Raw genomic sequence first — 55,662 nt, forward strand, 5'->3', positions numbered from 1 at the left:
TTGGGGTGGCGCTTCCTTTCGGCCAAAGATGTCCAGGCTGGGCGCGTGGTAGAGCTATTTGATCTCGCCATTCCCCTTGGTTCGACATTTTATCTGGTTTACCCAGAAGCTCATTCACGGCGACCGAACATTGTTGCCCTTCGAAATTGGATTTTGGGAGAGCTCAAAGTGTCAGAGCGATTTGACTCGCTCTGACGTTTCGATATCCGCAACTAAGCAGCTTGAACTGTCGATTCCGTCCAAGCGTTTGCCTTGAACGCGCTGTCCAATTCCGTTTGGGCCACGTGGTTGGTGTAGTTTGATAGAACCTTCAGAGCCGTACCCAGCACAACTTCCAGAACAGATTGGCGTGAATACCCGGCGGAAAGGAACGCGCTGATCTGCAGGTCGGTCGGCCAGCCACGGCTCTCATTGATGGCGATAGAGAACTGACGCAGAGCCTCAAGTTTCTTGTCCTGAATGGGAGTGTTGTTGCGCAACGCCTTGACCACATCTTCAGATACACCGGCCATTTGCGAGAGCGTTGTATGAGCCGCCATGCAATACTGACAGCCATTTAGACGATTGTTGGTCATCAGAATGATCTGGCGCTCGGTCTCTGAGAGATCGGCCTTGCTGAAGATAGTCGAAAGTGTCGTGTACCCTTCAAGGATAGTCGGGGCTTCGGCCATTGTGGCATATAAATTGGGCACAAAGCCGTAGCTCTTGAGAGATGCCTGTAGGATCGGTTTTGCGGCCTCTGGGGCAGAGTCCATTGTGTGTGTGGGGAAATCGGTCATTTTGCTGTCCTTTCTCGCGGAGATTGCCTGCAAGTCCGCTGGTGAAGATAGTCTTTGGGTCGCGGAGGCTTTCTTGAAAGCGAAAGCCTCCACACTTCATCACGGTTGCTCAGAGTTCACTGATGGGGGTCGTTGCAATTTCGGGCCATTTCGCTTCGGCACCGGCAATCACGTTTGCTTTGTCCTCGAGATACTTTTCGAAGATTGCTTCATTGACGAAAAGGTAAAGCTTCCCGTCGACGATGTCGGCATAGCGCACATCGCCATCGAGCTTTTTGCCGACAAAAACGCCGAAGGCGCAGAACCCGCCAAACTGAGGTAAGTATTGAGCTGGTTCAGCGTCAAACACTGCCTTTGCTTGCTCAGATGCGAAGTAATAATCCATGCCATCATTGGTGGCGGTGTGGACTGCCGTTCCAAGAATAGGTGTATCGCTTTGGAACATGGAAACCGGATCAATGCCGTGCATGCCCAAGGGGTTGCCGTTCAGCGTAAGGCCATTGCCGACGTTGTATTCGTCTGCGGCAAATACGGCTGTCGAAATTGCCAAAGAGACAGACAGGGCTTGGATGAAGGTAGAGAGTTTCATTGGATGTATCCTTTTGGGTAGGGGGTCGGGTTCAGACGGGGTTAGGTTGATTGGCCGATGCGTGTGACGGCCTCATCCGTCCACCAAACGGCGTTTGCGATCATCCGGAAGTTGATCAATGCGGCGAGGTATCCATCGCCTTCAGGGACCTTCGCACCTGCGGTCGCGTCCCGAACCACTGCGACTTCAAAGCCGGTCTCAAGCAGTTCGCGCATATGGCTTTCGACGCAAAGATTGGCCGACATCCCGGCAAGGATCACCTTGTCGATGCCGATTTTGCGAAGCTGGAGGACAAGATCATTCTGCTCCGGCCCGTAAACCTTATGAGGAGAGCAAACGATTGTTTTGCCGTCGTTGATGTATTCTTTGTATTGCGGCATCCAATCTGCGCCTGAACCTTCAAATCCTTCAAGATCCAGGGGGTCCGCACGGTCGAACATCTTGATGCCATGCATGACCCGTTCGAGTGTACCTTCGAATTTCCACTTGTGGTCTTGTGGGTAGTAGTAGTGCGGTGACACGACGACAGGCATGTCTGCCGCCTTGGCGGCAATGAACAAACGCTCCAAGTTGTCGACGACGCCCTGTTCGGAAACGCTTTCCCCCACGACACCCCAGGCAACGCCTTCCGGGTCCAGGAAATCGACCTGAGGGTCTACAACAACCAATGCCGTGCGCTTTGGATCGATCTCCATGTCCATATCGGGCAGCGCCGGATTGTCTGGGTCGGCGTAGGTCGCCCGTGCTTCAGGTGTTGCTGCTTGAGCGACACCTGAAGCGACAGACGCGGCTCCAGCGGCACCGGCAGCGGCAACACCGGTCAAAACCCGTCGGCGGTTGAGATCGACACCTTCGCCGTCGTGCGCGCATCCGCACGTGTGTCCAGTTTTCCTTGTCATAGTAGTCTCCTTTGTTTGTATGAGTGGTGCTGACTGCACCACTCGGGTTTCAGGTCGGCGGCAGTTGGCAAAGCTCGGTCATTCGCGGCAGAGACTGTCGCGTTTCGTGTTTGCAGATTGCGCTTTCCTGTCGGGCAGCGTCTGTTTGAGACGCTGTTGGCGCTTCAGATCATTGCGCCTTCAAAGGCCCAGTGCGCTGAGACCTCTGTGGTCATTTGGGCGGATCGATCCAGACCAATTCAACAACCGCTGATCTTTGGATATGGGAAGGTCGTTGATTGATGCAATTCGACGTTGCATCAGGCCGTTGTCGTAAAATTCCCAGTTTTCGTTTCCGTAGGATCGGAACCATTGATGACTGTCATCGTGCCATTCATAGGCAAACCGGACCGCAATCCGGTTTCCTGTAAACGCCCAGAGTTCCTTGATGAGGCGATAGTCCAACTCGCGTGACCACTTTTCGGTCAGGAAGCGGATGATTTCATCGCGGCCTTGAACAAAGCTGGCGCGGTTCCTCCATACGCAATCCGGCGTATAGGCCAGCGCCACCTTCTCCGGCCTCTTGGAATTCCAGCCGTCTTCAGCCAGCCTTACTTTCTGAGTGGCTGTTTCATATGTGAACGGTGGGACGGGTGGTCTGGTCATCTTTAATCCTTCACGAGTGTTTGGCCCTGGAGCGTTTTTTTCAAAGGGCAGTCGGAGAAGCGAAAACCAGCCCGAGTAAGCGGCATTCAGGTTGGCGGGGGGGAAACGCCAAGGGGAGGTGCGAATGCCGTGCGGGACGTGCATGGCTCTTCGGGTGGTCATTGCGGCTTCTCCGTCTGCTGCGAGATGGGGTGCCGGAGGTTACTAGCAAAGGCCCTGCGGTGCATCTCGTTAATTCATGATCAACAAGTACCGGCTCTTCGGTTTGGGGGCGCGGCAGTTTCTGCCAAGCTTTTGGCAATTCCTGCCAGCTTGCCGTTCTGTCCCTGCAGCTAGGACAGCTGCCTGTACCGGGCCGGGGCTTGACCGTTCCAGCGTTTGAAGGCTCTGCTGAACGTGCTTTGTTCGGAGAAACCGGTGAGGAACGCAATTTCCGAAATGGAGCATGAAGTCGCTGAAAGCAGTTCGTGGGCAAGCGCGGACTGCGCATCCTGAACAACATCCCTGTAGGAGAGACCTTCGTCTGCGAGACGGCGGTACAAGGTGCGTTCGCTCATCCCCAATTGGCGCGCAACCTCGCTTGCCAGTGGAATGCCACTGCTTAGCTTGGTTGACACCTGACGTATCAACTTCTCTTTGAGAGATGATTCATTGGACAACCGCGCAATTTCGTCGTCGAGATGCTGTGTTAGAAAGTCAGATATGCCCCTGTCCCCCAACCGATTGGGCAATTCCAGCATATCCCTTTGAACCGCAATCGCATTCTTTTCGGCACCGAACCTAACTTCACACTCAAAGAAGTCTTGGAGCCGAACAGGATTGTCGCGGCACCGATGCCTTAGGCAAACATAGTTCAGGCTCAAACGAGGTCCGCAAAATGCTTTAATGCTCTTGGCAACAGCGGCAAGCGCACATTCATCGCGGATCTGCAATGCGGGGTGTTCAAGCGTAAGCGCCTCGAAAACAAAAATGGCCGGGTCGTCCTGTTCCAACAGTTGATAGGCCGCCGTATCAGTGACGAGCCTGAAATACCGTTCAAGACGAACCAACGTGTCCCTCAGTGTCGGCGCAGATTTGGCGGCAAGGCCCAGGGCTCCCATGTCATCAATCCTGAACGTATCCGCATACTGAAAAACGAGCTCGGTTACGTCGTCGCAATAGTCGCAAATCCAGTCGATCAGATCGAAATAGACACTGTCTGGAACCTTCGCACCTGTCTGTCTGCCAAGGCTGTGAATAACGCGGTCTCCAGCAAGAACGCACCCATCGGGTCTAAGGTCCAATCCCGAAGCGCGCGCAAACGTGGTCGCAAAGGCAGAAGTTACGCTTGCCATTGTCTGACTGTCTTCCCCCCAAAACAATCGCGACGGTTCCACGTCGACCCAAGTCTCCGAATCAGCAAGACTATATCACTAATGAGACATTTGGGTTGAGCGACGCTCGGATGTTCTTGTCGCCACAATTTCAATGACATTCAACAGTCAAACTACCTGATCGAACCACGATCCGTAGAGCGATGGTCGGCGGGCGCGAGCGACGCGAAACGGAAGGGCTACAGATCAGCAGCATCCTGCACTTATATTAACATAAGATTGATTATGCGAAAATTATTAAGCAATTGATTCTATGATATAAAAGTCCTGTTTCTTCCGACTCAGATGCCCTTCTACCAATATGAGCCTCTCAAGTTTGTAACTTTATTCCCAGCCTCGCCGAATATCGGTGCGATGACATTCGGGACAATGAACTGGAGAAGTTGGCCGGTAGATGAGGCGCGCCTCGCGTTTCTCGTCTTCGTCGAGCACTTCGTTCTCGAAACGGTGACCACAGTTTTTGCAGCGGAAGCGAACAGTTTCAGTCATAACTCACCCCCGCTTGTTCGAGAAACTCGGCCCAAAGGGTTTCAGCTGCCGTCTCCGGGGTCAGCCGCTCGGGCTCGCCGCTAAACGACATCATCGAACCGCCGCGCAGAAAAAGCTGGTACTCGTCTGCTTCGATGAAGAAGCCTCCCTGCGCAGTATTCTGGGGCGCGTTCTCGGAGAACGAGTAGTAAATGTCACCAAACCCACCATGCCCATTGGTGAAATGGACAGTGATGTGTGCGGCGCTGCGATCCCGAGCGCGGTTGACGATGGTGCCGCCAAACGATGTGGGTGATCGCGAGACAAAACGCCCTCGTAAATCGTCAATGGTATCGATTTCGGCAATGGCGCGCTGGAAATAGTCCCGGATCGCCGCGAACGCCGCCTCGCGGAATTCACTGCGATCGATTTCATCGAAGTCGCGCTTCACACGGTAGCGGCGCTCGGTCGTAACCGCATCGCTATGGTCCTTTGGCTTTGCAACAGGAGTTGCATTTGGCTCTGCATCTCGTATCTCAGTAATGCGCCGCAGAGCTTTCGCGATATCAAGATATGCGTTGTTGGCGTTCGTCCACTCGCTGACAGGCTTGCCGTCATGCGGCAGCGCCTTGAGACTGCGCAAAGGCGACGATGTCCAGTCGCAGGGCTCGATAATGATCGGCACAACACGGGCTTCTTGCGCGTCATGCCGCTGCAACGCCCGCTGCATTTCACGTTCGAAGCAGTAGTCGGAAGCGAGAAAGTCAGGACTGACGAGCAATAAGAACAACTCGCAGGCTTCCAGCTCTGCAGCGATCTCGCCATCGATTTCGCTACCGGCAAGGATGTCCCGGTCAAACCAAGTCTCCAGAAGCCCATCGCGGCGAAGCATGGCCAGATGTGTATGCAGACGCTCAAGTGCTGCGCCGTCCTTGTGCGAGTAGGAAATAAATGCCTTCATGCCAATCTCTCCACGCCTGTCAGTGCTTTTTGTCTCGCGGCGGGAAAGGATCGCGGCCCGGTGCGACCGTATCAGAGTCGCGCCACTTCCCGTCCCGGCCTTGAATACGGACTTCCCCGCCGCCTTGATTGGCTACCGTGCGCTTTGCGGCGGCTTCCGCTTCGCGCTGCGTTCCATGGACGCTGCTCGCCCGGTCAGCGCCGGGCGCCCTCACAGCCCAGCCTTTCGGATGCTTCGTTACGTACCTGTCTGTCATTGCAACCTCCTGCTCTTGACATCGATTCTTGATAAGTATATAAACTATACCCATATAGTTTTAATGTCAATAGTGTAACTAGTCAGTCTTGCGGGAAGGAGGCAACCATGAAGGTGCACGGCAAAGAGCTCATCCTGAGCGCTTCCGACCTCGTCGGGCATTTGAATTGCGCGCATATGACCGAGCTTGATCTCGGTGTGGCCAGCGGCGCTCTCAAGAAGCCGTCGTCTTGGGACCCCCTCCTTGAAATCCTGCGCGAGCGCGGGCGGCGCCACGAAGAAAGCTTCATCGAACACCTTGAGACCGAGGGCCTAACGACGCGCGTCATTGATGGCGTGGACATCACCGCGGACGCGGTCGCCGCAACGAACGCCGCCATGGCCGATGGTGTAGAGATTATTGTGCAAGCCGCTCTGCAGCATGGCCTTTGGGCTGGGCGCGCAGACATACTCAGGCGTGTCGAAAAGCCGAGTGAACTCGGTGAATGGTCCTACGAAATCATAGACACCAAGCTCGCCCGTGAAACCAAGGCAGGTTCAGTCCTCCAGCTCTGTCTCTATGCGGACCTGCTTGAGAATGCGCAGGGAGTGGCACCAGAGTACGTGTATATCGTTGCGCCTTGGTCGAATTTCGCGACGCAGGAGTTCCGGTATGCGGACTATGCCGCCTATTTCCGGAAGGCCAAGGCCGCGATCGAAGAGGCAACTGCAAGCGATGCGCCGCCAGCCCTCTATCCGGAGCCAAGGGAGCACTGTGATATCTGCCGCTGGCGCGAACGTTGTGATGCGCGCAGGCGTGAAGACGACCATCTGTGCCTTGTCGCTGGGATTAGCAAAAACCAGCAGACAGAGCTTCAAGAGAACGGGATTTCAACCGCGGCGGCGCTTGCAGCTATGCCGGTGCCAATGCCCTGGAAACCGCAGCGCGGCGCTCCGCTTTCCTATCATAAGGCGCGCGAGCAAGCGCGCATACAGATTGAGTCCCGTGCTGCGGGCGAGACGCTCTATGAGCTTCTACCCGTTGTGGACGATATCGGTCTGTGTCTATTGCCGGAACCCTCGGCGGGTGACATTTTCTTCGACATCGAAAGCGATGCCTTTGTCGGCGAGCATGGCCTCGAATATCTCTTTGGCTACAGCTACCGCGACGAAAATGGAGCGTGGACCTACAAAGCCGATTGGGCTTTTGACCGCGAACAAGAGAAAGCGATCTTCGAGCGTTTTGTGGATTTTGTTGCGGAGCGGCAGAAGGCCCATCCTGATCTGCACATCTATCATTACGCCCCCTATGAGTCAGGCGCCCTCAGACGGCTAATGGGTCGCTACGCCACCCGTGAGTCCGAGATCGATGACATCCTGCGCGGCCATGTGCTGGTCGATCTCTACGCTGTCGTGCGCAATGCGCTGCGCGCTGGCGTCGAGAGTTATTCGATCAAGAAACTGGAGCCACTCTATGGATATGTCCGGAATACGGACCTGCCCGACGCCAACCTGGCACTGGCAAGCCTTCAAGCCGGACTTGAACTCGGTGACATTGAAGCCGTCAGCGCCGAAGTCCGTGCGACTGTGCAGTCCTATAACGAGGATGACTGCATCTCCACCATGGCACTGCGGGACTGGCTGGAAGAGCAGCGGCAAGAACTGATCGCTTCAGAGACAGACGTTCCTCGCCCAGAGCCTTCAAATCAACAAGTCAGCGAAGAGCTAACGGAGCGCCAGGAGGCTATCCAAGCGCTGATCGAGCGCTTGACTGGCGACATTTCCGCCGACATCGAAGAGCGGAGCGCTGAACAGCAGGCGCGTTGGGTTCTGGCCTATCTACTGGACTGGCATCGGCGCGAGCAGAAGGCGACCTGGTGGGAGTATTTCCGACTTGCCGATCTTACTGCCGACGAGCTGATCGACGAGCGCGTTGCGCTTTCCGGCCTGAGCTTCATCGGGACAGTTGACCAAACCAAGACGGGTATACCGATCGACCGATACCATTTTATACAGCAAGACACCGACCTGCGCGGCGAGGAAGGTTTGCGACAAGTGGGCGGCGACCCCATCGGCACAGCGGTCATGATCGACAGCGAGGCGCGTACAATCGACATCAAGAAATCCAAACAAACGGCGGGTATTCATCCTGCAGGTGTGTTTTCTTTCAAGAATTTCGATCACAAGGAACAGGCGGACGCGCTTTTCCGCATCGGAGAGCATGTTGCCGAACACGGGGTCATTGGCGATGGACCTTACCAAGCTGCGCGGTCACTGCTTCTTCGTGAGCCCCCACGCCTTGGAGCTTGGCCCATTCGGCAGACCGAAGAACTGCCCCTCGATGCAGGCGTGCGGATCGCCGATTTCCTCGAAGATGGAATCCTGCCCATTCAGGGTCCGCCCGGTACGGGCAAGACGCATACGGGTGCCCACATGATTTGCCGTCTTGTCGAGCGCGGGAAGAAAGTCGGGATCACAGCAAACTCACACAAGGTCATCCGCAATCTGCTCAGCAAGGTGGTCGAGGTTGCGGACAAGCAGGGTATCGCGCTCACTTGTATCCAGAAACCCGGAGAGCGGGAACCGGACCAGGACCGGCTAGTCTTTGCCCGCAAGAACGAGGATGTGTTCTCTGCTCTCGCCACAAACCGCGCCCATGTCGCGGGCGGGACAAGTTTCCTTTGGTCTCGCGCCGATGCCGCAGACACAATCGATGTGCTGGTGGTTGACGAAGCCGCACAGATGTCGCTGGCCAATGTGATCGCCGTGTCGCAAAGCGCCCGCACTTTGATCTTGCTCGGCGATCCGCAGCAACTCGATCAACCGACGCAGGGCTCTCACCCCGACGGAACCGGTGCCTCATCGCTGCAGCATATTCTCGGCGAAGAGCACACGATCGCGGAAGATGGGGGCTTGTTCCTCGAACAAACTTGGCGCCTGCATCCCGATATCTGCGCGTTCAACTCTGAACTGTTCTACGACGGCAAACTTGGCGCCAACCCAGACTGTGTGAAGCAAAAGATCAATGCCAAAGGACCAATCGGCGGCAGTGGCCTGCGCTACCTGCCGGTACAGCATTCCGGCAATCAGAGCTCTTCTATTGAGGAAGCAGACGCTACCGGGAAGCTGGTAAACGACATCCTTGCCAGTCAGCCTACTTGGATCGATCGCGACGGCGATGAGCATCTTGTTACAATCGAAGACATCCTGATCATTACACCCTACAACGCGCAAGTATTTGAGATTCAGCAGCGTCTGCCTGGCGCCAGGGTCGGAACCGTAGACAAGTTCCAGGGGCAGGAAGCGCCGATCGCCATCTACTCTATGGCAACGTCAAGCTACGCTGACGCGCCGCGCGGTATGGAATTCCTATACAGCGCCAACCGCTTCAACGTTGCGATCTCACGCGCCCAATGCGTCGCCATACTGATCGCCTCCCCTGAAGTGTTCGAGGCCGACTGCAATACCCCTCGCCAGATGCAACTGGCAAACGGGTTCTGCCGCTACCTGGAACTAGCAGAGACGCTTTCTGTTTAGTTTCGAAAGCCTTACACTGTCACAAGTGCCGCACTCGTCCGTTTTCATCAATTTCCAGCACAGGACCCACGCGCTCGAAGACAGAAGCAGACGATTCAAAATGCGTCATTGTATCAAGGGTGAAGCGGCCTTCGAGAAGATGAACATCGGTCCTTTCACCGCCTCCCTCCGATGAGAAACCGGCGTCGATGCCAATCCCGCCTCGGTCGGTCAGTAGATAGCGGGCATGAAAGTTCAGTCCGCCGGTTTTCTGCCTCCAGCGCAAAACCTTGATCTTCATCCCAACTGGAATCACGCCGCCGAATTTTCGTACCGCTTCACGTTCTATAGCGGCGGCGTCGGGGCAGTGTCCGTGTTCGCAATAGTGGATTTGGAAGTCTATCTCAGCCCCTCGAATGTGGTTCAGGAGTTCCCGCAGCGTGCGCTGATACTTTGCATTAAATGGGTCATAGTATTTGTCGACCAACAAGACATGGCGCGCGCAACTCAGCAAGGGAGCGACAGCACTTGTTATCGAGGCGGCTTCGCGGGGCACGCTGATGCTTCGTACGACTTCGAACAGAGGATGTGTTTCACTTACATCGTCCACTGCGACCACTTCTGGTACACCGGAAACGGTATCTCTCGCCACAATCGCGCGAAAGGGCGCGGCGGCATGTTCTCGCACGGCATTATCGAGCCACGTGCCACCGTCTGGATCATAGGGCCGACCGGCCCGCACAGATGCATGCGCCTTCAAAAGCCGCAACTTTTCGATGACACGCTTTTTTTCCACGGGCGGCAAGTCCGCCGCGGCTTCAATTGCCATAGGAAGCCACTTTTTCGGAAACTGCGACAAGAGACGTCCTCGATCGAACCCAAAAAGCTCGGCCAGGTATCGGCACGTCTTCCAATCTTCTGCAATGGCCGCGGGCTCTACCGCATATTCATAATGCATTAGAAGAGTTCCTCAGCCCGCTCATCGAAGAAGCCATGAGGCCATCGGTCGCGGAACTCTCCTTCTTCATCCACTCTCAGCGGTCGGAACTTGACACCATCGAGGCCGCTTTCAACGTATATTACTGAAAGATCATCTGGAGTGAGCCCTTCTACACCGGGCGGCAGCTCATTGTCCGTTTTCTCACGGATACGACGCAGCAGTCGAAGCATGATGTGTTCGCTATGCGTCTCTATCAAAAGGCTGCGCTCAGGCCCAACTGCCGGCTGCGGACCCTGCGTCGCTTCAATAAAGAGATCGCCTAGCCCAACTTGGATAGCCGGATGAATATGGAGTTCGGGCTGCTCAATCGCTATCAGCCCCTCAGGATCCATCAGGCACGCAACAACGACAGGCACCATCTGAGAGATACCTACCCCGACGTCGCTCGGAGCAACCAACACCCCTTTGTTCAGATCGAGAAGTCGAAACTCCTTGACGGACTTTAGCGACGCGTAGAGCTCCTGCAAATCGCCAAGGTCGTCCTCACCAATCCCTCGCTGAAAAAGCTGATGAAACCGGCTGGTGTTGGGGACTTGTTTGAAAGCCGTCTGCTGCAGCTGGTAGCCGGTACGCAATTTCAAATCCGACGAGAGCCAGTTATTCACACTTTCAAGCAAGTGTTCGGTCGTCTGAGAATTCAGCACATCCCAAGCGGCGAGGCCCTGTGCCCAACGGGACTCGTCAGGTGAAAGGCGCGGACGGTATGCTCGACTAGGAATTTCTCGGAGTGGCCCAATATAAGTCAGCGACTTTAGGTAGTCGCGTAAGATTCGGACAGGGCCAAGAACCATCTCGTCCAGAAGCGCGCTTAAACCTGCACGGCGATATGTCTCTAGGTCGAGTTCGTCGGCGGCGCGCAGTTCGTCGCTGTCTGACAGGCGCGGAACAGACGCTCCACGCGCATAACGCATCCGGATCAAGTTCTTGTCGAGCTCAACCAAATCGAGCGCAAGCGGACGGTCCAGATCGGGCAAGGCTCCGAATTCTGTATCCACCTTGACCCGAAACCGCACGCGGTCGTTGACTTGTGCATCCGCCACGATCTGACGGGAAAGCTCATAGAGTTCTATGCCGAGCGGCGACTTAAACGGGTCGCCCTTCTCAGCCTCCGGATCATATCCAAGCGCGGTTGGTAACCCTTCTTCCCAGTCTTCCGGCTCGTCGTCCGGATGAACCAGTTTTTCCAGCATCGGGTGCTGCCAATTGATATCGATCAGCTCGGCCTGACCTTCCTGAGGCGGGGACCGGAGAGTGGCCAGTTCGTCGCCGTTGTGTTCGACCGACATCTTCGCGACATAGGGGCCTTGGAGGAGATCGCTCCAGGCAACCTCGATGCCGATGCCCACCTCCTGCACGACGGCGTAGGTTTTCAGTTCCGTGTTTTCACCCGCGATGTATTGCACCGGCAGGCTTGTGAACTGCGGGTCTGACAAGTTGCCGCCAGAATTGAGCGGCAGTCGGTCGCTGCCCTGATCGTCACCGATATCGAGATGCACCTTGATGTGGATGGACCGACCGGTCTCATGCCCATGGACGAGGTTGGCAAAGCCACCGAGGTCAGTGAGGCCACCGGCGATCGTCTGGTCAGGGTCGGGGTTGTTGCGCTCGATTACTTCGCGCAGGTAGTGCAGCGCCTGCAGGATCGTACTTTTGCCCGCGCTGTTCGGGCCGAAGAGCAGCGTGATCGGCTTCAGGTCAATACTTTGGAGCGTGCCAATGCCCTTGAAGTTCTTAATTTCGATCCGGGTCAAACGCATGTCGGCACCTCAGAGTTCGCCGCGGAAGGCACGTTGTGACAAGGACTCGAAAAGATCTTCCCCGGAGCCATCCGGCGTTTGAGATTTGGCTTCAATTGCCCTCGCTTTCTGAAGCATGGCGACGAATCTGAGTTGCTCGGCCATTGGGGGCAAATTGATTTCCAGTTTTCGGATGATCCCGAGATTCAGGCCGTCCATGATCGCGCCCTTGTTGAAGGACTTGATCTGACGAATGATAAGCGGATCGGAATGGATCGCAAAGGAGAGGACTTCCGGGTGGATCAAATCCTTGTTGCAGGTAATCGTGGCAAGGTGCTTGGTCGTGATCGCTTCCGGTATGTCGTCTGGCACGACTGCGGAGCGACCGGTGGTGCCCATTATGGTGATTATTACGTCGCCTGGGAAAACCGTGTAGCGACGCAGTTCCTCGTACTTGGACGGCGTTATGAAGCGTCGTTCGGACCAGGCGAACTTGTTCTGCACCGCGTTGTCGATACCGAGGACCGCAATGCCCTCATCAACGAATTCGCCATGGCGAAGCGCACTGCCAAACGGTCCTGACCGGATCGCGCCCTTCCGATCTTCGGCAAGCACATCGATTTTGAATGGCTTCCATTTGTTATGGTTGGGATTGAGATGCCCAACGGTATGGACATAAGCCGACCTTAAAAAGTCACGTACCGCTTCAAGGAGGCGCACTCGCTTTCGCCGGATGCCGTCCGCTTTGTCAAGAATCTCTACAATCCGCCGTTGTTCACCAATTTCTGGAAGAGGTATTTTCAGATCTTCCAGAAAGTTGCGCGGCACGCGCTTTTGACCGGCGCTTCCGGTCATGCGTTCCTCGCCCTCTAACCTTATTCGACGAAGGCGAAGAAAATGAAGGAGATAGCGAGGGTCGGAAATGTTTTCTCTGCTGCGGATCACATGGAATTCGGTTGATCCGAAAGCAAAGTCGGTTCGCGTTTCCGCTAGCGCAATTTTACCGTTCTCAAAGCATGGTGTGATCTTTGCGACCAGAACATCTCCGGATCGAAAAGACGTGTAGCCCTTGGCTACCTCTTGGTGAGGTCGCGCCTCCGTAACTTCTATACGCCCATCCTCATGGACGGCTTGCATGGGGACAAAATCGTAGAGTTGCTCTGGATCAATCTCGCCAACCTTTGGAGCCTTTGGATTCACGAAAGCAGCTTCTTTGAGGCTTACCGCTTCGGTCATCAAAGCAGCTCCTCAAGTTCGGCAAGGTCACCGGCGATTTCATTGTTCAGCCGGTTCATTCGACTGAGGATTTCATGGGGGGGCTCGTAGTCCTCTTCTTCGTAGACGCGCTCCTTGTACCGACTTAGCGAGAGGTCATAGCCAGCTTCCTTGATCTCGGTAGCCGATACAAAGAATGCCTTCGAGGTTCTGTCCGTATCCTTCGCCGGGTTGCGGGAGCGCCAGCTGGCAAGACAATCCGGCAGGTCGTTCTCTTTCACCGGATCGCGCTTGTCGTCGAGCGAGAGACCATCGGCCTCGACGTCGTAGAAGAAAACGTTGTCGGTGCGTCCGCCTTTGGTGAAGACTAGGATGCCGGTGGACACACCCGCATAGGGCCTGAACACGCCGCTGGGGAGAGAGATCACGGCTTCCAGCTGGTTTTGGTCGACCAGCAGCTGGCGCAGTTGACGGTGCGCGCCGGAGGAGCCGAACAGCACCCCATCAGGCACGATCGTCGCCGACCGGCCGCCGGTGTTCAGCATGCGCAGGATCAGCGCGAGGAAGAGCAGCTCGGTCTTCTTCGTCTTGACCTGGCGCAGCAGCCCCGAATGCACGTCCTCGAAGTCGAGGCTGCCCTTAAAGGGGGGATTTGCAAGGATCACGTCGAAACCCTCGGTCGCCTGGCTCGGATACTTGTCCGTGAAGCCGGTGCTGAGCGTGTCTTGGTAGTGGATATCTGGATCATCCACCCCGTGCAGCATCAGGTTCATCGCCGCGATCCGCAGCATGGTCGCGTCGAAGTCGAAGCCATGGAACATGTTGCTGCGGATATGAGCGCGGTCCTCGTCGCTGAGCTTGTCGCCGATATAGATCTTCTCGACATTCCCGTTGTCCGGATCGGTCTCCTCAATCACCGCCTCAGGCGAGGTATAGGTTTCGAGCAGGTATTCCATGACGCTGACAAGGAAGCCGCCTGTGCCGCAGGACGGGTCGCCGACAACATCTGTCGGCTTCGGCTCGAGCAGATCGACCATCAGCCGGATGATGTGGCGCGGCGTGCGGAACTGGCCGTTGATGCCAGCCGTCGTCAGCTTGCTGAGCAGGTACTCGTAGAGGTCGCCCTTGGTGTCACCCTCGGTCAGCGGCAGCTCGTGGATCATGTTGACTGCCTTCACCAGAAGCCCCGGCTTCTGGATCATCAACTGCGCGTCCTTCATGAACTCGGCAAAGGCCGTGCCGCTGGCAACGGTGCTACGGAAATGCGGGAAGACTTCGTCGCGCACGAGTGGTAGCATCTGGTCGGACCCCAGGTGCCGGAACTGCGACCAGCGCAGGTGCTGTTCGTCTTCCTTGAAGCGGCGCGTGAAAGGCTTTCCGCTCCGCTTCTGGCGGTTCTCGTCCCGCGCCTCATTGATGTCGAGGAGGCGCGCGTACATCAGGAACGTGATCTGCTCGATTACCGAAAGCGGGTTGGTGATCCCGCCCTGCCAGAATTCCGTCCAGAGCGCGTCGACGCGCCGCTTGAGATCACCCGTGATCATTGTTGTTTCCTCTCATTCGGGTTTTCGTCTTTGCGCTCGTCGACCTCGGGGCCAAAGGAGCGCACAATGTTGATAAGATCGGCAATGTCTGCCTCGTCATGGAACACGCCGTCCGGACCGTCGGCATCGACCACTGTGAAAGGGTCGTCGTAGAGCCGCTCGATCTCAATTGTGCCGTACCGTGCGATGTGGTTCTGCAACAGCGCAAGGAAGCGTGTCTGCTTCGCGCTGAGCTTCGGATGCTTCTGGACGAAGGCGGTGAATTTTTCCCGCACCGCTTCGGGATCCATCCCCACGATCATCCGGATCGCGAGATAGAGCGGTCCTGCAGTCTCGCTGAAGAACTCCTCAAGATGCTCACGCCGCACGTCTGGGTGTTGAGTTAGAACGAGCGATACGAGCGAGTCGATTTCGCGGTCGGACACTGCTTCGCCGGCACGGATCTTCTTAAGGACGGGGTCCGTCTCGAAGTGCTTCTTGAGCTCACCCTCGATGATTTGCTGATAAGCCTTCATATCGACCGTCCTCAAGGTGGTCGATCGACGGGCAAGCTGCATCTGGCTCGCATCCTCAGTGACATCGATCACCTTTGGCGGGACACCGCCCGCGCCACCCCGGGCGCGGTGATGCATGATCTCGCGCAGCGGTTCGCGCACTTCTTCGAGATCGGCAACATTGACGTCCGTCCAGAAGCTATCGGACTTCACCCGCTTGATGACATCAGCCTTTTCGCGCACAGGATTGAGGTGCATCTGCAGGACGCCCAGGCGGTCAAGAAGTTCGATCTTCAGATCGGCGAGCGCACCGGCACCGCGCAGCACGGCAATTTGCATGCGGGCAATCAACAGATCAAGAGCCAGCGCATCCCCTTTGCCCCGTATATCCCGCCACTGCATGAGAGGTGCGATCTCCTGGCGAAGACGCGCAACGGTCGTCGGAGCAAAGACCTTCAGCGTACCGGCCTCCGACAATGTGCGCTTTTCTTTCCACTTCTCAAGCACCGCGATCGACTCTTCGGGGAGGTCTTCTATGTCCTTCGCAATGAGGCCGATGATCTGCTCCGCAATGTTGGGCTCACTCTTGTTCAGCGCCGTCTCGGCAAGCTTGATACGTTCTTCAAAGACAAGCTGCGCAAGCGGCTTTGCCTGCGTCGGCTCGGCGGGTTTGTAGCCCATCTCGAAGCGCGCAAAGTTGCCCCAATGATCGAAGATGCGAAAGACCGACTTATCTTCGCCGGGTCCAAAGAGGTCCTCGCACAGACGTGTGCCCCGCCCGATCATCTGCCAGAACTTTACAGGCGACTTTACCGGCTTCGCGAAAACAAGATTCAGGATTTCAGGGATGTCGATCCCGGTATCGAGCATATCGACCGAGATCGCGATCGTAAGATCGTTGTTCGTTCCCTCGCCTTTGAAGTCATCGATCAGCTGCTCCGCCCTTGGATCATAATTGTCGATGACCTGGCAGAACTTGCCAGCATATTGCGGATACATCTCATCGAAGAGCTGTCGCATGAGCATGGCGTGTTGATGGTTGCGAGCGAAAATGATGCTCTTTCCCGGGACTTGGCCGGTCGCATCCCGCAACCCATTTTCCATGAGATTGCGCAGGATGGCGCGGTTCGTGTCCCTATTGTAAATGATCTTATCAATCTGCTCGGACGAAAAGTCGTATTGCGACGGATCTTCGCCCTGCTCTTCGAGCTCTTCGATTTGTTCCGGAGACAGACCGTCGAGGCGGATACCTTCACGTAAAAACTGAGTTGTGTGTTCGAAGACTTCGAAGGGTGTTAGGTACCCTTCTTCGACCGCGAGGTTCAAATCATAATTCGAGGTGGGCAGTTGGCCCTCACAGTCAAACAAACTGAACGTGCTGCGGGTCACGAAGTGAACCGGCGTCGCCGTCAGACCGACCTGGTGACAGTCGAAGTAGTGAAAGATGTCGCCGTAGACGTTGTAGATACTGCGATGGGATTCATCGGCGATAATTAGGTCAAAGAACCCCGTATCGAAGGACTGGAACACCTTTTGCATCGCCGGGTAGGTGGCAAGGAAAACCCGCTCGCTCGCATTGGATTTTACCCGCGAAGTGACGATACGCGTCGGCTCAGAGAGGAAATCGTTGAAGGCGTTCTTGGCCTGTTTGCGCAATTCTTTGCGGTCGCACAGGAACAGCACTCGCTTCACCCATCCTGCGCGGATCAGCAAGTCTGTCAAAGCGATCGCAACACGCGTCTTGCCGGTGCCGGTGGCCTGAACAACCAGCGCTTTGCGATGCTTCTTCGTGAACCGCTCTGATACCCGCTTGATGGCCTCAAACTGGTAAATTCGATCAACGATAGTTTCGTTAATCTCTATGGTATCGAGCGGCTCTTTCTGCTGCCGCTGATAATTCGCGAGGTGTTGCAAGCTGTCCTTGGAATAGAACCCATAGAGCTTACGAGGCGGGTAGTCCTGGGCGTCATCCCAAATCCAGATGTCAAACCCGTTGGTGTAGAAGATAACAGGACGGTGCTTGTGCTTCTTCTCCAGGCTATCCGCATAGAGCTTGGCCTGATGGCGCCCGCTTTCCGCATCGGCCGCGGTCTTCTTGGCCTCAATAACGGCTAGAGGATTGCCGTTGTCATCCCAGAGCACATAATCGGCATAGCCGATGCCGGTCTTGGTCGGCTGACCGTCCACTTCAACTTCTTTGCCAACTTGTTCTGTGTTGCTCAGCCCTTCACCAACATCCCAGCCAACGCTCGCCAGAAGGCTATCGATCAGGCGCGTACGCGTTTCGGCCTCGCTGAAGTGCAGTTCATCCGCGGCGCTCTGCGCCGATGCCGCCAATTTCTTCAGCTCTGCGGCTTCCTGCTCCGTTTCTAAAGCCGTTGCTCGTGCTTCTTCGAGCTCGGCAAGAAGCACATCCATTTGGGCTTCCTGGGCCGCGAGCTTTTCAAGGATGCGGCGCTTTTCCTTCGCCTCTGCCTGGCCCGGTGCCGCAGGTTGCACAAAGGCAGGTAACTGATCAGCCTTTTGCTTTCCGTACTGAATGCAAAGCCAGCGCGCGAGATCGTGGGCTTCTTTGAGAAGCCACAGGGCATGCTGCGCACGAACGGGCTCCCCATGGGCAGCCTTGTTGCCATGCATGCGTAGGGCGTGGAGCTTATCCAACACCACTTTTGGCGTGATCGCCTCGAACGCATGGTTCTTGAGCAGATCAACGAAGGTCGGCTGCTCCGGCTTGGGAAGTTTCAGATCGCGATAGATGTCCTTGGTCAAATTCTCTGCATACAGACGCAGCTTGACGAGCGCGCTTGCCGCGTCGGCATGCGCATAAGACTCGGCCAGCGCCCCGAGCTGCGCAAGCTCAGGCCAGTTCTGTCGAAGGATTTCGAAGTTCACAGATTTCATGCCATCGCCTCCATGAGCGCGGCATCAAATTCAGCACGGTTGGCCACTACCACCGGAATCTCATGCGGGTTATCGAGCTTGTCGGCCACATCAAGGCGCAGCCGTTTCTGAAAATAGTAAAGGAGGGCCTTGCGAACCGGCACCTTCACCTGCCCGCCACGCATCGCGTAGTCTTGGGCAATCACAGCCTGTTGGCTTTCGCTCAGCGCCGGGTTGGGCGCGAGCAAAACTTGGAACCGGTCATGCCACAGACGGTCATCTGCAGAACCTGCTCCGGCTGCCGCCGGGTTTCTGGTCTTGAGACACCGAGACAGGATGAAGTCCTTGAACTTAAGATCGATGTAGCAATAGGCACGCACGTGCCAACGTAGACCGTCATGACCGAATGAATGCGGCGTGATGCGTCGCCACTCGGGCGCAGGCCGCTTCACGCTCATCGATTGGTAACGGATTTCGAGAGACTGCCCTTCGCGAATTGCCGCCAAGACGGCGCGGAGGACCGGGACATCGATGCTTCGATGCGGAATTGGCATCGCATCAAATTCAGGCGCGGCAGCGAGCCAGGTTTCTTCCGGACCGTCATGGGAGCGCGTTAGAGCCCGAAGATGCGCGAGGTAGGTCGAGGCATCCGGCTCAAGGAAAACCGGCTTGAAGGCTTGCGACGCGCGATAGCGCTTCGCGCTTTTGTCGTATTGGAGGTTGCCCGGCGCCTTCTCTTCATAAAGTGTGAGGTCCTTGGAGGCCTGAGGCACCGACACACCGAACTGCTCGATGATGTCAGCACGGTTGATCCCGCCCTCCCAAAAGAGGCGAAACTCAATAAATTCCAACCGTTTTTCGACACCCCAGCGCATCGCTGCGTTACTCCATTCCTTGCGGCATCACCGATTCACTTGGGTTCGTTGATTGCCATATTTACTATATGGGTATAGTTTTTATACATATCAAGCCTTTTGTCAAGATCATTCGTTGCCTCCCGCCGCGGAGCAAGGCTGCATCGAACGGTTGGTTCAGAACGTGAGGCTTGAAAAGACTGGCAAATTCCTGAGGCGCTCAACCACCGTGGACGTGGGCGCAGCCAGGTCGATGGTTGCGAACCGCACAAGATGCCCCTGCAAAGCGGCGGCTTCGTCCACATCTAAGCCGATCGCCGGATATAGCAGCATGCCCTCCGAGCCCAGCGAGCGCGGATCATCTTCTCTCTCCTGGCTGCGGAGATAGGAGTAAAGCTGGTAAATGTGGCCAGTCTTGAACCGCTGCCCGTCACCATATTGCGCGCTTGTCAGGATATTCGTGAACTTGGTGTCGATAATGATGCGCCGGTCCTCGATCGCGTTTTCCAGTATTATGTCCGTCACCATCTTGGGCATGAACATACGCATGCCGGCTGAAGCCGCACCGATCGGCCAGTTGAACTGTTTGCCCGGGTAAACACGCCACCCCTCATCACGAGCCAGCTCGGACGCGAAGAAGTTGCCAACCGCCTTTTCGAACAGCTTCCGGAATTCCGTATCGTCACGCTGTGCTTTGAGAAGGGATCTTATGCCTTCCTGTTCCGTTGGCAGCACGAGGTCAAAAACGGCCCTTGCCAAAGAGACCATTAGCCTGTCTTCGGCCTCATGGCGCCCAATCTGATCTGTCGCCATGTCAGCGCGGGACGGTACTGTCCCGGAAACACCGGCCCTGCCTAGCACGCCCGCAAGTGTCTTGGTCCTGTGAGCAAGCGCAAAATCATCAAGCCGTACGCCGAGCACCGATAGGGCTGCTCGCACCAGACGATTGCGCGGCGTATCTATCGTCAGCTCCTCAAACCGGCACGCGATCTCACCACGACGAAATAGATCGTGGGACTTCGATTGCAGGATATCAATACGCCCCCGCACACGCTTGAGCGTATCTTCGCGGCGCCGATACCCGAAGCTTAGGTTCCGGCGCAGTCGAGTTTCAACGGCATGACAGAGAAGACGCGCAATCAGCGATTTGAAGTCCGGCGAGTCCTCGATCTCTGCCTCGAAGTGCCCCTGAAAGCGTGCGAGGTCATAAGCATAGAGAAACAAGAACCAGACATTGCGGACGGGAATCTTGTCGTAGGCAAGCTGCACTTCCGTGGTCTCGTCCCGCTCTTTGTCCAAGACAGTGCTCATAGGCCTTGGAGAAGCCGTGCTTTGGAGCTCGCGGCTTTATCGAGGTTGTCAAACCAGTACTCTTCCAGAAGCGGCGCGATCTCGGTTTCGACGATGCCGCGGAACCATTTCCTGGCATCGGGGATCGGCTCTCCCGGCACGGGAGTCACGTAGCTGTGCCCGATCTTGAATTGCGCGCCGAGCGACCGGTCGGCGGCGATCTCTTCGTTCAGCTCGGTCATGAGCTGCTGGACCAGTGACAGGGATGCATCATCCATCCCGGCCTGGTCTTTGCACCACTGGCGCCAGCTCTCATTCAGCGCTGTCTCAAGGGTGACGAATGCGAAGCGACGTCTCAGCGCCAGATCGACCAAGGCGAGTGAGCGGTCTGCGATATTCATGGTGCCGATCACAAACAGGTTGCGCGGGATGAAGATGCGCTCGCCGCGCTCATGGCGATAGGCGAGTTCGATTGCTTCCTCTTCGCTGCGTTTATCCTTTTCGAGCAGGGTCAACATCTCGCCGAAGATTTGCGCGGGATTCCCGCGATTGATCTCCTCGATGATGACAACAAAGGGACGATCCGGCTCGGCGCGGGCGGCCTCGACGGCCTCGAGGAAGACGCCATCTATGAGAGAGAGCTCACCGTTGCCGTCCGGACGCCAGCCACGAACAAAGTCCTCATAGGAGAGCGACTGGTGAAACTGGATCGAGCGCATCCGCTTGCGGATGACCGCCCGGTCTTTGGTGCCGATTAGCGCATAGCCCAGCCGCTTGGCGAGCCAGGTCTTTCCTGTGCCAGGCGGCCCCTGAAGTATGAGGTTCTTCTTCCCGCCCAGCCGTGACAACGCTGCGCTCAGGGCGTCTTCCGCAAGGAAGCAACCGTCGCCGAGAATGTCTGCGATGGCATAGGGCGTGATGTCCGCCTCTTCGATATCCGCTTCGGCTTCCTCTTCCTCTCGTTCGATCTCGGTCGCGGAGGTCGGGCGCGGCTTGTACTTCTTGGCAAAATACGGGACGCGCAGCCAGAAATCATAGTCCTGTTTGTGGTCGCCGAATGCGAACTGGATCAGCCTGCGCGCCAGCTCGTCCGAGGCGTCGGCTTCAACGACCGTCACGCGGTAGGTATAGAAGTACCAATCTTTGGTTTCATCCAGTGGTTCCCAGTCCACATTGACGGTGCGACCATCACCCACGTTTTCGGTGATGGTGCCGATGGCCTTGATCCGCATGCACGAGACGGGTTTTTCGTGGTTCTCGAAAGGGAGGCTGTACTTCTTGACGAAGGACGCCTTGATCGCGATGCGATCGCCCGGCTTCATCCGCTCAACGTGCTCGATGAATTTATCCTGGTAGCCGTTCTGCCAAATGCCTTCCTTGTAGAAGCGCTCGGTCTGATCGTCGGTGCCGTTCCAGACCGCACCCACAAACCAGAAGCGCCGGTCGGGATCATCGAAGAGATCGCCGGGATCAGCCTCGACCGGCGCATTCTCATTGTCGGCATCGTCATCGCCCGCCGTCTTGTAGCGTGCATGGATGTCCCGGAAGAGCGCTATGGCCTCTTCCAGGTCCAGATAGGTCTCCCGGCCTTCTTGCGTGAGCTGCCAAATACCGCGTTTCTTGTTGTCAATGAGCCCGGCCTTGGCGAGGTAGAACCGCGCCCAGCCGATCTGGTTTTCATATTTTGACTGGCCGTTCTTATTGGTTGCCTTTAGCTCTTCATCGCTCAGCTCGGCGATATCCTTCACCCGCTCCATGACTTGCTTGGGCTCGGCGGAACCCCCGAGCGCGCGCAAGGCATCAAGGACCGGTCCGAAAAAATGCACAAAACGCGGACCACCGGACGCGGCTTGCCTTACCCCTTCCTCCGGTTCGAGCCCAAGGTCATCCGGCGCGGTTGGCGCCCACTCAAATAGAGCCTGTTGTTGCTCCTTCACGAACTCGGCTGGATTGGAAACGTCAAAGCCGTACATCTTCGCGGCGTTTACAAAGCCATCCCGCGCATCGCCTTCGAGCAAGCCTGTTTCGATATTGTCTTTGTTGACAACGATGGCGCTCGGCATGGGCCAGCCACGCTTGGCCGCGAGCTCTACCAAATCGCCGAGATGGTGATTCATGGCGCGGCGCACTTTGCTCCAGGTCGCCCCGTTGGCTTTGGCGAGATCGCCATAGCTTAAGAACCGACGTTCCCGGGCTGAATCAAGAATCGTGCGATAGGTCGTTTGCAAATCGAGTTTGTCTGTCATGATGCGAAACTAATAAGATCGTCTTCATGCGTGTAGCGCTATTTTTTGGTTATCAAGAACCTAGCAGAATAATAGGTCCGGAGTGCCCAACCAGACATTGATGGTTTGCCAGCACAAGGCGCCAATCGGAGCATTGATCAGGATAACGCTCTAACCCGAGAGCGCGTGCCGCATCCCGGCGCGGACTTCACGACAAGAGAAGCGGCTTTTCCTTAAGCCCTCCGCTCTATCAGCAGAGGGCAATTCTAAGATACGCGTGTGATTTCGGGAATGGCCTCTCCTTTCCAGGCGAGCGTCCACGTATCGCCTTGGCGGACGTTCTGGACCAAGTGCGGGCGAAACGCGACGAGGCAGCGCCCACCGTCACGGCGTGTCGAGGGGTAGAGCAGCCCGTTGCCGCCTGAACCCAGCACGTCCTGCGCAAGCGTTTGGCCGATAGGATAGGCGATGCGAGGTTCCGGGCTCAGGACCTCCTCCCCTGCCCTGTCCGTCAGATCATGCAAGCGCGTCGTGAAACCAGCCAGCAGTTCGCGATAGGCCGTCAGGTTGTCAAAGATACCCGTGGCCTCCAACTCCCGCGTCAGATGCCAGGACACTTCGGCTTGCGCTGTTTCAATCGCGTCCTCTCCATAGCTTGCGTACCAGGCGCCTCGTTCCGGACCGTTGAATCTGTTGCCTGTCGCCCGCGTGTAGCAGAACGCGGCATTGATGTAGGTCCATCCGTACCCGGCCGCTGCGGTCAGCAACTCGGCAGGATCAAGCCCGCCCGGGACCGGAAGAGTGACAGTTCGGCGCGCCGACGTCAGGCCTTCAATCTCTTCAAGGATCGCCAGATCGTCCTCATCGTCGGCCAGAGGTGCCATTGCCGGCTCGTCGATATAAGCTGTCGAGATCAGGCGGATTGTCGTCGGATCGGTGAAGTCGACTTGGTCAAGGTCTTCGGCTCGGATCACACACCGCCCCGGAGCGCATCGATGTGCTGCCTGACCTTCATCATCGCCGGAATGCCCCCATCGCACATGACCTGAACCGGGCTCCGGCCATTGAACCCGGGGCCAGTGTTCGCGGTTTTCGGCCAGCCATAGGTCAGCGGGCCATTGAACAAGAGTCGGAGCCCCTTGAAGAGACCGATCAGAAGGCTGGCCCGCGTGACTTTGTCCTGATCGAGCACGCCTTTGTAGGTGCCGGCCTTCATCCTGCTCCAGGTCGCACTCGGGACGTCAAAAAGTGCCGCCGCCTCAGTGTTCGACAGTCCCCATGCGTCGGCAGCGCGGACGACAGCCTTGACGATAGCCGTAATCTTGTCAGCCTCGGCAACGGGTTGCACGGTGCCACTTTCGGGGGCGAATTGGACGGGTTCCAACATGGGATGTCTCCATATGATGCGATCTACATAATCATATGATTTGAAATAGTCAAGAAATCGTTGGTAGTGCGTTCGATGAATTTCGCACCCCGGGCAGCGAGATCCGACAAAACAGAGACGTCGGCAATCAACTGAGAAAAGCGCTCTTCACTACACTCCTGGAGTGACGATCCCCCTCATCATCTCAATGCAAGACTACAAGATCGACGCCTCGGTTGACGTGCATCAACATGCACCGAACGCCCATATGTATTGGATTCCCGGCAACATGATGCTTAATGCTATCAGCGGAATCGCGCCGATATCATAACATCGCCGCTGTTCGGCTCTGGTGTGACTGGTGGCGGCTAACCTTTTCAAAACGAAGGGGTAGAGGCTGGCAAGGGGGAAGGAATGACGTTTGATCTGGGGAAGACCGCACCGAATGTGGTCACCGAAGGTCGTTTGCGAAGCCTGATGGCAGAGGGGTTCAATGCAGAAGTCATCTGCACATCGTCCGCCACGCGAAAAGCCGCTGTCTGGTATGGGAAATGGGTCATTCGCGGCGTGAGCCAGGACGGATCATCGGAACGCTTGCTCGTTCTCTCAAGAGCGTCAGCCGACAAAGACGAAGTCCAGATCCGCGAATTCAAAACCGCCAACGGGTTGATCTCCTTCCTCTCTGATCTTGGATGCAGTCACGCCAACATCCCCCTCAAAGAAGGCGGACGGTCAACGCACACCCTGCACCAGGGCGACACAGATTGACGCCGTTCAACGGTCCTTGGACACGCTCTCGAGGAAGCGACCGTATTCCTGGCTAACCTCTTGGGCTTCCGTGAAGGCGCGGGCGCGTTCTTCATCGAGGCACAGGAAGTATCGCTGGATTTCAGCGATGTAGGTTTCGAAATCCTTCTGGATGATATCCGCGAATTCGCGGGCTTGTGCCGGGTCGCTCGGAACGAACGGTCGTGGCGGTGCCAGGCAGGTCATCGCATGCGCCTCAGATCCGCAGAAAACCGCTGATACTATAAAGATGAACAGAAGCGTTTGTGGATTACCCACAGCCACTGACCTCACTTTCACGTTTGAAAACGGTGTATTAGGCCTTCGTCGGATACTCGATCAGCCTAATTTCAATATTATATTGCTGTCAATATTATAATCTCATATCGTAAGCATATCCGTCACCAGGGCCCGGCCTGCAAACCAAGAGGTACGTGCGCAGACATGGGGTCTCAGTCAAGCGAAGGTGCTCCGAATGTGGTTACAGAGACTCTGTTCAAGACCCTCATTGAGAGTGCGTGCAGCGCAGAGGTCGTCTGCGTCCAAACAGCAGAGAAAAAGTCGTCGGTCTGGTATGGCGCCTGGATCATTCGTGTCGTTGATCCGGCGCGAACCTTCGAAAAACTCCTTGTCCCTGCGAGACATCACACGGCCCATGGCCCTGAGATCGTCCCAAGAACCTTCAAGACGGCCAACGGCCTCATCTCGTTTCTTGGAAGTCTTGGCTTCACGCATATTACCATCCCACTCTACGAGGGCGGGCGCGCATCGCACAGGCTTCCATCTGAGAACGTTACTGACCCGTCGCATCGCTAGTGTCTTCGCTATCTGCGTGGCACCTGCTGCCGTACAAAGCGAAGGGATGGTTCTCGTCATGCAGGGCGACGGCTCGCTTCGGGCCTCCACGTCGCAAAGCAGCTTCGCGCGGACCTACAACGACGGGATCGGCCAAGGATCGGCAAGCCAGGAGCTGGCGATCCTTGGCGATGAAGAGACTGCATCCTCCGATGGGTTCAGTACCGGCGGTGTCAGACGAAGCGCTCTTGCCCCGACCCCGGAAATCCTCTCAGCGATCGATGACACGGCGCTCCGCTATGCCGCCCACCCTGGCCTAAGGCGCGCAGGCATCACCGTCACGGAGTGGCGGCTGGTCTTCCGGTCCAATATCGAGATCGAAAGCGCCTACAACCCGGCCGCGCGCAGCCGGGTCGGAGCCATTGGTCTCGGTCAACTGATGCCGGACACGGCTCGCGCGCTTGGCGTCGATCCCCATGACTGGCGCGAGAACCTTGATGGCTCTGCCCGGTATCTGGCGCAGATGATGGCGGATTTCGGCGATGTCCGCCTCGCCCTCGCCGCTTACAACGCCGGACCCGAAGCCGTGGCCCGCCACGAGGGCATTCCACCCTACCGAGAAACGCAAAACCACGTCAGCCGCGTGCTGGCCGTGTTCAACCGGCTTGAAGGAGAGACCTCGTGAAACCAAACCTGACCTCCACCTTGGCTCTGACCATGCTGCTGTTGGCCATGGCCTCCCCTGCCCTGGCACAGAGTATCGACCTGTCCCCCATCCAGACCCTCCTTCAGGGGATCGTCGACGCCATCACCGGCCCACTTGGCATCGTAATTGGCACCCTCGCCCTGATCGGTGTCTTTCTCTCCTGGCTCTTCGGCATCCTCGACTTCCGTCAGGCGCTTTGGGTCCTTGTTGCCATCGCGGGCATCGCCGCTGCGCCGACCATCGTCGCTGCAATCTGGACCACCTGAGGATCACCGAGATGGCAGCGGAACAGTCTCCCCTCTTTACCGGCCTTGTGCGTCCTCCCAAATTGATCGGCCTGCCGATTATGTACGCCATGGTCTGGCTGTTTGGGTCTGTTTTGCTGTTCTTGTGGATCCAGCATTGGGCCGTCGCCATTGCCGCGGCGGCGGCCTACCCGGCCCTCTGGAAGGCGGCGGATTGGGACCCCAATTTTCTCGACGTGGTGGCCACCACTCTGCAGGAAACCCCACCGACCGCGAACCGCCGAATACATGGGGGCGACAGCTATGCCCCGTGACGATGCCCAAGTGCAGGACACGCTGCTTCCGACATGGACCAGCAGGGAAAGACAACTGGCCCATATGCTGCCCTATGTGAGTCTGGTCGATGGCCAGACCGTTCGCACGCGCGGCAATGAACTCTTTCAGTGCCTCCGACTGAAAGGCGTCAACAGCAACACAACCGACGATGCCTACCTCAACAAAACGCGTGCGCTATTCGCTCAGATCATCGCCCAGGTCGGTCCGGATTTCGGATTCTACGTGCACAAAGTCTCCAAGGGGATTGAACACCACCTGCGACCCATCGAAGGCGATGACTTTGCTGCGGCCGTGGATGCTGCATGGTGCAGATCACTGGAGCAACGAAGCCTTCGGGACAAAACGCTGACGTTGACGGTGGTGCACCGCCCTGCCCTCGTGTCACGTCTGCCATTCTCGACACGCAAATCCGTCTCACTTCTAGCGACCCAGACGCAGAAACGCTTGCGTCGCCTGAGTGAGGTTGTCGGCTTCCTGAAATCGACCTTCGCGGACATGTCCCCGCGTCTTCTCGAGGCCAGCACGGGTGAACTTCTGGGCTTCCTTGGCGGCCTGAACACCGGCCAGGAACTGCCGCTCTATCTGTCCTCCAATTACGGTTTCGTGGCCCATGATGTTGCCAACTGCCGGGTCACCTTCAATGGATCAACCTTTGTGGTCTCCGATGGCGCGGTCGGGACGCGCTACGGGACCACATTCGCCATCAAGACCTATCCTCCGAAGACAGCCTGCACGATGTTCGATGACCTGAACCTGCCGGTAGATATGGTCGTCACCCATTCGTTCACACCCATCAACTCGAACATTATGGCCTCAAGGATCAAGCGCCAACGGCGTTTGATGCGCGCCGCGGATGACGGCGCAATCTCATTGGAAGCCCAACTCGCTGATGCGCTCGACGATCTGGAATCGAAACGTCTCAGCTTTGGCGACCACCACATGACCGTGACGGTCTTCGGTGACACGCTCGAAGAACTCAACGCCATTGCCGGGGAGGTGCGCAACATCGGGGCCTCCGAAGGTGTCAATCTGATCACCGAAGCCTTCGCGGCAAAGACCCATTTCTTCGCACAACACCCCGGAAACACCGCCGCCCGGAGCCGCAAGGCGGCGATCACGAACCGGAACTTTGCCGACCTTGCTGCTTTTCATCGCACCCAACTCGGCAAGACCAATGATCAGGTCCCCTGGGGCCATGCGATCACGATGTTCCCGACACCGGAGCAATCCGCCTATCGCTTCAGCTATCATGAACAGGGCGCACCGACCGCAGAGCCAACCGGCGGGCACACTCTCATCCTCGGTCGTCCCGGATCAGGCAAATCCGTTCTGTCGGCCTTTCTGCTCACGCAGGCGCGCCGCATCGGGGCGCGTGTCTTTGTTTTTGATTATCGCCAGGGCATGGAGATGGCGGTCCGGGCAAGCGGTGGCCGCTTTTCGGCTGTGAAGGCAGGCGAGCCGACCGGGCTCAATCCCCTTCGCACCGAGATCGATGAGCGTGGTCAGGCGTGGTTGTCCGATTGGCTGGCGGCCTTGATCCATCGCGCCGACAAGCCTCTGTCACCAGCCCAAACCAATCGTGTTCAGGAAGTGGTCCGTCAAAACGCGACCGCGGCCCATGACGGGCTTCGAAACTGGTCTGATCTCGCATCGCTTTTCGGATCAACGGATGACAACGGCGACCTACACGAGCGGTTCCTGGAATGGGCAGAGACCGGGCGATACGGCTGGATCTTCGGACAGACCCAGAAGGATACGTTCTCTCTCGAAGGTGAAATCGTCGGTTTCGATCTCACCGGCATCCTCGACAGCGAAAGCGAGAAGGAGCGAATGGCCGTTCTGTCCTACCTCTTTCGGCGGGTTGAACGGAAAATCGAAGATCGCAAACCCACAATCATCGTCATCGACGAAGCCTGGAAAGCCTTGGACAACCCCTATTTCGCCGAGCGGTTGTCCAATTGGCTGGTCACCACGCGAAAGCAGAACGCGGTTGTCGTGATGATGACCCAATACGCCAGCCAGCTGGAACAGACACGGACCGGCAAAACCATCATCGAAGCCGTTCCGACACAAATCCTGCTGCCGAACATTCGGGCCAATGCGTCCGACTACGCAATGCTCAATCTCAACGACAAGGAACTCGATGTTCTGCTGAACACCGGAAGCAACTCACGTCTTGGATTGGTGCGGGATGATCAGGGCTCCGTTGTTGTCGACACGGACCTCAGTGCCCTGGGCCCCCTGCTCACCATCCTCGGCGGGATGGAAAAGGGCGAACAGCTCGTCGGCAAAGACTACCGAACCCGTCCCGATTTCTGGAGGCTGCCATGAGAGCTTTCGCTCTCTTCTTGATCCCGTTCGCAATCCTCGTCGGCTGTGAGCAGTACCGACCGTCCGAGGCCAACTGCTTCAGTTTCGTGGCAAGAGGACCTGCTGAACAGAACTGCGACTTTGAGCCGTTGGACGGCGCCAATCTCAGCTCGGGGTGGCTCGAGTGATCTCCAAATGCGCGACATATCTCTGCTGTGTCTGCGTCAGCGTAGGAACGGCGCAAGCGCAAGGTGTGCCAACCGTGGATGCAGGCTTGGCGATGCGCAACCAGGCGGCAAATGCACATCGCGAACGTGATTTGGCTGCTCAACGTGAAAAGCTCACCGTCAAGGAGCAGATCGCCGAGATCGAACGCGAGCAACTAAGAGTGCTGCAACAGATCCTCGACGCGCAAACGAGCTTTGGCGGTCAGGGCATTCCGGGCACCATTGAGGCGCTCGAAGCCGGCACGTCGCCGGAGCAATCTGCGGATTTTCTCTACGGCGCAGATGATCCCAATCCAGGCGCGGATCAGATGTTTGGCGATGCCGCGCTCAATATCGAGCAGCTCATCATTCGCGTTGCACAAGAAACCCACGGTCTTGGGGGCGTTGACCGCGCGGGACTGAGCGTCCGCCAATGGCGTGCCCTGCTGCAGGCACTGATCTGGCAGGAAAGCCGGTTCACCATCGGCGCACGTTCACCGGTCGGCGCATTCGGTCTGACACAGATTATGCCGGGCACGGCCGGCGATCTTGGCATCTATCCGGAATTCTATGACAACCCTTACCTGCAGGTGCATGGCGGCGCGCGGTATCTTGCGGCACAACTGGCGCGCTTTGACGGCAACATCATCTATGCGCTTGCCGCCTACAATGCAGGTCCCGGGCGCGTCATCGAATACAGCGGCGTGCCGCCGTTCACTGAAACCCAGCACTACGTCACGGTCATCCCGCAAAAATACAACGCCTATCTCGCCCGCATGGGTGGCGCTGAAGTGCTTGGCACCATCGATCCGGCCTTGCTCGCCAACTCGAACCTGTCTCTGACGAGCGCGGGTGCGGCGAACTACGGCAATCATTCGATGGCCTCCATTCAGGCCGCCGCCATGCGGATTGCCGGTATCGTCGAGCGGATCGGCGCAACATCGGACCTGCAGGAGTCGATGGCGTTGAACGCCTACGCGCGCGCTGAACTTGTTCGGCTCATCGCCGCACGCACACGCCTGCAAGCAACCCGAACACGACCCTTGAGCGCCGCAGAGATCGCCATGGCCTCTGCGCAGCTTGAGGAACAGCAGTTCATGGATTTCACATTGGAGGACTTGGAATGACACATCGCAGTTTCAGTTGGGCGCGGCGCAGTCTTTGCCTGGCCGCATGGGGTCTCTTGATGGCCACGGCCCCTGCCCCTTTCCTCGCTGTTCCGGCGGTCGCCCAGGGCGTGCCGACGGTCGACACTCAAAACATCGCGCAAGAGATCCAGCAACTCCGGCAGATGATCGAGGACGAGGTCCTGCAGAACGAACAGCTTGTCCAGCTGCGCGAGCAATTCGCCACGCTTCAAGAGCAACTCGCCCAGCTTCAAGACACCTATGCCGCGCTCACTGGGCTGATGGAGCTTCCCACTGTCATCCGCACCGAAATGGAGGACGAGCTGAACGGGCTTCTTGATCAGGAGTTTGGCGACATCCTGGCAACCATCGATGCCATCCGCGAAGGCGACTTTTCCCGGCTCGCCGGCAACAGCGCAGGCCGGATTGAAACCCAGATGACACGCGTCCTGGCCGAAGCCGGGTTCGACGAAGACACGCTGCGCGAGATGGCGACGGGCGGCAGTGAAGGGGCGAGTCGCACTGCGACGCGGGCCACCACCGGAGCCGCTATGTCTGCCGCAGCCCAGACCTCTTACGAAGAGGCGGGCCAGTCTCTGCAGCGAGTGGACCGCCTTGTTGGCATGATCGGCGACATGGAAGAGCTGAAGGACAGTGTTGATCTCAACACGCGTGTCACGGCGGAACTGGCCATCGCGCTGGTCGCGATGTGGCAACTCGAAGCCGTGCAAACGGTCGGGACCGGACAAACCGGCGTCATCGACGCGGCCACCATCGCCGAAGAACAGCGGTACATGGATTTCACTCTGCCCGAGCTTGAAGCCAGATAGGAAAGGCTGGCCAGTGACGCGCGAAGCCGAAATTGTTGAAGAAGAACTGATCTACGGGGCGCGCCGCCGGGAGCAGTTGTGGCAGCGACTGGCTTTCGCCGGGCTGATCTTCGGTGTTTTGGGCTGTCTTTCGGCCGCGCTCGTCTCAATCCTCGACGTCGATCCGGCTCCTGTTGTCGTACCCTATGACCCCGAGACCGGTCTGGCGCTTCCCAATGCCTCGGTGGGCGCGGTCTCCGTCACTGAAAACCAGGCCATCATCGAAAGTGCCGTGTTTCGCTACGTGACCGACCGCGAAACCTACAATCAACTCGACAATGATGTGCGCGTCCGCAGCATTCTCGAGCGCTCCGACGGGGCGGCAGAAGTGTCCATGCGCAACATCTGGAACAGCGCAAACACCGATGCTTATCCACCCCAGGTTTACGGAGCCAATGCCCGCCTCGATGTCGAAATTCTCAGCATCAACCGGATCGGAAGCAATCGTGCGACGGTCCGCCTGCGCAAGCGTTTGACCTCGCCTCAGGGTATCCAGGCCGGTCTCTTCACGGCCACCTTGCTCTTCGAGTTCCGTCCCGAGGAACGCCGGTCCATCGATGATGTCTGGACCAACCCTTTCGGCTTCACCGTTACGGAATACGCCATACGCTCCGACAGGCTGGAGAATTGACCATGCGCTTGATCCTCCCGGCTCTTCTGTCTGTCATGGTGCCAGTTGCCGCCAACATCGCCTTTGCCGAGGCCATTCCAAGGTCAGGACCAAATGACAACCGCGTCCGTGTGGCCACATACCAGGACGGGCAGGTCTACCGCCTCAAAGTCAGCCTGACCCATGTGACGACGGTCGAGTTTGGACAAGGCGAGACCATCCGCTCAATTATCGCTGGCGACACCGAAGGGTTTCAGCTGGATGGCGTGCCAGGCGGACGGGCCTTTGCGGTGAAACCCAATGCCCGAGGGGTTCACACCAACATCACCGTCTATACCAACCGCCGCAGCTACTACTTCAACGTGACGGAAAGTTCGTCGCCCACATTCTACGTGGTCCAGTTTCGGTATCCCGACGACAATCGGCGACCCACAAACGCGGTTGCGCAGCGCGCTCCGAACTACAACTACGCTGCCAGCGATCGAACGAGTTTCACACCGTCTTCGGTGTGGGATGACGGCACATTCACCTTTTTCCGATTTCCCCGCAACGCGCCCGTTCCCGCGATCTTCCAGCACAACAATGGCCGAGAGCGAACGGTCAACAGCACGCAAGTCGAGGACGGCGTCCTTCGGGTTTCTGGCGTCGGGCGCGAATGGGTCCTGAGGCTTGGGGACGAAATCGTCTGCATTCAATCAACGAATGCGGGGGGAACGTCATGAGTGATATCGACGATCTCAGCAAACGCCTCGCGGCGCTCGAAGGCGCGCAACCGTCCAAACTGAGATCGAGGCCCTCTCTTCTGGTGGCGCTTCTTGGGACGAGCGCAATCGCGGTTCTGGGTCTTCTTGTTTACTCAGCTCTGCAAGAAACACCAGAAAACCCGCTCCCGACCGCGCAACCAGAAGAGTTTCAGATGACTGGGGACGGGTTCGGGGAAATCGAGCCCTTCGTGCCCCCTGCCCCGCCGGAGCCCGAGGTTGTGGTCGCTGAACCTGACCCGGAGCCGAATGTGGAATTGCTCGAGCAACTTGCAGCTCTGCGTGCCGAGATCGAAGCGCTGCAGAACGCGCCGGAACCGGTTGTTGAAGAAGACACCGCAGCCGCGGATGCCATCAACGCACTGACAGCACAGATTGCCGCGCTGGAGGAAGCCTCACAACGCGCGCAGGACCAATTTTCTGAAGAACTGGCCGCACGAGATCGGGAGCTTCAACAACTGCGCATGGACCTCGACCTCGCAAAACTGCAGACCCCCGCCCCTGCGCCTGGACCGTCAGAAGCCGACCTCTTGGAAGCCGAACGCCTGCGGTTACAACGCGAAGAAGAAGCGCGACGCCTGGCTGAGTTGCAGCGTCGACGGGACGAGGAAGCGGCGTTTCAGGAAGCGCGGATCAAGTCACCGACCATCGCATTTGGCGGCAACAGCACGGGTGAAGGCGAACTGGCAGAACGGACCTTCGAAGACGTGACCGACTTCGTCCTGAACGGCGCCCTACCCTCAACCGTGACGCAAGCCGAGGTCATCGCAAATCCTGGCAATACGATTGTGCAAGGCACGATGATCCAGGCCGCGATGGAGACGGCAATCTCGAGCGAACTCCCCGGGCAAGTCCGCGCGGTCATCACCGAAGACGTGCACTCCTACGACGGGTCCCGCATTTTGATTGCGAGAGGATCGAAGCTTATCGGCCGATACCGTTCAGGTGCGGACATCGCCCAAAGCCGCATCACAATCGCCTGGGACCGGATCATCCTGCCCACCAACCAAACGGTCACCATCAGCTCGTTTGGAGGCGATGAATTGGCGCGCGCCGGTGCTACAGGGTATGTCGATACGCGATTCAGGGAGCGTTTTGGCTCTGCGGCACTCATTTCGCTGATTACAGCCCTGCCAGGTGCCGCTGCGGCACAGGTCGAGGACGAAACCTCTGCCGAAATCCTCGAAGATGTTGGCGACGACTTTGCGGAGAGCGCCGACAGTGTCATCGACGACTACCTCTCCATCGGTCCTGTGATCTACGTCGAACAGGGCGCGCGGATCACCGTGATGGTGGACCGTGATCTGGAGATCTTCTGATGTCGGGCGCTTACCTTGAGGCCTCGCTCGACAAGCTCACCGATGCTTCCCGCGACGACGTCATCGAGATTTGCATTAACCCCGATGGCTCTGTCTGGGGCGAATTCCAGGGCGACAGGTTCATGTCGCCATTGGAAAGCAGCCTGACGCCGACCGAGATCAAGGACATCGGAACCCAGATCGCATCGGCTTCAAACTCGACGATCAGCAAAGACAAGCCGATCGTATCCGTGAGCATCAAGTACCGTGACCGCCCGGTCCGCGCGCAAGTCATCATGCCGCCGGCAGTCACCGAAGGCATGTCCATCTCGCTGCGGTTTTTCACGTCCCTCCCCCTCGAAGACGTGGAACTGAAGTTTCTCTTCGGGGCCGAGCGCAGCCTCGAAACAGACAGGCTGAACAGGAACCAGGAACTTCGAGATGTTGTTAGAGGCGGCGATATCTACGCGGCAATCCGCTTCTGCGTCGCACACAAGCTGAACATGATCGTCTCGGGCGGCACATCGACAGGAAAGACGGTCGCAGCGCGTAAGGTCCTGTCTTTCGTCCCGCCGGAAGAACGCATCATCACCATTGAGGAAGCGGCTGAGCTGATCCCCGCCCAACCAAATGTCGTGACCCTTCTTGCCAGCAGGGAGGGGCGAACACGCACCGCTGACACGTTGCTGACATCGACGTTGCGCATGCGCCCGGATCGCATCGTCCTGGGCGAGGTCAGAGGATCTGAAGCAATGACCTTCCTGGAGGCGATCAATACCGGCCACGGCGGGTCCATGACCACTCTGCACGCCGAAACGCCCCAGTTGGCAATTCAACGCCTAGCGATCGCCGCTCTCAAGACTGAAGTGCCGATGACCCACACCGACATGGTACAATACATCGAAAGCTCAATTGACGTGATCATCCATGCCGCGCGCCATGCTGGCGACCGCGGGATCACGGAATTCTATTTGCCCGGACAGACGGGAGGAAACGCAACATGAAGACCTTTGAACACGAAGTCCTGACGTTTGATGCCAGCGACAAGAAGGGTTTCGAGACGATGAAGAGTACCTTGTCGACCTGGGGTGACGCGGGATTTGAGATCGTGTCTGTCGTCGGATCTTCGGTCAACGCTTCATACTTCACAGTATTCCTGAAACGCCCACGGTCAGCAGACGAACCATTCACTGAGGAGACGGGAACATGATGTTCAACAGGTTTGCCTTGGCACTTGCGATTGTCCTCTCCGGCGGCCCGGCAAAAGCGCAACTTGTTTCAGAATCCGGAGACGAACTCTTGGTTTGTCCGGACCGTCCACCTGAACCCGAATTGGTATCCAATATGGGTTTGAAAGAGTCGCACAAGGCCATTCTCATTCAGCGGATGTATCGTGCAACCTCGTATGCCGCGATACTGGAAACTGGAGAGTGCTCCTGCGCGAACCGTTTTCCTGCCTGGGACACCGTGGTCGAGTACTATCTGGCAAACTACGCACGCCTCGAAGCCCGTTTCGAAGTACAGGAACGTACCAAATACTACCGGAACTCAATTGATCAGAACCGGCCTGCTGTTCGTGATCTGTGCATTGCACAAGACAATTGGGACTGATCTATGAGTATTGTCACCTTCTTTGTCGAAACGGCGGATGGTTATCTCGAAGATGCAGCAGAGACACAATTTGGCGCTGTGGCGTCAACGGTGGGCAGCATCCTTCTGGTCTCGATCACACTCCTGGTCATCCTAGTGATTGTAAACATGGCATTTCAGGTCCGTTCAATGGATGGCCGAACAGCCTTCTGGTTGGGAGTGAAACTGGTCCTAGTCGGCGTGTTCGCTACAAACTGGGTCCAGTTCAATGCCTTCGCAACTGCCATTCTGAATGGCCTCGACAGTATCGCTGGCTCATTGGTTGCTGCAGTTGGCGGTGGAGTTCCAGGACCCTCCGGCACCTTCGCTGAAGAGTTCGATGCCATCATTGCCGAGTTTGCGGCGTATCTAAACACGATTGGCGACGGCATGCATTGGATGGCAGGCGCCGTAATGGGTGTCGTCGGCACGGTTTTGCTCTCGCTGCTTGGTGGGCTAGCAGCATTCTTTCTGGTTGCATCTCGTTTAATGATTGCGTTGCTGGTCGGTCTCGCGCCGATCATGATCTTCCTTACATTGTTTGACGTAACAAAAGACTACTTTGCACGATGGTTGTCTGCGCTGATCTCGTTTTCCATCTACCCGATCGTGATCGCCGGGGTCTTTGCGACGATAATCGGCGTTTCCGACTCTTTGATCCGAGAACTGGGAGACCCGGAAGGAGCATCGACAATTGGGGCGGTTGTACCCTTCTTCATGATGATTTTTATGGCAAAGGGATTTGTTGTTGCGACACCGTTCCTAGTACGTGCGATCTCAGGAAACATAGTGATGCCAGCGCTTTCAGTTGGCCTTGGAGGGGCCTATGCCTTCGGCAGAGCCGCCGCCGGTAGTCAACAAGCCTACAATCGCTATCAAGTCGGAACTGCATCTGCCAGCGAATACGCGGCGCTAAGGGGGCGGCAAGTTTTGGGCATTCAAAACCTATCCGGCAGAACTGGCTTTCCACAGCCCGCAAACAATTCCATTCCAAGCAGTTCGGTCCCCGAGTCAACGGGAACAGCGGCTCGTATGGAAGCTCAGAAAGCCCGCGCACAGCGGCTGGCGGATGCAAAGAAAAGCTAGAGCTGGGCTTCCTACGAGAGAGCGGACCTTCAACCAACTCGCTGCGAATGGCGGTAGAGAGCCCAATTCTAACTCATGCTGCAGCGATGACGAACGGCAGCTCTTTCCTAGAACCACAGTGGCCACGGATTAAAGGCGCTCCCATTTACGCCTCGAGTAACGCGTCGATCACGGCACATTCCGGGGCAGCGTCGCCGGTGCATCGTGCAACGGTGTCCGACAGGACACGCTCAATGCGCTTAAGGTCCGCGATCTTGGCTCGAACGTCTGTCAGATGATCTTCCGCGATGACCTGAACCTCGGCACAGGTCCGGGACTGTTCATCGACCAGCCCAAGCAGTCCGCGAACCTCTTCGAGCGTGAAGCCGAGATCACGAGACCGCATGACGAATTTCAGCCTTCTAACATGGGCATCATCGTAGCTTCGGTAGCCCTTCGTATTGCGCGGCGGGTCCGGCATAATCCCGATCTTTTCGTAATAGCGAATGGTTTCGAGGTTGCAGCCCGTTGCGCGGGCCAAATCGCCCCGCCGAATTGATCTCACGCTTCTGTTACTCATTGTGCCGAAAAACCCCTTGAGCCTGTATCAACTACAGACCCTAGAACGGTGGAAACATCTGTTCAAGGAAGATTCGATGGAACAACATTTGGCAGAACTGCCGCAATCTCAGTCGCAGAAAACTGGCGACGAAACCACCAAGGGATGGGGCGTGACCGGCCTCGGCGTCCTCGGTGCGCTGGCGATGACTTCTTGCTGCATCCTTCCATTGGTGCTGGTCAGCTTTGGCGTGACAGGCGTGTTCATCGCGCAGCTCGGGGCGCTCTATGCCTACAAATGGTACACCTTCGCGCTGAGCGCCGCGTTTTTGGGATACGGCTTCTACAAGGCTTACAAGCCTGTAGATGCCGAGGCCTGTGCCGATGGCACCTGCGCCCGCCCCATCGACCGCCGCATCATGCGCGCAACCCTCTGGGCCGCTTCCGCGATTGTCGCTGTCGCCATGATCTTTCCCTACATCACCCCCTTCATCCTGAAATTCTGAACGAGGACCAAGACCATGAAGCATCTTCTACTATCCGCCCTGACCATCGCCGCCCTCTCGACTCCGGCCCTCGCTGAAGAGCGCCAGGTCGAGATCGCCGTCAGCGAACTGACATGCCCGTCCTGTTCATTCATCGTCGCCAGCTCGATGCGTGGTGTTCCGTCGGTCGAGATCGCCGCATTCGAGGACGGCCCCGAATACGGGCAGGGGGTTTACAGCGTGACCTACGATGACGCCGAAACTTCCATCGAAAGCATCATCGGCGCGGTGACAGCCAATGGCTATCCGGCGCAGGTGCTGCCCGACACAGCCTCCTGAGCCGCCTGCAATGCGTGACAATCTGATGGGTGGGCTGTTGGCCTTCGGAATATCAGCTCCGGTCGCGGTCGTCTGCTGCGGCGGCGGAACTGCCGTGCTTGCGGCCTTGTTCGGCGGGGTTGGTGCGTGGCTTTCCGGGGTAAACGGCATTGCCGTGCTGGTTTTGGCGGGTCTGACCTACCTGATCGTCCGCGCACTGCGTTGTTCACACATGAAACGGTCCTCCGGCCCCGACCCATCACAAAGAAAGATGGCCCCTTGACTGACACACCTGGAAATCCCGACCGCCTGCTGAAATGGGGGCTTGGCGGTGCGATCTTCGCCGCGCTCTGCTGCTTTACGCCGCTTTTGGTCGTCATCGTCGCTGGCGTCGGATTGTCGGCCCTCACGGGTTGGCTCGATTACGCGCTGTTCCCGCTGCTTTTTTTAAGCCTCGCCGTGGTGGCACAGGCCCTTTGGCTTCGCGCTGGCAAACCGGGTCCTGCCCCGAAACTCTGGGCCACCGGCCTCGCGGCAGCCCTGTCGATCCTGATCATTCTCTTTGAGTTCAGGTTCGCGATACGGATCACAATCGGCGTTTTCGCTGCCACAGCACTCTACGCGGTTCTCCTGAACCGCGCGCAAAGGAAAGGATCACCCTCATGATGATGGGATGTTGCACCGCCACTGGTATGTTCTTCGGCCTTCTAGGCATGTTGACACCGCTGCTCGCCCTCGGTGCGGTCATCTATCTGCTCGCGGCTAAATCGAGAAATCACGAACCAGGTGAGGTACGCTGAGATGAAAGACTTAATCAAAGGCGGCGACGGCCAAGGCGGCTATGACCTGATCGTCCTCGGGGCGGGGTCGGCGGGGTTCTCCGCCGCAATTACAGGCGCGGATGCCGGAAAGCGTGTCGCCCTCGTGGGATATGGCACCATCGGCGGAACATGCGTCAACGTGGGATGCGTGCCCTCCAAGGCGATGATCCGCGCGGCAGAGGCTGTGCACGGTGCGCGGGCTGCCAAGAGGTTCCCCGGCCTGTCGGGACAGGCACAAGTGGATGACTGGCAGACGCTCGTTCAATCCAAAGACGATCTGGTCGCGACCCTGCGTCAGAAGAAATACGCCGACCTTCTGCCGGAATATGAGGGTGTCGATTACATCGATGCCGGTGCAGCGCGACTGATCGAAGGTGGCGTGACAGTTGGTGAGCGAACCCTGAAAGCGCCGAAGATCATTATCGCCACGGGCGGGCGTCCCGTCCTGCCGACCATCGACGGGATCGAGAAAATCGGCGCGCTCGACAGCACCAGCCTTCTGGAACTCGAAGTGCTGCCGAAAAGCCTGATCTTCATCGGCGCGGGCTACATCGGCGCGGAGCTGGCCCAGATGATGAGCCGCATGGGCGTGAAGGTCACGCTCGTCGCCCGGTCGCATGTGCTGCCCGGCGCGGAGCCGGAAGTCTCTGAGGCGCTGGCGGAGGCGTTCGAGGCCGAAGGGATCACCCTTCTGACCGAATTGAGCTACGACAATGTGCGCCGCGACGGCGCGGGCGTGACACTGCGCGTGATCCAGGACGGAAAGCCGGTCGAAGTGACGGCGGATCACCTCGTATCAACCGCTGGCAGGCGGGCAAATACCGAAGATATGGGCCTGGACGCAATCGGCTTGGAAACCGATGCACGCGGGTCCATCGTCGTCGGCGACGACATGCAGACATCGGTGCCCGGCATCTATGCTGCGGGCGATGTGACCAACCTTGACCAGTTCGTCTATATGGCGGCCTATGGTGCAAAGCTCGCGGCCAAAAACGCGGTTCTCGGCGAGGATCATCGCTACGACAACGCTGCGATGCCATGGGTGGTGTTTTCCGACCCTCAAGTCGCGGGTGCTGGTCTCAGTGAAGCCCAAGCGCGGGACGCGGGCTTCGACGTCAAGACGTCTATCGTGCCGGTTGATCAGGTGCCTCGTGCGCTGGCCGCACGTGACACGCGCGGATTGATCAAGCTGGTGGCGGACAGAAAGTCCGACCGTTTACTTGGTGGCCAGATCATCGCACCGGAGGGGTCCGATACGATCCAGACCCTCGTCATGGCGCTGAAGTTCGGCATGACCACAAAGGCCCTCGGGGAGACGATCTTCCCGTATCTGACAACGGTGGAAGGACTGAAGCTGGCGGCGCAAACCTTCGACATGGACGTGGCGAAGCTGAGCTGTTGCGCCGGATGAAGATCAGGACAAGGACCAGCAAATGAATGAAGACTACGACCTGATCGTCATCGGGGCAGGTATGGCCGGAGTTGCAGCAGCCAACAAATGTGGCGCAGCGGGATGGCGTGTCGCCATTGTCGATGCGCTGCCCTACGGCGGCACCTGCGCATTGCGCGGCTGCGATCCGAAGAAAATCCTGCGGCGCGGTGCGGAAATCATCGACGCTGTACGACTCATGCAGGGCAAGGGGATCGATCCCGGTGATCTGTCGATCAACTGGGCCGATCTGATGGCACACAAGCGTGGCTTCACCGACCCGGTGCCGGACAAGATGGAAAAAGGCCTATCGGGCAACGGCGTCGAAACCCTGCATGGAGCCGCCCGCTTCACGGGAGACAACACGCTGGAGGTTGATGGGACGACATATCAGTCGGAACGGTTCCTCGTGGCCGCCGGGGCCATGCCCAGGCCGCTCGGCTTCACCGGAGCCAATCTCGTGATCGACAGCACGGATTTCCTCGACCTTGAGGCCCTTCCCGAACGGGTTCTTTTAATCGGTGGCGGCTTCGTGTCCTTCGAGTTTGCGCATATCGCCGCACGGGCCGGAGCCAACCCGATCATCGTGGATCGTGGCGCCCGGCCCTTACGCGGCTTCGACCCCGATCTGGTCGAAATGCTGATCGACCGCAGCGGCGGGATCGGCGTGGACCTGATGCGCGAAACCGAAATCGTGTCGGTCTCGGAAGCCAGTGAAGCATTCAGTGTTGAAGTGAAGTCAGGCGATGAAACCCGAACAATCGAAACCGATCTGGTCGTGCATGGCGCGGGCCGGGTTGCAGCCCTGGCCGACCTGAATCTTGAGGCGGCTGGTGTTGACTACAGTGACTCGGGCATCGTTGTAGCCCCCCATCTGCAAAGCACGACAAACAGCGCGGTCTATGCCGCCGGAGATTCCGCGGACACCGATGGCATGCCGCTGACGCCGGTCGCCGTGATCGAAGGGAAGGTCGCGGCCTCAAACATGCTCAAGGGCACTCAGACCGCACCGGATTATGCCGGTATTCCTACAGCTGTCTTCACCGTCCCGGAAGTGGCGCGTGTTGGCATGTTGGAAAGTGAGGCAAGAGACGCCGGGCATGACGTAGATGTCCGGTTCACCGATACGTGCGGTTGGTATTCAAACTATCGGATCGGCGAGACCTCTGCCGCTGCGAAGATCCTCGTGGACAGGTCGAACGGCAAGATCCTCGGCGCGCATCTGTTCGGCCCGGGATACGGCGAGCTGATCAACTTCTTCGGCTTGGCGATCAAGCTGGGTCTGACCGCGAAGCAGCTTCAGTCAATGACGGCGGCCTATCCGAGTGTTGGATCGGATTTAGGGTCGTTGCTTTAACGCAAGCCCCTCTGATCCTCCTTCAGGTCGTTCCTCGCATCCCGGATGATCACCCACGACGAATGCAGGAACAGCCCTGCAATGGCGAAGGCAACGATGAGGTCGGGCCAGGCGCTACCGAGCCATGCGACAAGCCCTGCCGCAATGACTACGGCGACGTTGCCGATAGCATCGTTGCGGGAGAACAGCCAAACCGCGCGCATATTGGCGTCACCCTTTCGGTGCTTCAGCAGCGGCAGGACGGCGAGAATGTTCACGATCAGCGCGCCCACGGCGAACGCTCCCATCAACCCGGCTTCGGGCGTCGTCTGGTTCAAGACGCGCCAGATCGTGCTGCCGACGACGCCCAGACCCAGAAGTCCAAGAAACACACCCTGGATCATCGCCGACCGCGCTCGCCATGTCAGCCTCCAGCCGATGGCGAGCAGGCCCAGAAACGTGATCGCCCCGTCGCCGAGAAAATCGAGCGCGTCCGCCTTCAAAGCCTGCGACCCGGACAGGAACCCGCCGAACATCTCGACCACGCCGTAGCCGAGATTGAGCAGGACCACGATCCAGAGGGCGCGGCGATAACTCGGGTCCTTGTAGGCCGGATCGGAGGATGTATCGCCGTCTTCGATCTTCTCAAAGCCGTAGCCGGTCGCATCGAGCGCGGGCCGCACCTTCGACAAGTCACCCTCCGCGATCCGCAATGTCATGACGTGGGTTGCGGCAGACACCTTCACATCGCCGGTCGCCACGCCCGCAGACCGGGCCGCGCGCTCGATCTCGGCGGCGTCCTTGGCGCAGTCCATGCCCTGCACCCGCATCCGGATCGGTGAGGATGCCGTAGGCAACGTGCTGTTCTCGGCCTGGCTCATGTGCGATCCTCTTCGAGGTGGTAAGCGAAAGGGTTCGCCGCTGACGTATCAGTGGATAATGATATGATGACGAACGACGCGCAAGGCGATCTTTTGGCAGCCGACGCTTTGGAACTGCGGGCAAAGCTCTTCCGGGGTCTCGGCGATCCCAGCCGTCTGGCGATCCTTGATGCGCTGGTATCAGGCGAACGCAACGTGCAGGAAATTGTCGGACATACTGGGTTGGGTCAGCCGAACGTCTCGAACCATCTGCGCTGCCTTCTCGACTGCGGGCTGGTTAGCCGCCGCAGCGAGGGCAGGTTCGTTCGATATCGGCTTGCTGACGGACGGATTGCCGGTCTCATCAAAGATGCGGATCGGCTCCTTGCCGCGACAGCCACCGGACTCGACAACTGCAAGCGCTACACAGAGTAGTTGCTCATCCGTGCCGCTCCTCGCCATGCCCGCGTCCGCCGAACTCGGACGGGTCGTAGCAGGCGTGGCGCGCGCATTCCAGCTCCAGCGTCGTGTGCTCGATGTCGAAGCGGTCGGAGAGCGCCGCTTTGATCCTATCTTTCACTGCGTCGGCGTCGTTCCAGCGGCCCTCGGCAATGACGACATGCGCGTCCAAGGCTGCACGGTGTTCGTCCATCTGCCAGAAATGCGCGTGGTGGATGCCCGTCACGCCGTCGATCTCCCGCACGGTATCAAGAACCGCGTCTGTCTCGATCTCGGGCGGCGAGCCGAGCATCAGGATACGGATTACGGGGCCGATCTCGCGGAACGACTGCCAAAGGATGTAACCCGCAATCAGCACCGTCACGAGCGGGTCGATGAGACGCCAATCGTAAAGCAGGATCAGCGTGCCAGCGACAATGACTGCGACGGAGCCGAGCGCGTCGGCCACGTTGTGCAGAAACGCGGCGCGGATGTTCACGCTGGATTTCGACATGGCGTAGGTCAGCGCAGCCGTCACCGCGTCCACGATCAGCGCGATCCCGGCGATGACGACGATCAGCCAGCCCTCGACCGGCTGCGGATCGGCAAAGCGCATCGCGGCTTCGTAGAGCAAGTAGAGGCCGATCACGATCAGCGTGGTATAATTGATGAGGGCGGCCACCACCTCGACCCGACCATAGCCGAAGGTCATTTCGGCATCCCGGGGTCTCCGCGCGATCTTGCGCGCGCCGAACGCGATGATGAGTGAAATCGCGTCGGAAAAGTTGTGCAGCGCATCGGCAATAAGCGCCAGCGAACCGGAAATGATGCCGCCCACGATCTGCGCGACCGTCAGGCCCATATTGACCGCGATGGCGGCGAAGACGCGGCGGTCGCCTGCCTCGGGATCAACGTGATGATGGTGGCCGTGCCCCATAGCGGCGGCTCCTTTTGATTCGTATCGTTTCAGGATAGATACGATCTACAGCGACTGTAGGTTCAAGAGGCAATAATGAAAGAATACTCGATCGGGCAGATGTCGCGCCGGACGGGCGTGAAGGTCACGACAATCCGCTACTACGAAAGCCGGGGTCTGATCCCGGCACCGGCGCGTACGACAGGCGGGCAGAGGCGCTACGATGAAGCGGCGCTCGAACGGCTCGCTTTCCTGCGCCACGCAAGGGAATTGGGCTTCAGTCTGGGTGACATCGCCGACCTGATAGCCTTGGCCGAAGCCCCGTCAAAGGACTGCGCACCTGCCCACGAGATTGCGCGGAAGCAGCTCGCGGCCGTGGACCGGCGCATGACCATTCTCGCGCAGCTTCGGGAAGAGCTGGTGCGGATGGCCGACGCGGATGATCCGGGCCATGCCGGAAAGTGTCGCGTCATCGAGGTTCTGGGGGATCACCGGCTCTGTATCGGTGCGCATGGTCGGCCGGACCGTAGCGCAGATTTATCTGGCAGCTAGGCAAAGTTCAGTTGCATGTGACAAAATCGACGGTTTCGTCGAAGGACTGAAAGCCGCCGTCGGCGCAGCCGCAGCGAAATGGTGCTTTGTCCGCACACCTGACCTTCCGGCAAAGAACTTTGAATGTCCGCTGTTGTCTCCAAGAGCACTAGACCTTGTGAGTGAGCACCTGTTCCCTGAACTCGGCCTCGATCTCCTCACCGTCCCGCAGACGATGTTTCGCAATCTTGCCGAGGTCGACGCCATCCTCGATGCCCTCGCTCAAATGAGAAGTGTCTCCATCACCGTCTGAATCGGCCTCGACGTCGGATTTATTGGCAATTGCTTTGCCCGCCGCGGGACACCCGCCCTGCCCTTCCGGGTCTTCAGCACCAATTTCCGCCAGCGCAGAGATCGTCGATTGGACGGCAGCTTTGGCCTCTGCTTCGTCAACGGCGATCATGTCCGTCAGCTTGAAACTCTGCTGTACGGTAAGGTCCAGCTCAGCCTGATCAGTGGTCAAATCAACCTCGCGAAGCGCCTTCACACTCTTCTTGCGCCGACTGGTGGCAAGTGTCGTCCCTTTGGACGCGGTGGTTTGTGCGGCGGCGATGCTTCTCTCAACCCTCTTTGACGGAGATTTGCGGGAAGACCGCGCATTAACACCCTCGGCTGTGCTCGGATCTTCTTTACCTGGGGTCGCCACCTGTTCCCTTTGTCCAACCTTGGTCGCCTGGTCTCGCGGTTCTTCTGCAGGAGCCTCTTCCGGGAACGGCAACTCGCCCGACTGCGCCTTATGAATGCGCTTGAAGAACGGGTCGTCGAAATACCGAATGCGCTTCGCCCGCACCGGCATCTGGGCGTCCACGACCATCACGATGTCATCAAGCGACATCCGCCGGGCTTCATCCTTGGGCAAAAGCGAAGTCTCTTCCGTGCGTTCGGACATGCTGCGCCCCTCGAACGGATTGCGACCAATGGTGCGTGAGCGGGTGACCACGCGTTTTGTGGTCATACCGACCGCGCCACTCAGCTCCTCGACGGTCTTTTCATCGGACGGTGTGAGATAGAGCTTGATCCCGGCATTCCCCTGCAGCGCGCGGCGGGTGTTTTCGCCGTAGATTTCATCGAGCGCCGGGATGGTCTGTGTCACGATTGCGAGGTGACCGCGATACGAGCGCAAGGTCTCGATGCTTTCGACAACAATAGGCATCTTTCCAAGCCGGTTGAACTCATCGAGCATGATCATCACCGGCCAGGGCTCGTCCGGGCCGGGTTCCCGATCCTGCAAGGACGCAATCAGGTCGGAGAAAAACAGCCGGATCAGAGCCGCCATCGGGCGCACCATATTCGGGGCCACAACCAGGTAGACCGAAAACGGCTTCTTGCGGATCGTCCGGAAATCGAAATCCGACGTGGCGGTCGCGGCATCGATGGCGGGGTTGCTCCACTGATCAAGCCCGGAGGTCATCAGGAGCGAGATATATGAGGTCAGCGTGTCGTTGTTCGTTGAGGCCATCCGCTCGAAGATCAGCTTGGCCGCCTTGTTCTGCACCTCGTCGCGACGCTTCATGAACTCCTTGCGCTTGTCCCCTCCGGAGGCCGTGATGCGGTAGATCTCGCCAAGCGTGGGGCGCTTGCGCTCGAACGCGAGCAGACCCGACGCAACAAAGAGATCGATCCCGCCCTTGAGGAGGCCTGAGGTGCGGTCATTGTCCGTTTGCAGAAAAAGTGTTGCGAGGAGTTGTAGCTCCATCTGCTGCTGGTTGGGGTCGCGGAGGCCGGCGATCCGCAAGAGCGGGTTGTAGCGATGCGACCGGCGATCATTCCAGTCGGTGGGAGCAAACCGATAGACATCATCCCCTTCCGCCGCCCGGTGCCGGGCCGTCGCCTCGAAATTCTCGCCCTTCACGTCGAGAACCACAGCGCTGCCGCGGAAGGTCAGCAGGTTCGGGATCACGAAGCCGGTGGTCTTGCCACGCCCCGTCGGGGCCACGCAAAGCACATGCGGATAGACGCGCGAGGACAGATACCGGCCCTGCCGCCTGGGTGAAGTCATCTTGCCGAGGATGAACCCGCTGCCCGGTGCTGTGAAGAAGCCGTTACGCTTCAATTCCCCGGACCGTTGCCAATGGGTCTTGCCGAACTTCGTGAGTGCCGTACCGGACAGAACCGCACTCAGAAGCATGCCCGCGAAGGCCGTTCCGCCAATGATGAGATTGGCCAGCTGAAAATCGTCGGGACGCCCCTGACGGAGGCTCAGGTAATTCCTGGCAAGCCAGAGAAAATCAATCTCCGCGCGCAAGCCAAGGTCGCGAAACGTCAGGAACGCACTGGCAAAGACGTAGCCGAACCCCGCGCTGAGCAGGGTCAGGAGGACGATACCGAGCGCGATCCGACCCCTATCCATGGGTTTGGCCTTTCTCGGTGTGGCTTTGCAGGCTCTTCAGGCGCTGCGCGTCATATTCCTCTTCAGCTATCTCTGAGACCACCTCGCGCACGGCATCGCTGTTTGCGGTCGCCTCGTCCGACTGCAGATACGCCTTCGCGGCATAGAGCCGGTCCAACCGCTTGTCGATCACCGCGTCGAACGCATCGGCATCGCCATCGCGCAATGCGGCGATCCTGTCATCGTCAAGAAGACGGTCCACTTCCGCGCGATAGGCCGCCCTGCCCTCTTCATCGGCAAAGGGGGGATTGATCTTGTCTGCGCGTTCATGTGCAACGACGCCCGCAAGGACAGAGTTGTCCGGCAATCTGTGGGTGGCGTCCACGATCGCGTCCCGATCATCGCTCACGACCTCACTAGGCCTTACGGCAAATGTGGCCGCATAGGTCGCCCCGAGACCGCGTGCCAGATGCTCCGGCATGTCGGGATAACGTCTACGCATCTCGCCCGCGACAGCCTCGTCGATCTGCAAGGGCCCATCGGAGCGCGACAGGATGTGATCAATGTCGGCTTCGATCCGGTCTGCTTGCGCCTCATCAATGATGCGGATGTTGAACGGATCACGTGCATCGATCACATCGCTTGGCCGCGCCGGCAACTCAGGATGCCGCCGCAGATAGGCCCGTTGCTCCTGCTCGAGGCGGGCTTCGGCCCGGATCGTGACTTCATCGGCGCGCTCGGCAATATCCGTCTCCGAAAGCCCCTGCCTGCGCATGTCTTGCCGGAGTGCGCGCGCCGCCTCATCCACGCTTTCGGCATCGTAATGCATGTCTGGAACACGATCGTCTTCAATGACACCATCACGGCGCAGCACTTCCGCGCGCTCCAGGGCCGTGCCGAGAGCCACATGGACTTTGTCGAGCGTGTCGACGGCAACCCGCAGGTCCTCGCGGCGCTCCAGATTGAGGTCCTGTGCCTCCGCGATCTTCTGAAGATCGTCTGCATACCATTGCCGTTCCAGGGCCGCGGTGTTGGCTCCCTGTTCGATGCGCGCCACCACCGCTTCCGATGAAATGCCGGTCCCGCGCAAGGCTGTCTCAATCTGCCCCCGCGTCCGGCCTTCCCGCAGTTTCTCCACCAGCCCCGCGTTGATGTTGGCCTCAGAATAGATGCCGGTCTCGGTCGGCTGTTCAGATAGTGTCCTCGAGCGCAAGCCAAGCGGCTGCATATGCGCCACGGGTCTGAGCGCGGCCACCATCTGTTTTTGCAGCGCCGGACGGTCGGCCTCAGGCGCCTCCCGGATCAGGAGCGCAACGCGGTTCATCTCATCGGCGAAGCGACTGTTCAGATCGTCGAAACTCTGGTCCTGGCTCATATAGATGTCTCCGGTTTGCGGGAGTGTGCCCTGCCGCGCTAAAAGCGCGCTGGCCTTCAGCAAGGCGTCCTCGATGTCATCGCGGTTTTCAGGCGACGCCTCGGCCGCGAGCGATCGATACACCTGGGCGTTTCCAGCGATTTCGCGGAGTGCGCGGTCAAGATCCTCGCCGATCCGCTCTCGCTGGCGGACCGCGCGCCCCTCGTCCTTCGCGGCATAGACCTCGCGCGTGCGAGGCGGATAATGCGCCTCACCGCGATCGACGCGCCGCGTTGCCTCAAGGCGAACCCCGTATTTCTCAGCCTCTTCGACCATGGCCAGGCGGAAGGCGTCGTAGTTGAAGTGGTGATCCCGCCCTAGATAGAAGAACTCGCCTTCCTGCGACCGGCGATTGAGAATCACATGGGCGTGCGGATGGTCACGGTCCTTATGGACGGCGATCAGGTAGTCGAAATTGCGGTCCGCGTTCTGAAAGAAGCGCTCGCAGACATCGCTGGCAATGTCGCGCACATGGGCACCCTTGGTCCCGCGCGGGAAAGACATCAGGAGATGACTGGTATGCCCGAGCTTGGGATTGAAGCCCTCATCCCATCGGGAGGTGAACCGCTCGACCACCGATGTGATCTCGTCACCCGTGAGCCGCGCCTTGCCATCGTGGACGCCGCGACTGTCAACGATGTGTGAAGACTTCGTTGTCAGGTAGGCCAGTTGGTTCTGGAGCTGGGCCTTGGTATGCGTCCCGCCCGTCCGGATCGGTTTGAAGACGGCCGCGCGGTGCCCGTAAGCCGCGCGCACCATCTGGGCCCGCCGCGACCCCAAACCTTGCATCGAGCCTCTGATGCGGCTCCAGCCCTCGCGGAAGATTTCGCCGGTGACAAGCGTGACGGCATCACTCCGGGGCATCTGAGAACTCCTTCAGCGCGTTGTTGGCTTCAAGCGTCATACGGCTCACCCGCCGCCGGGAAAGCGCGTCGACCTGGTCCGCGAAGTCGAGAACGAACCCGGACAGGAGCCGTAGCTGCGCGAGACTACGGTCACCGAAGACCGGTGCAATCCCTTTGGCACGTGCCTCGTTCAGCCGCTTGGCAATCTGGGTGACGTTGTTGCCGACACGATTGAGCGCCGCGCGGAATGATCTGAGCTCCTCGGCGAGGTGTTGGTCCGGCTGAAAGATACCGTTGGCCGATTGGATGAGGGAGCGGACACCCGCCGATCTGCTCTCAATCCCATGCCGCGCGAGCACCTGATCGAAGCCCTGAAGCTCCTCCGGCGTGAGCGTGACGCTGACCTGTTTGGTGCGAACGCGCGTGTCCCGTTGCCGGTCTTTTTCAGTACGGAGCGTGTAGTAGACGGTCCGCTCGCTGACCCCGAACTGCGCTGCCAGAGCCACGTGCGTCATACCCTTCAGGCGTTCTCGAACGATCTCCTGACGCTCTTCGGGGGTCAATCTGCGCCGTGACGCCATACTGCAAATACACTCCCTATTTCCTGCCAGTCTCATACAGGCCATCTGGAGTCTCTGTTATTATAGTTTTGCAGTCAATACTCGCCTCGCATCGAGCAATGACAAGATGGCCTGTATTCCGTTTCAAGCCGAACGCGTCAGCGTGAAGGCTCCTTCTTTTCGTCACAATGGACTCGCTCGCCCGGATTACGAGTTTTGAGAAATTGCGCGCTAAGCGCCTTTAATGCGTTTTGGCACCCCTACCCTATCATAGCGCTCTCATGGGCCTGTAGCCCCTCTCTGGCGCGCGCTACGCGCCGCTTGAACTGTAATGACCAGATTGGCTGCCCTGTTTGTGCCAAGATTCAGGCAAATATAATGGCACATGTGATCTGTGATATCGGATATGCATTATCATTTATGGCAAATCATATATCGCGAGTTTCGGCGGCGATCTTTCGCCAAGAAGCGTGAAGAGAACTCATGACCGGCTGCCGGGACATGTGCGATGCCCCAGGCGGCACCAAAGGTCGGCCTTTTCCGGTTCATGGCAAATGGCACATGCAATATCAGGGCTGCAACATCGCATATGCACGCTCAGAAACACCAAAACGGCCATTCAAAATCATAAATCCCGTATCACGCATCCTCTCTCAGATATCCGCCATGCCACATCAGCTATCATTTATGGCATATGGCACATGCGGCATCAGTTATCCTTGATGCAACATCTGCTCTGGCATATACCGTATTCAAAATCATAAAGAAGACCCTTGAGGATGCAGGAACATGCCCAACGAGCAGTTGAAGGTCATCGCGATCATGACGCGAAAAGGCGGTGCGGGGAAGACAGCGCTGGCACGCGCCTTGATGAGCGCCATCATCGCTGACGGAAAACGATGCATCGCCATCGATGCCGACCCGCAGCAAGCGCTCTTCCGCTGGTGGGAGAGTGTCACCACCGAAAATCCGGAGGTCGCATCGACAGCTCCGGACCTCCGGGTTTTGGGGATCGAAAGCCCCTCCGAGCTGGAAACCATCATCGACGAAGCCTACGAGAACGACACAGCAGACTTCGTGATCGTCGACACGATGGGGGCAGGGGGCCAATGGGCCGACGAACTGGCCGTCCACAGCGACCACATTGTCCTGCCGATGATGCTGTCGGACACCGACATGCGGATCGCCACCGACACCTACAATTGGTACCAGGGCCTCTACGAGCGCGCCGAAGACCCCTCGGCCTTGCCGAAGCTCACCGTCGTTCTGTCGCGTGTCGACAAGAACCCCTCGAATGCGATGCGCGCCATGGCGCGTGAGGCCAATGCGAAGTTCCCGGTCATCGAGGAGCTTTTCATGGATCGCAAGCAGCATGCCGATGTCGACCGCGAGGGTCTCTTCCATCAAATCTCGAAATGGCGAACCGAGGACCCGAACCCGCTGATGCGTACCCATGCCCGTCTTTACGATGAGGCGCTTGATGAGGCGCGCGAAATCCTCTCATTGGTCTTGGAGGCTGAATAATGGCGCGCAAGAAAATCACCTCACTCCTCGGCGACGATCCGGTCTACAGCAAGCAGTTCGGTGACACACCGAAACAGGCCGATCCCGCCCCCAAACCTGAGCCGGTTAATGCGGAGAAACCTGCGGCCACGCCATCCCCGGCGCTAAAGCGCGAGACAGAGACAAAACCGCCCGCCACCAAACCCGCGTCCACACCGAAAGCAACCTCAAGCCAAAAAGCTCCCGAATCGAAGCCTGCACCAAAGCCAAAGGCACCAAAGAAACCCGCAACACGCGCCGTACACGTGCGCGCCGCCCCAAAGAAAGACCATGGTCCCGGACTGGACGCGCTGGAAGCGGCGGGTCTACCGGCCTCCGATGTCGTCCGCCTTGCTGGCAAGCGCGCCATCGACAAGTTCGAGCTCAGACCGAAATACGTGGCCCCCGACGAAGCAGAGCGCCTCCCGAGCAATATGAGCTTCCGGACCATGAAGACCCTCGACGCCCAGGTCCTCGACAAGTTGCGGGATCAGGCCGACCCGCTCCGCCTGCGCTCGGACGCCGCTGTCATTCAGGGCCAGTTGGAGCCTGTGTTCTGGTCTGAACTCACAAGCCTCATCAAGGAACTGCGCAAGCAGTATTCCTGAAGGCGCGGCATCGCCGCGCCGCGATTTTTGTCTCGAGGGGGAAGGAGTTTCGGCTTCCTTCCCCCTGAAACAAAATAGACAAGACCGTGTTGTCGGCTGCGCCTCCGCCCGCACCACTCTTGTCGATTTGGTTTCACCCCCATCCTCTCAAGCTCCGCGCATACTCGCGGGTAAGCAGCAGCTTACCCTGTCACGATTTGTGATGCCGGGAAGGGAAACACTGCCTGTGCAACCAACCTTGAGAGACAGTGATGCCGGACAATAAAAGATCTGAGGCGCAGCCCATCAAGAAGATCATCGATCAGGAGACCGGCACACATGTCGGCTGGCTCTATGAATGGAACACCGGCGATCTTGAGCCGATGTGGCGCAACGGTCCCAAATTGAACGTGCGATACGAGGACATCCCGCCAGAAGAGATGCCAAACGGGTAGGGAGGTCGCCCAAGTGGCTCCGCGCAAAGCGCCAGGCGGGGCAGGGGGAAGGCATGCGCCCGCTGCCGCGTCAACTAGAATGGAAAGCCACCAAAAAGGGTGAGGGGCCGTCTATGCGGCCTTCTGTTGCTCCTCGACACGCGCATTAATGAAGTCCACGGCCTTCTGCGCTTCGGCCGCAGCCTTGAAGATCAGCCCTTTGTCCGATTTCAGCGCTTGCAACCATCCTTCAATGTACGCGGCACTTTGATCAAAGGCAGGCGCGACCCTAAGCTGAACACCCAGAAAACACGCGCCGATCTCTGCGACCAGTTCCTCGAACGCGTATCCGGCGCGGTCCTCGAAACGCTTGATCCGGTCGAGCCGTGTCGCGCTCCCGGTCCAGTGAACGGTCTCATGTCCCAAAGTCCCGTAATACCCGCTCGCATCGAAGAAGGTACCAATCGGGGGCATGTGAATATGGTCTGGACCAGGTGCGTAGTAAGCCTTCGGCGTCTTGCTTGTGACGATCGTCGCGCCCGTGGCCGCAAAGAACGCCTCTAGCTCGGACACGGGTTCGGTGCCAAGATCACCGGGCGGGGCAGGGCGGACGTAATAGTCGTCCGGTAGTCCCTCGATCTGATCGGCGTTAAAGACGTTGTTGCACTTGGCATAGCGACTGGTCTGGGGCGCAATTTCGCCGTCGATCTCTTTCTCAAAGGTCCCGTAGAAAACCGACCGCGTGGCCTTCTCGCCTTTGCGCACGCATCCTCCGAGCGCGAGGGCTTGGCGATAGGTCATCCACCGGGCCGATGCATAGCCCTTGATGTGAGATGTGGCCCAGAGCATCAGGATGTTCACCCCCCTGTAAGCGGTGCCATCGTGCCGCAAGGGCAGGGAGGCCCTGGCTGCATCTCCTGTCCACGGTTTCCGCCAAGGCGGCGTCCCCTTCTCCATCTCGGAAATGATCGTGTCCGTCACATGCTGTTTGATGTCGGTCTTGGCCATGTCTCTCGCTCCTCATCCTGAACGCGGGTTTCAGGCACCGCGCCTCTCGCGGCTGTCCTGCAAACCTGCTCACGGCGAGTGCGGAGGGGGCGAGACCAGATCGAAAATGGGGAGGGGGATCGCCCGGCATCGCAGCGCGGCGCAGCCGGGACCGATGTTGGGGAGACCTCATTTTTGCGTCTGGTCCGAGGGGGAGGCCGCGCCTCCCCCTGAAACATACTGCGGCGGGAGGATGGGAACCACGTGACTGGTGAGACCACCTTTCCTGAGATAGGTTCAGCTCATGTCAGATTTCAGCAAATACATTGTCTATGTAGACGAAAGCGGCGATGCCAATTGGAAGGCCGCACCGGAGTTTCCCTTACTCTGCGTGAATTACTGCATGTTCGAGAAAGAGCATTATCTGAACGAGCTCATTCCTCGGTTTAATCGACTGAAGTTCAAATATTGGGGAAGCGACAACATTGTGCTTCACGAACGGGATCTTCGGAAGACCGACAAGATCCGCGACGCTGCTGTGCGCTCAAAGTACGAGCGCCTCAAGGGAGAGCGGCGCGCAGAGTTCATGGACGAGTTGACCGCTCTCATGAAGGACGCCGAAGTGAAGTGCTTCTGTGTCATCATCGACAAACCGAAGGTACCGAAACGCCACCAATCCTTTGACCCCTATCACATCAGCCTATCTCGCGGCTTCCGGCAAATCGAAAATTACTTGAAGCTCCATGACCCGGCCGAACTCACCAAGGACCTGCATGTCGTTTTTGAGATGCGTGGCCGGGACGATGATGCCGCACTAAGCCGTGCCTATCAGCAGGTGACAGTACAGGGTTCTCTGCTTGGTCCGCTTGCAAAGTACGACTTCTCGAACTTCCGCCTAGAATTGATGGATAAGAAGAGCAACTCGACCGGTCTACAGATTGCCGACCTGACGGCAAGACCGATTGGGAACCACTACCTGCACGAAACCGGACAGAAGCGGCTGACCGACCAACGCGTCGCTGAAGTACTACTCGAAAAGCTGCATTTCTGCACCGGAACAGTGTGTGAAACAGGCAGATATGACGTGTTTCACGAAGGCCTTTAGAATCCAAAGGCGGGCCGAAGCCCGCCAATGAACGGACGGTTAGACCATCCCGTTACTGACTGTTATGTAGCATCGAAGGGTTAAATTTTCAACTGCTACCAGCATGGCGCAATCGAACCCAGCTGAGTGAGCCGGACCGTCCTCCTCAAGCACAAAGACCAGAGTTGAAGTCAGGTCGCGGACACTCAAAGGCCGGCGGCACGTCGCGCGTCCATCTTGATACCTGTGATGGTCTTGCTGGAGAATTTGCCCTCACGTGCTTCAGCGATACGCGGCCGTAGAAACCGTGACAAACTTTCCATTGCGTCGTCCCGGTCTTCACCGTCCGGGCACTCCTCATGGCCGTCTTTCTTCAAGTCGTCCTGCATAGATCGAGCTTAGCGGGATGGGAAGAAAAAAGCCAGATCGCTGTTCAGTACCAGCTTCGCGCCTTCCCGCTACGCAGCAGCGCGCTCCATCGACTTCTTCACTGCGAGGGTGAGATTGTCGAAGTCCTCGGCGGCCATGGTCACACCGTATTCGGTTCCGCCATCCTGGTTCTCCCACTGCGACTGGCGAAGTGTCCCACGGGCATTCACCAGATCGCCGGGAGCGACATTTTCGAGCGCCCATTTCATCACGTTCGGATTGAAGATCGTGACCTCGTTCCAATAGGGATTTGCCTGGAAATCGCCGCGGTCATCCTTGCGCCCGTACTCGGCGGCGATTGTGATCCTCACGGTCTTGCCAACTTCCTTGACCTTGCCGACGCGACCGAGAATCTGAAATTCTGCAAATGTGCGCATGACTGTCTCCTGTGAGGGGCTGACCGCCCCGAGTGAGTATATGCCCCAGAACAATATTATAATATTGAAACGCCCGCAATCAAGCCGAAACAAAATAGCGGAAATTCGCCAACACCCGTTTGCTAAGAGTCGTAGGAACCAAACGCAGCGGAAAAACCACGTGTTGCGTATCTAGATTTGACCCCAGACAACGGCCTTACTCCGGGCAGATCAGTTCCAGGGATGGAAAATAGGTCCGGTAGCGCCGCGCATCCCGCGTCAGCAGCGGCACAGACAATACCGTGGCATGCGCACCAATGAAGAAATCAGGCAGAACGTTCTGCTTCGTCCCCTTGGACCGCCGATAGGAGGAGAAGGCTTTCCCTGCCAGGAAAAGCGCGTCTTTTGGCATCATTTCGTGGCGGAGCCCGGCGGCCTCGATGAAGGCATCGAGCCGTTCCTTCTCGCGATATCCGACGGAGAGCTCGGCGTAGACACTGTCGTTGATGAGGAGATCACCCTGCAGCGCGGC

The 55,662-nt window shown here is 58.2% G+C and carries 55 protein-coding genes and 1 pseudogene (1 of these 56 only partly in view); 28 read left to right on the top strand and 28 right to left on the bottom strand.

Annotation, left to right across the window (positions count from 1 at the left end; genetic code table 11):
* Positions 1–195: pseudogene (locus tag Q1A91_RS21925) on the top strand (hypothetical protein); the annotation flags it as partial.
* A 17-nt stretch (positions 196–212) separates the two neighbouring features.
* On the opposite strand, the gene Q1A91_RS21930 reads toward Q1A91_RS21925, so the two are convergent.
* From Q1A91_RS21930 to Q1A91_RS21960, 7 genes are all read right to left on the bottom strand, one after another.
* On the bottom strand, positions 213–779 hold the full coding sequence (locus Q1A91_RS21930) for a carboxymuconolactone decarboxylase family protein (protein WP_299882652.1): 567 nt from the start codon (positions 777–779) through the stop codon (positions 213–215).
* Between the two features lie 109 nt (positions 780–888).
* Positions 889–1,368, bottom strand: a complete 480-nt coding sequence (locus tag Q1A91_RS21935; protein WP_299882654.1) for a YHS domain-containing (seleno)protein — start codon at positions 1,366–1,368, stop codon at positions 889–891.
* A 41-nt stretch (positions 1,369–1,409) separates the two neighbouring features.
* Positions 1,410–2,267: a cysteine hydrolase gene (locus Q1A91_RS21940; RefSeq protein ID WP_299882656.1), complete on the bottom strand. Its 858-nt coding sequence runs from the start codon at positions 2,265–2,267 to the stop codon at positions 1,410–1,412.
* Between the two features lie 180 nt (positions 2,268–2,447).
* The gene (locus tag Q1A91_RS21945; protein ID WP_299882850.1) at positions 2,448–2,912 is read right to left on the bottom strand and encodes a nuclear transport factor 2 family protein; all 465 of its coding nucleotides are present in this window, start codon (positions 2,910–2,912) and stop codon (positions 2,448–2,450) included.
* Positions 2,913–3,244: 332 nt separating this feature from the next.
* The gene (locus Q1A91_RS21950) at positions 3,245–4,246 is read right to left on the bottom strand and encodes an AraC family transcriptional regulator (RefSeq protein ID WP_299882658.1); all 1,002 of its coding nucleotides are present in this window, start codon (positions 4,244–4,246) and stop codon (positions 3,245–3,247) included.
* 520 nt (positions 4,247–4,766) lie between these two features.
* A complete protein-coding gene (locus Q1A91_RS21955) occupies positions 4,767–5,714 on the bottom strand; it encodes a toll/interleukin-1 receptor domain-containing protein (protein ID WP_299882660.1) in 948 nt (315 codons plus the stop codon).
* 19 nt (positions 5,715–5,733) lie between these two features.
* Positions 5,734–6,024 (bottom strand): DUF2188 domain-containing protein, encoded by a 291-nt coding sequence (locus Q1A91_RS21960; protein ID WP_367278705.1) that lies wholly within the window; start codon positions 6,022–6,024, stop codon positions 5,734–5,736.
* A 53-nt stretch (positions 6,025–6,077) separates the two neighbouring features.
* Between Q1A91_RS21960 and Q1A91_RS21965 the strand changes: the two genes are divergently transcribed.
* Positions 6,078–9,485, top strand: a complete 3,408-nt coding sequence (locus Q1A91_RS21965) for a TM0106 family RecB-like putative nuclease (protein ID WP_299882663.1) — start codon at positions 6,078–6,080, stop codon at positions 9,483–9,485.
* A 19-nt stretch (positions 9,486–9,504) separates the two neighbouring features.
* Here Q1A91_RS21965 and Q1A91_RS21970 read toward each other — a convergent pair whose 3' ends face one another.
* The 10 genes from Q1A91_RS21970 to Q1A91_RS22015 form a co-directional block, all read right to left on the bottom strand.
* Positions 9,505–10,422 carry a hypothetical protein gene (locus Q1A91_RS21970; RefSeq protein ID WP_299882665.1) on the bottom strand — a complete coding sequence of 306 codons (918 nt, stop codon included), beginning with the start codon at positions 10,420–10,422 and terminating at the stop codon, positions 9,505–9,507.
* Positions 10,422–12,221 carry a DUF3696 domain-containing protein gene (locus Q1A91_RS21975; protein ID WP_299882667.1) on the bottom strand — a complete coding sequence of 600 codons (1,800 nt, stop codon included), beginning with the start codon at positions 12,219–12,221 and terminating at the stop codon, positions 10,422–10,424. Before Q1A91_RS21975 ends, Q1A91_RS21970 begins: the two co-directional genes overlap by 1 nt.
* 9 nt (positions 12,222–12,230) lie before the next feature.
* Complete coding sequence (locus tag Q1A91_RS21980; RefSeq protein WP_299882669.1) at positions 12,231–13,436, bottom strand: restriction endonuclease subunit S; 1,206 nt, start codon at positions 13,434–13,436, stop codon at positions 12,231–12,233.
* Entirely contained in the window at positions 13,436–14,959 is a 1,524-nt protein-coding gene (locus Q1A91_RS21985; RefSeq protein WP_299882671.1) for a class I SAM-dependent DNA methyltransferase, read from the bottom strand. Before Q1A91_RS21985 ends, Q1A91_RS21980 begins: the two co-directional genes overlap by 1 nt.
* The gene (locus Q1A91_RS21990; protein WP_299882673.1) at positions 14,956–18,354 is read right to left on the bottom strand and encodes a DEAD/DEAH box helicase family protein; all 3,399 of its coding nucleotides are present in this window, start codon (positions 18,352–18,354) and stop codon (positions 14,956–14,958) included. The genes Q1A91_RS21985 and Q1A91_RS21990 overlap by 4 nt, the downstream gene beginning before the upstream one ends.
* A complete protein-coding gene (locus Q1A91_RS21995; protein ID WP_299882675.1) occupies positions 18,351–19,208 on the bottom strand; it encodes a WYL domain-containing protein in 858 nt (285 codons plus the stop codon). Before Q1A91_RS21995 ends, Q1A91_RS21990 begins: the two co-directional genes overlap by 4 nt.
* A gap of 156 nt (positions 19,209–19,364) precedes the next feature.
* Positions 19,365–20,486, bottom strand: coding sequence for a hypothetical protein (locus tag Q1A91_RS22000; protein WP_299882677.1), 1,122 nt, complete (start codon positions 20,484–20,486; stop codon positions 19,365–19,367).
* A gap of 8 nt (positions 20,487–20,494) precedes the next feature.
* A complete protein-coding gene (locus Q1A91_RS22005) occupies positions 20,495–22,723 on the bottom strand; it encodes an AAA family ATPase (RefSeq protein WP_299882679.1) in 2,229 nt (742 codons plus the stop codon).
* Between the two features lie 245 nt (positions 22,724–22,968).
* A complete protein-coding gene (locus Q1A91_RS22010; protein ID WP_299882681.1) occupies positions 22,969–23,676 on the bottom strand; it encodes an RES family NAD+ phosphorylase in 708 nt (235 codons plus the stop codon).
* Positions 23,673–24,089 (bottom strand): antitoxin Xre-like helix-turn-helix domain-containing protein, encoded by a 417-nt coding sequence (locus Q1A91_RS22015; protein ID WP_299882683.1) that lies wholly within the window; start codon positions 24,087–24,089, stop codon positions 23,673–23,675. The genes Q1A91_RS22010 and Q1A91_RS22015 overlap by 4 nt, the downstream gene beginning before the upstream one ends.
* Before the next feature lie 393 nt (positions 24,090–24,482).
* Between Q1A91_RS22015 and Q1A91_RS22020 the strand changes: the two genes are divergently transcribed.
* Complete coding sequence (locus tag Q1A91_RS22020) at positions 24,483–24,836, top strand: hypothetical protein (RefSeq protein WP_299882685.1); 354 nt, start codon at positions 24,483–24,485, stop codon at positions 24,834–24,836.
* 6 nt (positions 24,837–24,842) lie between these two features.
* Here the strand turns inward: Q1A91_RS22020 and Q1A91_RS22025 are convergent, their stop codons facing one another.
* Positions 24,843–25,061: a hypothetical protein gene (locus Q1A91_RS22025; protein ID WP_147127566.1), complete on the bottom strand. Its 219-nt coding sequence runs from the start codon at positions 25,059–25,061 to the stop codon at positions 24,843–24,845.
* A gap of 655 nt (positions 25,062–25,716) precedes the next feature.
* Here Q1A91_RS22025 and Q1A91_RS22030 point away from each other — a divergent pair.
* The 13 genes from Q1A91_RS22030 (at position 25,717) to Q1A91_RS22090 (ending at position 36,832) form a co-directional block, all read left to right on the top strand.
* On the top strand, positions 25,717–26,334 hold the full coding sequence (locus tag Q1A91_RS22030) for a lytic transglycosylase domain-containing protein (RefSeq protein ID WP_299882690.1): 618 nt from the start codon (positions 25,717–25,719) through the stop codon (positions 26,332–26,334).
* Positions 26,331–26,621 carry a TrbC/VirB2 family protein gene (locus Q1A91_RS22035; RefSeq protein WP_299882692.1) on the top strand — a complete coding sequence of 97 codons (291 nt, stop codon included), beginning with the start codon at positions 26,331–26,333 and terminating at the stop codon, positions 26,619–26,621. Before Q1A91_RS22030 ends, Q1A91_RS22035 begins: the two co-directional genes overlap by 4 nt.
* Positions 26,622–26,632: 11 nt before the next feature.
* The gene (locus Q1A91_RS22040) at positions 26,633–26,914 is read left to right on the top strand and encodes a VirB3 family type IV secretion system protein (protein ID WP_299882694.1); all 282 of its coding nucleotides are present in this window, start codon (positions 26,633–26,635) and stop codon (positions 26,912–26,914) included.
* On the top strand, positions 26,904–29,267 hold the full coding sequence (locus Q1A91_RS22045) for a type IV secretion system protein B4 (protein ID WP_299882696.1): 2,364 nt from the start codon (positions 26,904–26,906) through the stop codon (positions 29,265–29,267). Before Q1A91_RS22040 ends, Q1A91_RS22045 begins: the two co-directional genes overlap by 11 nt.
* A gap of 232 nt (positions 29,268–29,499) precedes the next feature.
* Positions 29,500–30,579 (top strand): lytic transglycosylase domain-containing protein, encoded by a 1,080-nt coding sequence (locus Q1A91_RS22050; protein ID WP_299882698.1) that lies wholly within the window; start codon positions 29,500–29,502, stop codon positions 30,577–30,579.
* A gap of 59 nt (positions 30,580–30,638) precedes the next feature.
* Complete coding sequence (locus tag Q1A91_RS22055) at positions 30,639–31,409, top strand: type IV secretion system protein (protein ID WP_299882700.1); 771 nt, start codon at positions 30,639–30,641, stop codon at positions 31,407–31,409.
* 13 nt (positions 31,410–31,422) lie between these two features.
* Positions 31,423–32,079 (top strand): virB8 family protein, encoded by a 657-nt coding sequence (locus Q1A91_RS22060; RefSeq protein WP_299882702.1) that lies wholly within the window; start codon positions 31,423–31,425, stop codon positions 32,077–32,079.
* Positions 32,080–32,081: 2 nt separating this feature from the next.
* A complete protein-coding gene (locus Q1A91_RS22065; protein WP_299882704.1) occupies positions 32,082–32,780 on the top strand; it encodes a TrbG/VirB9 family P-type conjugative transfer protein in 699 nt (232 codons plus the stop codon).
* Positions 32,777–34,138 (top strand): TrbI/VirB10 family protein, encoded by a 1,362-nt coding sequence (locus tag Q1A91_RS22070; protein WP_299882706.1) that lies wholly within the window; start codon positions 32,777–32,779, stop codon positions 34,136–34,138. The genes Q1A91_RS22065 and Q1A91_RS22070 overlap by 4 nt, the downstream gene beginning before the upstream one ends.
* Complete coding sequence (locus Q1A91_RS22075) at positions 34,138–35,121, top strand: ATPase, T2SS/T4P/T4SS family (RefSeq protein WP_299882707.1); 984 nt, start codon at positions 34,138–34,140, stop codon at positions 35,119–35,121. Before Q1A91_RS22070 ends, Q1A91_RS22075 begins: the two co-directional genes overlap by 1 nt.
* Positions 35,118–35,327: a hypothetical protein gene (locus Q1A91_RS22080; protein WP_299882709.1), complete on the top strand. Its 210-nt coding sequence runs from the start codon at positions 35,118–35,120 to the stop codon at positions 35,325–35,327. The genes Q1A91_RS22075 and Q1A91_RS22080 overlap by 4 nt, the downstream gene beginning before the upstream one ends.
* Positions 35,324–35,728: a hypothetical protein gene (locus Q1A91_RS22085; RefSeq protein ID WP_299882711.1), complete on the top strand. Its 405-nt coding sequence runs from the start codon at positions 35,324–35,326 to the stop codon at positions 35,726–35,728. The genes Q1A91_RS22080 and Q1A91_RS22085 overlap by 4 nt, the downstream gene beginning before the upstream one ends.
* Before the next feature lie 3 nt (positions 35,729–35,731).
* A complete protein-coding gene (locus Q1A91_RS22090) occupies positions 35,732–36,832 on the top strand; it encodes a type IV secretion system protein (RefSeq protein ID WP_299882714.1) in 1,101 nt (366 codons plus the stop codon).
* 145 nt (positions 36,833–36,977) lie between these two features.
* Here the strand turns inward: Q1A91_RS22090 and Q1A91_RS22095 are convergent, their stop codons facing one another.
* Positions 36,978–37,391 carry a helix-turn-helix domain-containing protein gene (locus Q1A91_RS22095; protein WP_299882716.1) on the bottom strand — a complete coding sequence of 138 codons (414 nt, stop codon included), beginning with the start codon at positions 37,389–37,391 and terminating at the stop codon, positions 36,978–36,980.
* 76 nt (positions 37,392–37,467) lie between these two features.
* Between Q1A91_RS22095 and Q1A91_RS22100 the strand changes: the two genes are divergently transcribed.
* The 6 genes from Q1A91_RS22100 to Q1A91_RS22125 all read left to right on the top strand — a co-directional run bounded on the left by Q1A91_RS22100 (position 37,468) and on the right by Q1A91_RS22125 (position 41,779).
* Positions 37,468–37,875 (top strand): mercuric transporter MerT family protein, encoded by a 408-nt coding sequence (locus tag Q1A91_RS22100; protein ID WP_235872022.1) that lies wholly within the window; start codon positions 37,468–37,470, stop codon positions 37,873–37,875.
* A 15-nt stretch (positions 37,876–37,890) separates the two neighbouring features.
* Positions 37,891–38,193 carry a hypothetical protein gene (locus tag Q1A91_RS22105; protein WP_055688104.1) on the top strand — a complete coding sequence of 101 codons (303 nt, stop codon included), beginning with the start codon at positions 37,891–37,893 and terminating at the stop codon, positions 38,191–38,193.
* A gap of 10 nt (positions 38,194–38,203) precedes the next feature.
* Entirely contained in the window at positions 38,204–38,455 is a 252-nt protein-coding gene (locus tag Q1A91_RS22110) for a hypothetical protein (protein WP_133840880.1), read from the top strand.
* Positions 38,452–38,838, top strand: coding sequence for a mercury resistance system transport protein MerF (merF, locus tag Q1A91_RS22115; RefSeq protein WP_299882722.1), 387 nt, complete (start codon positions 38,452–38,454; stop codon positions 38,836–38,838). Before Q1A91_RS22110 ends, merF begins: the two co-directional genes overlap by 4 nt.
* Before the next feature lie 135 nt (positions 38,839–38,973).
* A complete protein-coding gene (gene merA, locus Q1A91_RS22120; RefSeq protein ID WP_299882723.1) occupies positions 38,974–40,404 on the top strand; it encodes a mercury(II) reductase in 1,431 nt (476 codons plus the stop codon).
* A gap of 22 nt (positions 40,405–40,426) precedes the next feature.
* Positions 40,427–41,779, top strand: a complete 1,353-nt coding sequence (locus tag Q1A91_RS22125) for an NAD(P)/FAD-dependent oxidoreductase (RefSeq protein ID WP_299882725.1) — start codon at positions 40,427–40,429, stop codon at positions 41,777–41,779.
* On the opposite strand, the gene Q1A91_RS22130 is transcribed toward Q1A91_RS22125, so the two are convergent.
* The gene (locus Q1A91_RS22130; protein WP_299882727.1) at positions 41,776–42,639 is read right to left on the bottom strand and encodes a cation diffusion facilitator family transporter; all 864 of its coding nucleotides are present in this window, start codon (positions 42,637–42,639) and stop codon (positions 41,776–41,778) included. The genes Q1A91_RS22125 and Q1A91_RS22130 overlap by 4 nt on opposite strands.
* Positions 42,640–42,702: 63 nt before the next feature.
* Here Q1A91_RS22130 and Q1A91_RS22135 point away from each other — a divergent pair, with 63 nt between their 5' ends.
* Positions 42,703–43,053: a helix-turn-helix transcriptional regulator gene (locus Q1A91_RS22135; RefSeq protein ID WP_299882730.1), complete on the top strand. Its 351-nt coding sequence runs from the start codon at positions 42,703–42,705 to the stop codon at positions 43,051–43,053.
* A 4-nt stretch (positions 43,054–43,057) separates the two neighbouring features.
* On the opposite strand, the gene Q1A91_RS22140 is transcribed toward Q1A91_RS22135, so the two are convergent.
* Positions 43,058–43,993: a cation diffusion facilitator family transporter gene (locus tag Q1A91_RS22140; protein ID WP_299882732.1), complete on the bottom strand. Its 936-nt coding sequence runs from the start codon at positions 43,991–43,993 to the stop codon at positions 43,058–43,060.
* Between the two features lie 75 nt (positions 43,994–44,068).
* On the opposite strand from Q1A91_RS22140, the gene Q1A91_RS22145 reads away from it, so the two are divergent.
* Positions 44,069–44,524 (top strand): helix-turn-helix domain-containing protein, encoded by a 456-nt coding sequence (locus Q1A91_RS22145; RefSeq protein ID WP_299882734.1) that lies wholly within the window; start codon positions 44,069–44,071, stop codon positions 44,522–44,524.
* Positions 44,525–44,672: 148 nt separating this feature from the next.
* Here Q1A91_RS22145 and Q1A91_RS22150 read toward each other — a convergent pair whose 3' ends face one another.
* Genes Q1A91_RS22150 through Q1A91_RS22160 form a run of 3 tightly spaced genes read right to left on the bottom strand, consistent with a single transcriptional unit; the run spans position 44,673 to position 49,714 of the window.
* Positions 44,673–46,913, bottom strand: coding sequence for a type IV secretory system conjugative DNA transfer family protein (locus Q1A91_RS22150; RefSeq protein WP_299882736.1), 2,241 nt, complete (start codon positions 46,911–46,913; stop codon positions 44,673–44,675).
* On the bottom strand, positions 46,906–49,170 hold the full coding sequence (locus Q1A91_RS22155; protein ID WP_299882738.1) for a relaxase/mobilization nuclease domain-containing protein: 2,265 nt from the start codon (positions 49,168–49,170) through the stop codon (positions 46,906–46,908). Before Q1A91_RS22155 ends, Q1A91_RS22150 begins: the two co-directional genes overlap by 8 nt.
* Positions 49,157–49,714, bottom strand: coding sequence for a helix-turn-helix domain-containing protein (locus tag Q1A91_RS22160; protein WP_299882740.1), 558 nt, complete (start codon positions 49,712–49,714; stop codon positions 49,157–49,159). Before Q1A91_RS22160 ends, Q1A91_RS22155 begins: the two co-directional genes overlap by 14 nt.
* A gap of 786 nt (positions 49,715–50,500) precedes the next feature.
* On the opposite strand from Q1A91_RS22160, the gene Q1A91_RS22165 reads away from it, so the two are divergent.
* From Q1A91_RS22165 to Q1A91_RS22175, 3 genes are all read left to right on the top strand, one after another.
* Positions 50,501–51,235 (top strand): ParA family protein, encoded by a 735-nt coding sequence (locus Q1A91_RS22165; RefSeq protein ID WP_299882742.1) that lies wholly within the window; start codon positions 50,501–50,503, stop codon positions 51,233–51,235.
* Positions 51,235–51,861: a hypothetical protein gene (locus Q1A91_RS22170; RefSeq protein ID WP_299882744.1), complete on the top strand. Its 627-nt coding sequence runs from the start codon at positions 51,235–51,237 to the stop codon at positions 51,859–51,861. Before Q1A91_RS22165 ends, Q1A91_RS22170 begins: the two co-directional genes overlap by 1 nt.
* A gap of 251 nt (positions 51,862–52,112) precedes the next feature.
* Positions 52,113–52,295 (top strand): hypothetical protein, encoded by a 183-nt coding sequence (locus Q1A91_RS22175; protein WP_299882746.1) that lies wholly within the window; start codon positions 52,113–52,115, stop codon positions 52,293–52,295.
* A gap of 111 nt (positions 52,296–52,406) precedes the next feature.
* Here the strand turns inward: Q1A91_RS22175 and Q1A91_RS22180 are convergent, their stop codons facing one another.
* Entirely contained in the window at positions 52,407–53,282 is an 876-nt protein-coding gene (locus tag Q1A91_RS22180) for a zincin-like metallopeptidase domain-containing protein (RefSeq protein WP_299882748.1), read from the bottom strand.
* 283 nt (positions 53,283–53,565) lie between these two features.
* On the opposite strand from Q1A91_RS22180, the gene Q1A91_RS22185 reads away from it, so the two are divergent.
* Positions 53,566–54,366, top strand: a complete 801-nt coding sequence (locus Q1A91_RS22185) for a DUF3800 domain-containing protein (protein ID WP_299882750.1) — start codon at positions 53,566–53,568, stop codon at positions 54,364–54,366.
* Positions 54,367–54,551: 185 nt separating this feature from the next.
* Here Q1A91_RS22185 and Q1A91_RS22190 read toward each other — a convergent pair whose 3' ends face one another.
* From Q1A91_RS22190 to Q1A91_RS22200, 3 genes are all read right to left on the bottom strand, one after another.
* The gene (locus Q1A91_RS22190) at positions 54,552–54,734 is read right to left on the bottom strand and encodes a hypothetical protein (protein WP_299882752.1); all 183 of its coding nucleotides are present in this window, start codon (positions 54,732–54,734) and stop codon (positions 54,552–54,554) included.
* A 69-nt stretch (positions 54,735–54,803) separates the two neighbouring features.
* Entirely contained in the window at positions 54,804–55,151 is a 348-nt protein-coding gene (locus Q1A91_RS22195; protein WP_147127529.1) for a single-stranded DNA-binding protein, read from the bottom strand.
* Positions 55,152–55,347: 196 nt separating this feature from the next.
* Positions 55,348–55,662 carry the 3' portion of a type II toxin-antitoxin system VapC family toxin gene (locus Q1A91_RS22200; RefSeq protein WP_299882754.1) on the bottom strand. Its footprint extends 87 nt past the window's final position, so the window shows 315 of its 402 coding nt (coding positions 88–402); the start codon falls outside the window, past its right edge — the gene reads right to left on this strand; it ends in the stop codon at positions 55,348–55,350.

The organism is uncultured Sulfitobacter sp. (genome assembly GCF_947500075.1).
GTDB lineage: Bacteria > Pseudomonadota > Alphaproteobacteria > Rhodobacterales > Rhodobacteraceae > Sulfitobacter.

Bases quoted from the DNA above. Each gene is read 5' to 3' on its own strand.
- Q1A91_RS21940 (WP_299882656.1), bottom strand. From the start codon at position 2,267: ATGACAAGGAAAACTGGACACACGTGCGGATGCGCGCACGACGGCGAA.
- Q1A91_RS22090 (WP_299882714.1), top strand. From the start codon at position 35,732: ATGAGTATTGTCACCTTCTTTGTCGAAACGGCGGATGGTTATCTCGAA.
- Q1A91_RS22180 (WP_299882748.1), bottom strand. From the start codon at position 53,282: ATGGCCAAGACCGACATCAAACAGCATGTGACGGACACGATCATTTCC.
- Q1A91_RS21990 (WP_299882673.1), bottom strand. From the start codon at position 18,354: ATGAAATCTGTGAACTTCGAAATCCTTCGACAGAACTGGCCTGAGCTT.
- Q1A91_RS22085 (WP_299882711.1), top strand. From the start codon at position 35,324: ATGATGTTCAACAGGTTTGCCTTGGCACTTGCGATTGTCCTCTCCGGC.
- Q1A91_RS22170 (WP_299882744.1), top strand. From the start codon at position 51,235: ATGGCGCGCAAGAAAATCACCTCACTCCTCGGCGACGATCCGGTCTAC.
- Q1A91_RS21975 (WP_299882667.1), bottom strand. From the start codon at position 12,221: ATGCGTTTGACCCGGATCGAAATTAAGAACTTCAAGGGCATTGGCACG.
- Q1A91_RS21945 (WP_299882850.1), bottom strand. From the start codon at position 2,912: ATGACCAGACCACCCGTCCCACCGTTCACATATGAAACAGCCACTCAG.
- Q1A91_RS22045 (WP_299882696.1), top strand. From the start codon at position 26,904: ATGCCCCGTGACGATGCCCAAGTGCAGGACACGCTGCTTCCGACATGG.
- Q1A91_RS22195 (WP_147127529.1), bottom strand. From the start codon at position 55,151: ATGCGCACATTTGCAGAATTTCAGATTCTCGGTCGCGTCGGCAAGGTC.
- Q1A91_RS21955 (WP_299882660.1), bottom strand. From the start codon at position 5,714: ATGAAGGCATTTATTTCCTACTCGCACAAGGACGGCGCAGCACTTGAG.
- Q1A91_RS22100 (WP_235872022.1), top strand. From the start codon at position 37,468: ATGGAACAACATTTGGCAGAACTGCCGCAATCTCAGTCGCAGAAAACT.
- Q1A91_RS22155 (WP_299882738.1), bottom strand. From the start codon at position 49,170: ATGCCCCGGAGTGATGCCGTCACGCTTGTCACCGGCGAAATCTTCCGC.
- Q1A91_RS22070 (WP_299882706.1), top strand. From the start codon at position 32,777: ATGAGTGATATCGACGATCTCAGCAAACGCCTCGCGGCGCTCGAAGGC.
- merA (WP_299882723.1), top strand. From the start codon at position 38,974: ATGAAAGACTTAATCAAAGGCGGCGACGGCCAAGGCGGCTATGACCTG.
- Q1A91_RS22040 (WP_299882694.1), top strand. From the start codon at position 26,633: ATGGCAGCGGAACAGTCTCCCCTCTTTACCGGCCTTGTGCGTCCTCCC.
- Q1A91_RS21935 (WP_299882654.1), bottom strand. From the start codon at position 1,368: ATGAAACTCTCTACCTTCATCCAAGCCCTGTCTGTCTCTTTGGCAATT.
- Q1A91_RS22020 (WP_299882685.1), top strand. From the start codon at position 24,483: ATGACGTTTGATCTGGGGAAGACCGCACCGAATGTGGTCACCGAAGGT.
- Q1A91_RS21995 (WP_299882675.1), bottom strand. From the start codon at position 19,208: ATGCGCTGGGGTGTCGAAAAACGGTTGGAATTTATTGAGTTTCGCCTC.
- Q1A91_RS22185 (WP_299882750.1), top strand. From the start codon at position 53,566: ATGTCAGATTTCAGCAAATACATTGTCTATGTAGACGAAAGCGGCGAT.
- Q1A91_RS22130 (WP_299882727.1), bottom strand. From the start codon at position 42,639: ATGAGCCAGGCCGAGAACAGCACGTTGCCTACGGCATCCTCACCGATC.
- Q1A91_RS22110 (WP_133840880.1), top strand. From the start codon at position 38,204: ATGCGTGACAATCTGATGGGTGGGCTGTTGGCCTTCGGAATATCAGCT.
- Q1A91_RS22125 (WP_299882725.1), top strand. From the start codon at position 40,427: ATGAATGAAGACTACGACCTGATCGTCATCGGGGCAGGTATGGCCGGA.
- Q1A91_RS22065 (WP_299882704.1), top strand. From the start codon at position 32,082: ATGCGCTTGATCCTCCCGGCTCTTCTGTCTGTCATGGTGCCAGTTGCC.
- Q1A91_RS21980 (WP_299882669.1), bottom strand. From the start codon at position 13,436: ATGACCGAAGCGGTAAGCCTCAAAGAAGCTGCTTTCGTGAATCCAAAG.
- Q1A91_RS22030 (WP_299882690.1), top strand. From the start codon at position 25,717: ATGGTTCTCGTCATGCAGGGCGACGGCTCGCTTCGGGCCTCCACGTCG.
- Q1A91_RS22055 (WP_299882700.1), top strand. From the start codon at position 30,639: ATGGCCACGGCCCCTGCCCCTTTCCTCGCTGTTCCGGCGGTCGCCCAG.
- Q1A91_RS22135 (WP_299882730.1), top strand. From the start codon at position 42,703: ATGATGACGAACGACGCGCAAGGCGATCTTTTGGCAGCCGACGCTTTG.
- Q1A91_RS22015 (WP_299882683.1), bottom strand. From the start codon at position 24,089: ATGTTGGAACCCGTCCAATTCGCCCCCGAAAGTGGCACCGTGCAACCC.
- Q1A91_RS22025 (WP_147127566.1), bottom strand. From the start codon at position 25,061: ATGACCTGCCTGGCACCGCCACGACCGTTCGTTCCGAGCGACCCGGCA.
- Q1A91_RS21985 (WP_299882671.1), bottom strand. From the start codon at position 14,959: ATGATCACGGGTGATCTCAAGCGGCGCGTCGACGCGCTCTGGACGGAA.
- Q1A91_RS21950 (WP_299882658.1), bottom strand. From the start codon at position 4,246: ATGGCAAGCGTAACTTCTGCCTTTGCGACCACGTTTGCGCGCGCTTCG.
- Q1A91_RS22165 (WP_299882742.1), top strand. From the start codon at position 50,501: ATGCCCAACGAGCAGTTGAAGGTCATCGCGATCATGACGCGAAAAGGC.
- Q1A91_RS22075 (WP_299882707.1), top strand. From the start codon at position 34,138: ATGTCGGGCGCTTACCTTGAGGCCTCGCTCGACAAGCTCACCGATGCT.
- Q1A91_RS22140 (WP_299882732.1), bottom strand. From the start codon at position 43,993: ATGGGGCACGGCCACCATCATCACGTTGATCCCGAGGCAGGCGACCGC.
- Q1A91_RS22175 (WP_299882746.1), top strand. From the start codon at position 52,113: ATGCCGGACAATAAAAGATCTGAGGCGCAGCCCATCAAGAAGATCATC.
- Q1A91_RS21930 (WP_299882652.1), bottom strand. From the start codon at position 779: ATGACCGATTTCCCCACACACACAATGGACTCTGCCCCAGAGGCCGCA.
- Q1A91_RS22105 (WP_055688104.1), top strand. From the start codon at position 37,891: ATGAAGCATCTTCTACTATCCGCCCTGACCATCGCCGCCCTCTCGACT.
- Q1A91_RS22190 (WP_299882752.1), bottom strand. From the start codon at position 54,734: ATGCAGGACGACTTGAAGAAAGACGGCCATGAGGAGTGCCCGGACGGT.
- Q1A91_RS22145 (WP_299882734.1), top strand. From the start codon at position 44,069: ATGAAAGAATACTCGATCGGGCAGATGTCGCGCCGGACGGGCGTGAAG.
- Q1A91_RS22080 (WP_299882709.1), top strand. From the start codon at position 35,118: ATGAAGACCTTTGAACACGAAGTCCTGACGTTTGATGCCAGCGACAAG.
- Q1A91_RS21970 (WP_299882665.1), bottom strand. From the start codon at position 10,422: ATGCATTATGAATATGCGGTAGAGCCCGCGGCCATTGCAGAAGATTGG.
- Q1A91_RS22150 (WP_299882736.1), bottom strand. From the start codon at position 46,913: ATGGATAGGGGTCGGATCGCGCTCGGTATCGTCCTCCTGACCCTGCTC.
- Q1A91_RS21960 (WP_367278705.1), bottom strand. From the start codon at position 6,024: ATGGGTATAGTTTATATACTTATCAAGAATCGATGTCAAGAGCAGGAG.
- Q1A91_RS22005 (WP_299882679.1), bottom strand. From the start codon at position 22,723: ATGACAGACAAACTCGATTTGCAAACGACCTATCGCACGATTCTTGAT.
- Q1A91_RS21965 (WP_299882663.1), top strand. From the start codon at position 6,078: ATGAAGGTGCACGGCAAAGAGCTCATCCTGAGCGCTTCCGACCTCGTC.
- Q1A91_RS22095 (WP_299882716.1), bottom strand. From the start codon at position 37,391: ATGAGTAACAGAAGCGTGAGATCAATTCGGCGGGGCGATTTGGCCCGC.